At 44.2% G+C, this 57,671-nt stretch carries 44 protein-coding genes (1 of these 44 running past the window's edge); 12 read left to right on the top strand and 32 right to left on the bottom strand.

Annotated elements, in window-relative coordinates; all coding sequences use genetic code 11:
• From JMX91_RS04525 to JMX91_RS04515, 3 genes are all read right to left on the bottom strand, one after another.
• Window positions 1–1,114 carry the beginning of an AAA family ATPase gene (locus tag JMX91_RS04525; protein ID WP_201547907.1) on the bottom strand. 2,825 nt of this gene lie to the left of the window's left edge, so only the first 1,114 of its 3,939 coding nucleotides appear in the window; its start codon is at window positions 1,112–1,114; the stop codon falls past the left edge of the window.
• Window positions 1,115–1,180: 66 nt separating this feature from the next.
• Entirely contained in the window at window positions 1,181–2,122 is a 942-nt protein-coding gene (locus JMX91_RS04520) for a hypothetical protein (RefSeq protein ID WP_201547906.1), read from the bottom strand.
• Between the two features lie 50 nt (window positions 2,123–2,172).
• Window positions 2,173–2,976 carry a sulfite exporter TauE/SafE family protein gene (locus JMX91_RS04515; protein WP_201547962.1) on the bottom strand — a complete coding sequence of 268 codons (804 nt, stop codon included), beginning with the start codon at window positions 2,974–2,976 and terminating at the stop codon, window positions 2,173–2,175.
• A gap of 175 nt (window positions 2,977–3,151) precedes the next feature.
• On the opposite strand from JMX91_RS04515, the gene JMX91_RS04510 reads away from it, so the two are divergent.
• On the top strand, window positions 3,152–4,153 hold the full coding sequence (locus JMX91_RS04510; protein ID WP_201547905.1) for a biotin--[acetyl-CoA-carboxylase] ligase: 1,002 nt from the start codon (window positions 3,152–3,154) through the stop codon (window positions 4,151–4,153).
• Between the two features lie 59 nt (window positions 4,154–4,212).
• Window positions 4,213–4,941 (top strand): pantothenate kinase, encoded by a 729-nt coding sequence (locus tag JMX91_RS04505; RefSeq protein WP_165598299.1) that lies wholly within the window; start codon window positions 4,213–4,215, stop codon window positions 4,939–4,941.
• A 216-nt stretch (window positions 4,942–5,157) separates the two neighbouring features.
• Here the strand turns inward: JMX91_RS04505 and JMX91_RS04500 are convergent, their stop codons facing one another.
• The 12 genes from JMX91_RS04500 to JMX91_RS04445 form a co-directional block, all read right to left on the bottom strand.
• Window positions 5,158–6,345 (bottom strand): isovaleryl-CoA dehydrogenase, encoded by a 1,188-nt coding sequence (locus JMX91_RS04500; protein WP_201547904.1) that lies wholly within the window; start codon window positions 6,343–6,345, stop codon window positions 5,158–5,160.
• A 184-nt stretch (window positions 6,346–6,529) separates the two neighbouring features.
• On the bottom strand, window positions 6,530–7,450 hold the full coding sequence (locus tag JMX91_RS04495) for a hydroxymethylglutaryl-CoA lyase (protein ID WP_201547902.1): 921 nt from the start codon (window positions 7,448–7,450) through the stop codon (window positions 6,530–6,532).
• A 58-nt stretch (window positions 7,451–7,508) separates the two neighbouring features.
• Complete coding sequence (locus JMX91_RS04490; RefSeq protein WP_201547900.1) at window positions 7,509–9,608, bottom strand: acetyl/propionyl/methylcrotonyl-CoA carboxylase subunit alpha; 2,100 nt, start codon at window positions 9,606–9,608, stop codon at window positions 7,509–7,511.
• Between the two features lie 77 nt (window positions 9,609–9,685).
• Window positions 9,686–10,492: an enoyl-CoA hydratase/isomerase family protein gene (locus tag JMX91_RS04485; RefSeq protein ID WP_201547898.1), complete on the bottom strand. Its 807-nt coding sequence runs from the start codon at window positions 10,490–10,492 to the stop codon at window positions 9,686–9,688.
• A 71-nt stretch (window positions 10,493–10,563) separates the two neighbouring features.
• Window positions 10,564–12,174, bottom strand: a complete 1,611-nt coding sequence (locus tag JMX91_RS04480) for a carboxyl transferase domain-containing protein (RefSeq protein WP_201547896.1) — start codon at window positions 12,172–12,174, stop codon at window positions 10,564–10,566.
• 241 nt (window positions 12,175–12,415) lie between these two features.
• Window positions 12,416–14,191, bottom strand: a complete 1,776-nt coding sequence (locus JMX91_RS04475) for an AMP-binding protein (protein WP_201547894.1) — start codon at window positions 14,189–14,191, stop codon at window positions 12,416–12,418.
• Between the two features lie 370 nt (window positions 14,192–14,561).
• The gene (locus JMX91_RS04470) at window positions 14,562–15,818 is read right to left on the bottom strand and encodes an FAD-dependent oxidoreductase (RefSeq protein WP_201547892.1); all 1,257 of its coding nucleotides are present in this window, start codon (window positions 15,816–15,818) and stop codon (window positions 14,562–14,564) included.
• A 99-nt stretch (window positions 15,819–15,917) separates the two neighbouring features.
• Window positions 15,918–16,625, bottom strand: a complete 708-nt coding sequence (locus JMX91_RS04465) for a DJ-1/PfpI family protein (RefSeq protein ID WP_265089159.1) — start codon at window positions 16,623–16,625, stop codon at window positions 15,918–15,920.
• 298 nt (window positions 16,626–16,923) lie between these two features.
• On the bottom strand, window positions 16,924–17,655 hold the full coding sequence (locus tag JMX91_RS04460; RefSeq protein ID WP_057762314.1) for an amino acid ABC transporter ATP-binding protein: 732 nt from the start codon (window positions 17,653–17,655) through the stop codon (window positions 16,924–16,926).
• 184 nt (window positions 17,656–17,839) lie between these two features.
• Complete coding sequence (locus tag JMX91_RS04455; RefSeq protein WP_101205580.1) at window positions 17,840–18,508, bottom strand: ABC transporter permease subunit; 669 nt, start codon at window positions 18,506–18,508, stop codon at window positions 17,840–17,842.
• A complete protein-coding gene (locus JMX91_RS04450) occupies window positions 18,505–19,251 on the bottom strand; it encodes an amino acid ABC transporter permease (protein ID WP_057758328.1) in 747 nt (248 codons plus the stop codon). Before JMX91_RS04450 ends, JMX91_RS04455 begins: the two co-directional genes overlap by 4 nt.
• Window positions 19,252–19,347: 96 nt before the next feature.
• Window positions 19,348–20,322 (bottom strand): glutamate/aspartate ABC transporter substrate-binding protein, encoded by a 975-nt coding sequence (locus JMX91_RS04445; RefSeq protein ID WP_201547890.1) that lies wholly within the window; start codon window positions 20,320–20,322, stop codon window positions 19,348–19,350.
• Between the two features lie 376 nt (window positions 20,323–20,698).
• Between JMX91_RS04445 and JMX91_RS04440 the strand changes: the two genes are divergently transcribed.
• Window positions 20,699–21,679, top strand: coding sequence for an Hsp33 family molecular chaperone HslO (locus JMX91_RS04440; RefSeq protein WP_201547888.1), 981 nt, complete (start codon window positions 20,699–20,701; stop codon window positions 21,677–21,679).
• Between the two features lie 94 nt (window positions 21,680–21,773).
• On the opposite strand, the gene JMX91_RS04435 is transcribed toward JMX91_RS04440, so the two are convergent.
• From JMX91_RS04435 to JMX91_RS04390, 10 genes are all read right to left on the bottom strand, one after another.
• Window positions 21,774–23,267 carry an alpha/beta fold hydrolase gene (locus JMX91_RS04435; RefSeq protein WP_201547886.1) on the bottom strand — a complete coding sequence of 498 codons (1,494 nt, stop codon included), beginning with the start codon at window positions 23,265–23,267 and terminating at the stop codon, window positions 21,774–21,776.
• A 236-nt stretch (window positions 23,268–23,503) separates the two neighbouring features.
• The gene (locus JMX91_RS04430; protein ID WP_201547884.1) at window positions 23,504–25,720 is read right to left on the bottom strand and encodes a PhoX family protein; all 2,217 of its coding nucleotides are present in this window, start codon (window positions 25,718–25,720) and stop codon (window positions 23,504–23,506) included.
• 293 nt (window positions 25,721–26,013) lie between these two features.
• Window positions 26,014–26,643 carry a fumarylacetoacetate hydrolase family protein gene (locus JMX91_RS04425; RefSeq protein ID WP_413786772.1) on the bottom strand — a complete coding sequence of 210 codons (630 nt, stop codon included), beginning with the start codon at window positions 26,641–26,643 and terminating at the stop codon, window positions 26,014–26,016.
• Window positions 26,644–26,838: 195 nt separating this feature from the next.
• Entirely contained in the window at window positions 26,839–27,564 is a 726-nt protein-coding gene (locus JMX91_RS04420) for an ABC transporter permease (RefSeq protein ID WP_101205569.1), read from the bottom strand.
• Window positions 27,565–27,576: 12 nt separating this feature from the next.
• The gene (locus tag JMX91_RS04415; RefSeq protein WP_057758316.1) at window positions 27,577–28,311 is read right to left on the bottom strand and encodes an ABC transporter permease; all 735 of its coding nucleotides are present in this window, start codon (window positions 28,309–28,311) and stop codon (window positions 27,577–27,579) included.
• 608 nt (window positions 28,312–28,919) lie between these two features.
• A complete protein-coding gene (locus JMX91_RS04410) occupies window positions 28,920–29,861 on the bottom strand; it encodes an ABC transporter substrate-binding protein (RefSeq protein ID WP_201547880.1) in 942 nt (313 codons plus the stop codon).
• Between the two features lie 71 nt (window positions 29,862–29,932).
• Window positions 29,933–30,829: a transporter substrate-binding domain-containing protein gene (locus JMX91_RS04405; RefSeq protein ID WP_102091643.1), complete on the bottom strand. Its 897-nt coding sequence runs from the start codon at window positions 30,827–30,829 to the stop codon at window positions 29,933–29,935.
• A gap of 152 nt (window positions 30,830–30,981) precedes the next feature.
• Window positions 30,982–31,782: a transporter substrate-binding domain-containing protein gene (locus JMX91_RS04400; RefSeq protein ID WP_201547878.1), complete on the bottom strand. Its 801-nt coding sequence runs from the start codon at window positions 31,780–31,782 to the stop codon at window positions 30,982–30,984.
• Between the two features lie 330 nt (window positions 31,783–32,112).
• Complete coding sequence (locus JMX91_RS04395) at window positions 32,113–32,910, bottom strand: ABC transporter ATP-binding protein (protein WP_057758311.1); 798 nt, start codon at window positions 32,908–32,910, stop codon at window positions 32,113–32,115.
• A gap of 348 nt (window positions 32,911–33,258) precedes the next feature.
• The gene (locus JMX91_RS04390; protein ID WP_201547876.1) at window positions 33,259–33,564 is read right to left on the bottom strand and encodes a hypothetical protein; all 306 of its coding nucleotides are present in this window, start codon (window positions 33,562–33,564) and stop codon (window positions 33,259–33,261) included.
• A 431-nt stretch (window positions 33,565–33,995) separates the two neighbouring features.
• On the opposite strand from JMX91_RS04390, the gene JMX91_RS04385 reads away from it, so the two are divergent.
• The 4 genes from JMX91_RS04385 to gltS all read left to right on the top strand — a co-directional run bounded on the left by JMX91_RS04385 (window position 33,996) and on the right by gltS (window position 37,993).
• Complete coding sequence (locus tag JMX91_RS04385; RefSeq protein WP_201547874.1) at window positions 33,996–35,297, top strand: glutamate-5-semialdehyde dehydrogenase; 1,302 nt, start codon at window positions 33,996–33,998, stop codon at window positions 35,295–35,297.
• Between the two features lie 121 nt (window positions 35,298–35,418).
• Complete coding sequence (locus JMX91_RS13375) at window positions 35,419–36,159, top strand: ribonuclease domain-containing protein (RefSeq protein ID WP_201547872.1); 741 nt, start codon at window positions 35,419–35,421, stop codon at window positions 36,157–36,159.
• 1 nt (window position 36,160) lies between these two features.
• Entirely contained in the window at window positions 36,161–36,559 is a 399-nt protein-coding gene (locus JMX91_RS04375; RefSeq protein WP_227679268.1) for a barstar family protein, read from the top strand.
• A 159-nt stretch (window positions 36,560–36,718) separates the two neighbouring features.
• Entirely contained in the window at window positions 36,719–37,993 is a 1,275-nt protein-coding gene (gene gltS, locus JMX91_RS04370; protein ID WP_057758303.1) for a sodium/glutamate symporter, read from the top strand.
• A gap of 135 nt (window positions 37,994–38,128) precedes the next feature.
• Here the strand turns inward: gltS and JMX91_RS04365 are convergent, their stop codons facing one another.
• The 4 genes from JMX91_RS04365 to JMX91_RS04350 all read right to left on the bottom strand — a co-directional run bounded on the left by JMX91_RS04365 (window position 38,129) and on the right by JMX91_RS04350 (window position 43,855).
• Window positions 38,129–39,664 carry an alanine/glycine:cation symporter family protein gene (locus tag JMX91_RS04365; protein ID WP_201547870.1) on the bottom strand — a complete coding sequence of 512 codons (1,536 nt, stop codon included), beginning with the start codon at window positions 39,662–39,664 and terminating at the stop codon, window positions 38,129–38,131.
• A 409-nt stretch (window positions 39,665–40,073) separates the two neighbouring features.
• Complete coding sequence (gene glyA / locus JMX91_RS04360; RefSeq protein ID WP_201547868.1) at window positions 40,074–41,330, bottom strand: serine hydroxymethyltransferase; 1,257 nt, start codon at window positions 41,328–41,330, stop codon at window positions 40,074–40,076.
• A 551-nt stretch (window positions 41,331–41,881) separates the two neighbouring features.
• Window positions 41,882–42,382, bottom strand: a complete 501-nt coding sequence (locus tag JMX91_RS04355; protein ID WP_201547867.1) for a chorismate--pyruvate lyase family protein — start codon at window positions 42,380–42,382, stop codon at window positions 41,882–41,884.
• 99 nt (window positions 42,383–42,481) lie between these two features.
• Complete coding sequence (locus tag JMX91_RS04350) at window positions 42,482–43,855, bottom strand: GNAT family N-acetyltransferase (protein ID WP_201547865.1); 1,374 nt, start codon at window positions 43,853–43,855, stop codon at window positions 42,482–42,484.
• Between the two features lie 607 nt (window positions 43,856–44,462).
• On the opposite strand from JMX91_RS04350, the gene JMX91_RS04345 reads away from it, so the two are divergent.
• Window positions 44,463–46,682: an NADP-dependent isocitrate dehydrogenase gene (locus tag JMX91_RS04345; protein ID WP_201547864.1), complete on the top strand. Its 2,220-nt coding sequence runs from the start codon at window positions 44,463–44,465 to the stop codon at window positions 46,680–46,682.
• A gap of 233 nt (window positions 46,683–46,915) precedes the next feature.
• Here JMX91_RS04345 and icd read toward each other — a convergent pair whose 3' ends face one another.
• Window positions 46,916–48,175: an NADP-dependent isocitrate dehydrogenase gene (gene icd, locus JMX91_RS04340; RefSeq protein ID WP_201547862.1), complete on the bottom strand. Its 1,260-nt coding sequence runs from the start codon at window positions 48,173–48,175 to the stop codon at window positions 46,916–46,918.
• 437 nt (window positions 48,176–48,612) lie between these two features.
• On the opposite strand from icd, the gene JMX91_RS04335 reads away from it, so the two are divergent.
• Window positions 48,613–49,221, top strand: a complete 609-nt coding sequence (locus JMX91_RS04335; RefSeq protein WP_201547860.1) for a pseudouridine synthase — start codon at window positions 48,613–48,615, stop codon at window positions 49,219–49,221.
• A gap of 208 nt (window positions 49,222–49,429) precedes the next feature.
• Window positions 49,430–50,284: a DUF305 domain-containing protein gene (locus tag JMX91_RS04330; RefSeq protein WP_201547858.1), complete on the top strand. Its 855-nt coding sequence runs from the start codon at window positions 49,430–49,432 to the stop codon at window positions 50,282–50,284.
• Between the two features lie 152 nt (window positions 50,285–50,436).
• Here JMX91_RS04330 and JMX91_RS04325 read toward each other — a convergent pair whose 3' ends face one another.
• Window positions 50,437–52,467 carry a M61 family metallopeptidase gene (locus JMX91_RS04325; protein WP_201547856.1) on the bottom strand — a complete coding sequence of 677 codons (2,031 nt, stop codon included), beginning with the start codon at window positions 52,465–52,467 and terminating at the stop codon, window positions 50,437–50,439.
• A 324-nt stretch (window positions 52,468–52,791) separates the two neighbouring features.
• Here JMX91_RS04325 and JMX91_RS04320 point away from each other — a divergent pair, with 324 nt between their 5' ends.
• A complete protein-coding gene (locus tag JMX91_RS04320) occupies window positions 52,792–53,277 on the top strand; it encodes an FKBP-type peptidyl-prolyl cis-trans isomerase (RefSeq protein ID WP_057758283.1) in 486 nt (161 codons plus the stop codon).
• 505 nt (window positions 53,278–53,782) lie between these two features.
• Here the strand turns inward: JMX91_RS04320 and JMX91_RS04315 are convergent.
• A complete protein-coding gene (locus JMX91_RS04315; protein ID WP_201547855.1) occupies window positions 53,783–55,993 on the bottom strand; it encodes a carboxy terminal-processing peptidase in 2,211 nt (736 codons plus the stop codon).
• A 461-nt stretch (window positions 55,994–56,454) separates the two neighbouring features.
• Between JMX91_RS04315 and nagZ the strand changes: the two genes are divergently transcribed.
• A complete protein-coding gene (gene nagZ / locus JMX91_RS04310; protein WP_201547853.1) occupies window positions 56,455–57,531 on the top strand; it encodes a beta-N-acetylhexosaminidase in 1,077 nt (358 codons plus the stop codon).
• Window positions 57,532–57,671: the final 140 nt, after the last annotated feature.

The raw sequence follows: 57,671 nt of genomic DNA, 5'->3' as shown, positions 1-57,671 counted from the left end.
TGCGCTTATAGTTATTGCGTTTATCTGTCAGCTCAATAAGCTGCGGACGTAACGCTTCTAATGCTTGATTCTGCTCAGCTTGTTCAGCGTTGAGCCGTTCGATATCAGCGAATGATTGCTCGCGCTGCTGTGCTAAATGAGACAGTTGCTGCTCAATGGCTGCCAGCTGTGCAGTGGCATCACTCAATTGATGCTCAGCGTTTTGGTAGCCCAGCTGCTGCTGATAATGCGCGCTTTGGGCGTCATCTTTGAGCCATTGCTCTTGGTTGATACGAGCGGTAAGCTTATCTTGCTTAGCTTTTAGCGTGTCATAGTCGGCTTGCAGTGTTGACACTTCAGCCGTACTGCGCTCATGCGCTATTTTTTGCTGCTGCTGATTGTGCTTGGCTTGGTAGAGCTGCTGAATAGCGAGCTGCTGCTCAATATCAGCCAAGCTGAGAGAGATTTCCTCGTAACGCTGCGCACTAGCAGCCTGCTTAGACAGTGTTTTCTGCTGGCGTAATAGCTCGCTTTGCATATCGTGCAGGCGCGCTAGATTGTCTTTTGTCTTCTCTAACTTTTTTTGCGTTTCTTCACGGCGAGCCTGATAGCGCGAGACACCTGCCGCCTCTTCGATAAACTCACGCAGCTGCACAGGACTAGACTCAACGATGCGCCCAATCATGCCTTGCTCAATCACCGCATAGCTACGTGCACCCAACCCTGTACCTAAAAACACATCGACCACATCACGGCGACGGCAACGCGTACCATTGATAAAATAATCTGAGCGGCCATCTTTATTTACCTGACGGCGAACCGATAGCTCTTGGTACAAGTTAAACTCGTGGCGAATACCAGTCTGCTCATCTTGGGTATGCTCAAAGGTCAGCTCGACACTGGCGACACTTTTTGCTGTTTTATCTTGCGTACCGGCAAAGATAACATCACTCATCGCCCCACCGCGCAACTGCTTGGCAGAGGTTTCGCCCAGCACCCAACGGATGGCATCAATCACATTGGATTTGCCACAGCCGTTCGGCCCGACGATGGCAGTGATACCATGACGAAAAGTAAAAGTGGTTGGATTGGCAAAAGATTTGAAGCCTGCCAGCTTTAGGGATTTTAAACGCATGAATAGTCAGTTGATATGGCGAAAACAGGCGGCTATTCTACCTGAAATTCCTGTAAGTTTTTAGAGTTAAACGCCTAAGTGCATAAACGATTTTGCCTTCAGGCTCTGGTGAAACCCATGCAGCAGTTTTTGTTCGACTTGGCAGACGTTATTTTCTGCTAAGTAGCGCTGATTGAACGCAATCAATGCTGACCACGTGATACTGGCCACTTGTAGATGATCGACGATTTCTAATAATTCTGGTCTTAATAGATGCTGATACTTCTTGGGTCGTTTGTGACACAGTGCCAGCTCTCGATCGGCTAAGCGCTGCTTGTTGTGCTCTAGCGCATTACCACCGATGAACAACAACAAAAACTTAGCCCCTTTATCGATAAAGCCTTTTTCGAGCAAATGCTCATACATCACACAGTACTTGAGCAGCTGATCTGGATTTTTCCGGCCAGCGAGTTTTAACTCATTCGCTATCAACACATTCGACTGATGGTTGTAGGCCAAGTTGTCCATATACATGGCTTTGAGTTCTGTGCTGGCCTCAAACAATCCGCTATTGCCATGTGTCGACCATGATCCACTCGGCTCAAAGGTGATGAATTGCTGATAAAATGAGTCTAAGTAGACATCACTACATAAACTCAAAAAGATATCGAACTCTTTATTTAGATAATCCTCAGAAAAGAATTTTACGCGGCGCACAGCTTCTCTCGCATTACAGATGCCCGTCGTTTGCGTTGAATACGTCTCTAACTGCTCAGACTCATGCATTTTTGCATTGAGCTTTTTGATGACTGACTGCTCAATCTCTTCTATATTTTTGTCCTTCATATCTGGGTGAGCGACCCATTCAATGATTTGGCGTACGTATTGCTTTTTAGTAATACCTAAAATACGTTGCGGCTCCCACGCCAAAAACTCTACCATATTCGTAAGACCAGTCGTCCATGATAGCTGATCTTTTAAATGATTTATTGAGCCAAAAACACGGCGATATTTTTCTGCTGCTTTCATACTAAGAATGTCTCATGGTTTACATTTTTTACGACAAATATTTGAGATTGCTATAACACACCCAGTCCACTTAACAACAACTGCCCTCCTGCAAATATCAGTAGCACGCCAAACGCGCGCTTGAGCATTAAGGCAGGCAATACATGGGCGAGCTTGGCACCGACTTTTGCCATCGCAAAGCTCGCCACCGAAATAAATAAGAATCCTATGACGTGGACAAACCCGATGGTGCCCTCAGGGAGGTTGACCACATCTTGACCAAACCAGGCAAACCCAGCCGCGCCAGCTAGGGCAATGGGCAGACCGCATGCCGCTGACGTACCGACCGATTGCTTCATCGGCAGTCCCGCCCAGTTCAAAAATGGTACGGTCAAACTACCACCGCCAATACCAAAAATAGACGACGCCATACCAATGCCCGTACCTGCGCCAAACTGCACCCCAGCAGGCGGCAATGGCTTACCCACCTGCTCTTTATTCGAAAAGAACAGCATTTTTAAGGCGACCAATAGCGCACCGAAACCAATGATAGCCTGTAGCGCTTGCCCATCAATCATATCCGCGATACCCGCACCGACCAAACTACCGATGACCAATCCAAGCGCCATCTTACGCCATACTTCCCAGCGCACGCCGCCGCGCTTGTTATGTGCAGTCAGTGAGCTGATTGAAGTTACAACGATGGTCGCCAATGACGTACCAATGGCCAGATGGGTGATTACTTCTGGCGAAAAATCATATGCGGTAAAAATCCAAACCAATGCAGGCACGATAATCATGCCACCGCCGACGCCAAACAAGCCCGCGCTGACACCCGCAAACGCGCCTGCAATCACAAACCACACATATAACATCATAGAACGAACCTTTTATAATACTAACTGGCGCTATAGTACTCACTAGCGCTTAGGCGTGCTTAATTGTATTTGCCAAATCTCAGCGTGACCTTTATGCTGTTTACTCGGTACTGTCTGACCGCAACAATCGCTCAGTATATCAAAGTTTCCTTTAACCACATCGACTAAACTTATGCCGCCACTCACCAGTTTTCCTCCCTATTTATCCGAGCTCAATCACCATCATGTGGCTAGTAGCGCCTCGACCAATAGCGAGCTGATAGAAGCCTTGCAAAACGGATCGTTAGATGTCGCCACCGTACATGTTTTGACAGCGGAAACCCAAAGCGCAGGTCGTGGTCAGCACGGGCGCTCGTGGCAATCACCGCGCGGCAATGTCTATCTATCGCTATACCATCCTGTGCATATGCCAATCAGTGGCTTATTATCGCTCATCATTGGCCTTGAACTGGCAAAAATGCCCGTCATTCAAACACTGAACGAGCAACTGCAAGCACAGGGACTGACGCCAATCGGTGTGAAATGGGCAAATGACTTGGGTTTTTATCAGCAAGCTCAGAGCCAATCTGAAGAGCTATCTAAAGTGCAATCTGTAACGGACAGCTCGGTATTAGACTCAGTATTAAACTCAGCATTGGATAGTGATGTAGCAAATCAGCGTACCCTACCCTTTAATAAACTGGCTGGGATTTTGATAGAGCCAGTGACGAAAGCTGGTAGATTGGTCGGTGTGGTGCTAGGTATTGGCTTAAACGTACAAGCAGCACCAAAGCTCACCACGCAAACGTCAGAGGGTATGAGCTACCAAGCGATTAGCTTACAAGGCATTAATGAGATGCTGCCTTTAGAGACACGATCTGCGAGCCTACCAGACCTACCAATGCTCTATCAGCAGATGTGCAAAGCATTGATGGCGGCGATGACACGCTTTGAGCATTTGGGCATAGAACAGCCAACGGGTCATACTTACTATTTGGATAGTTTTTTGGAGCAGTTTGCGACGATGGATGCGCTATCAGGTCTGCACTTACGCGTTACCCAAGACTATAATAATGAAGAAAAAGTCGTGACGGGAATCGCTTGTGGTGTCGACACACATGGCTGTTTGCAATTACGCCAAGATAGCGGTAAGATTTCTACGCTTTTTACTGGACGCATCGACGTTATTTATTAGGCTTAGACAACTATATTGATGAACACCATCATTAACGAGCACTATATAAAGGGACTTTTATGCTCTGGCTTGATCTTGGAAATACCCGCCTAAAATACTGGCTAACCGATGATATCGGACAAATAGTCGCACATGATGCCAAGCAGCATTTGCAAGCGCCTGCCGAACTACTTATGGGTCTGACGGATCGCTTCGAGCGTTATGCGCCTGACTTTATTGGTATCTCATCGGTATTGGGTGACAATCTCAATGCCAAAGTATCAGAGACGCTCAGTCGTTTGAATATTCCGTTTGAGTTTGTCCATGTCGATGCTGCGCATGCGCTGATGAAAAGTGCTTACAATGATCAGCAGCTCGGCTGTGATCGCTGGCTACAGATGCTCGGTGCGGTCGATAAGAAAAAACGCCAGTGTGTGATTGGCTGTGGTACAGCGGTAACCATTGATCTGATTGATCATGCTGAGCATTTAGGCGGTTATATTTTCCCTAGCATATATCTACAGCGTGAGTCCCTGTTCTCTGGTACTAAGCAAATCACTATCTCGAACGGTACTTTTGATAGCGTCAACCAAGGCTTGACCACTCAAGACGCAGTGCATCGCGGTATTTTGCTCTCTATCGTCGGCGCGATCAATGAGATTAGCCATCGTCACCCTAATTTTGAATTGATTATGACAGGTGGAGATGCCGCTATTATTTCGCAGCATGTTAATCGCCCAGTGCGCTTACGTGATGATTTATTATTAAATGGTTTGGCAAGGTATTTTGATTATCGGAATAAGTCTTAACCGCTTATACAGTCAAAGAACTACTAAACGGCTACGGCGTTACCTTCCCTAGACATACTATTTGTACAATCTGCAGTCGGCTGCCTTGTATCCGTTTTAGACTTCTTTGACTATAGATAATTCGGTTTGACGTTGACACAAAAAAAGCAGCACGTTTTAAGCGTGCTGCTTTTTTATTTTATATTAGAAAATAGCTAAGGCTTCATTAGCTGCCTCTTATTTGGTCTCGTTAAACAGCTCGCGACCGACTAGCATACGACGAATTTCACTGGTACCTGCGCCAATCTCATACAGCTTAGCATCGCGCCAGTAGCGACCAAGTGGATACTCATTAGTATAGCCGTTTCCGCCAAATATTTGAATACCTTCGCCTGCCATCCATGTGGCCTTTTCGGCACACCATAAGATCACACTGGCGCAATCTTTGCGCACTTCTCGACTATGACCGGCACCGCGCGCGTCCAACATATCGAGGTTTTTACCCACGGTGTATAAAAAACTACGACCGGCTTGCAGTATCGTATACATGTCCGCAACTTTACCTTGGATAAGCTGGAACTCACCGATCGCTTGACCAAACTGTTTACGGTCATGGATATAAGGCACAACATTGTCCATCACCGCTTGCATGATGCCAATAGGACCTGCAGCCAATACAGCGCGCTCGTAATCTAGGCCACTCATCAATACCTTAACGCCCTCATTAAGACCGCCCAAGATATTTTCGCTTGGTACTTTTACATTATTAAAAGTCATCTCACCAGTATGACTACCACGCATGCCGAGCTTATCTAGCTTTTGCGCTGTACCAAAGCCTTCCATACCTTTTTCAACGATAAAGGCCGTCATGCCTTTTGCACCCATCTCAGGATTGGTCTTAGCATAAACCACCATCACGTCCGCGTCAGGGCCATTGGTGATCCACATTTTGCTACCGTTTAAAATATAGCTGCCGTCTTTTTCTTCTGCTTTTAGCTTCATGCTAACAACATCTGAGCCAGCGCCTGTCTCACTCATTGCCAATGCACCGATGAACTCGCCACTGATTAGTTTCGGCAGATATTTCTGCTTTTGTTCTTCAGAGCCGTTACGTTTGATTTGGTTAATACATAGATTCGAGTGTGCGCCATAACTCAGTGCTACCGATGCCGAAGCTCGGCTAATCTCTTCCATCGCGACCATGTGGGCGACGTAGCCCATATTAGAGCCGCCGTACTCTTCAGGAACGGTAATGCCATGCAAACCGAGGTCACCCATTTTTTGCCACAGATCCATTGGGAACTCATCGCTGCTATCAATCTCAGCAGCACGTGGAGCGATCTCGTTTGCCGCAAACTGCTGCACGACATCACGTAGCGCGTCAATATCTTCGCCAAGTTGAAAATTTAATCCAGGTAAACTCATAACCATTCCTTGTATATAAATATTTAATTTTCGAATTTTAATCTGTTTTTTAAAGCCATATTATTTTTGATGTAATAGTCCATTCAATGTGAAAGTATGGCAAGGCAACCGAGTGTAGATGTATATCAAATACTTCAAACGAGGTTAATGCTGTCATACCTTCGTAGTGGATTGACTATACTATTTAAGACTGACGTTTATTGATGATGGCACGTGCTACATTTGAGCCATTTGGTCGCTTTAAAAATTCACTGATACGCTCGCCTGCCACGACCAATTTATCCAAATCGATACCCGTGCTGATACCCATACCATGCAACATATACGCCACATCTTCGGTAGCGACATTGCCCGTTGCGCCTTTAGCATAAGGACAACCACCGAGGCCCGCGACAGAGGTATCAAACTCACTAACACCCATTTGTAATGCAGCCAAAGTATTGCTTAGCGCTTGGCCATAAGTATCATGGAAATGACCTGATAGCATAGAGATATCAGCATACTCAAGTGCAGCTTGCAACGCTCGTTGTACTTTGAGCGGTGTACCCACACCGATCGTATCGGCAATGCCAATCTGCTCTGAACCGATCTCAATCAATCGCTTGGTGACATACGCTACTTGACTGGGGTCAATCTCGCCTTCATAGGGACAACCAACCGTACAAGAAATCACGCCACGTACCTTTATGCCTTGTGCTTTTGCTGCCGCAGCCACTGGTGCAAAACGTTCGATACTCTCATCGATACTACAATTGATATTTTTTTGACTAAAGGTTTCGCTGGCTGAGCCAAAGATGACGATTTCATCTGGGCGATGCAAGATAGCATTTTCAAAGCCACGCATATTGGGCACCAGTACCGAGTAGCAGACGTCCGTCTGCCGCGTTGGCGCAAGCGCATCCAGTAACGCGCTGTTATCACCCATTTGTGGCACCCACTTTGGCGAAACAAAGCTTGTTGCCTCTAGCTTTTTGACACCTGCCGCAATCAAATCATTGATAAGCGTTTGCTTAACCTCAGTCGGCACCGTCATGGATTCGTTTTGTAGTCCATCACGTGGACTGACATCAACGATGCTGACATGGCTTGGATACGAATGGCTCATACTTGTCGTCCTTTTTGTTATTTGCGCTTTATGAGGCTTTTTTATTAGGCCTCGTCAGCTATGCGCTTTCGCTATCGATGCGCAGTAGCTCATCACCATCAGCGACCAAGTCACCTGCTGCAAATAATAGCTCTGCTACCACACCATCCGTCGGTGCCGTAATCGTATGTTCGATTTTCATGGCTTCGATAACGGCAAGTGGCTCGCCTTTTTTCACAGTATCGCCAACAGCTACTTTGAATGCAACCACTTGTCCTGGCATTGGTGACTTCAAACTGCCAACTGCTGCTGTGTCTTCGCCCACATGTGCCATGATATCAATAAGCGTAATTTCATCGCGTCCACTATCCGTGAATACATAAACTCTCTCGTTATTTACCCAGCTTTGGGCACTGATACGTGCACCATCTAACCATAAGGTATGATTGTGCGCGTCATTGCTATCATAGCTAATTTGACCTTCATAAATCGTTTCGGTCTGAGCCGCTACATTGATATTGCTATCATCCTGCGTATTCGCGATTTCTTTACCAATGACGAGCGTAAAATTACTGAGACTATCACCGCCTTTTTTGCTATCAGCACAACTTGCATTATGCCAATTACTGATGCGAGCGCTATAAGCCTGCTCATCATAAACCAAGCTAAATGAACGAGTATAATCGCTATAAGCACGGAAACCCGTCGACTTGCTAAATGGATCTGAGCCCTGCGTGGTCGCCTCACTCGCAAGCTGCTGGGCAATAGCTGTCACCACAAGGGTTGATAATCCGAGAGGGTGCTGGTCAAAAAGCTTATCCTGCTCGCGCTCTATCAATGCCGTATCGAGATTGGCTTTGCTAAATGAATCTGTATTTAAAATATAACGCAAAAATGCCACGTTATTTGGCAGACCAACGATACGCGTCTGTGCCAATGCACGATCAAGTCTCGCCAACGCTTGCTCGCGCGTAGGAGCATGGACGATAAGCTTAGCAATCATAGAGTCGTAAAAAGGACTAATCACATCGCCCTCACGTACGCCATCATCGATACGCACATCAGTAATGTTGAAGGTACTATGCTCAGGCTTTTGATAAGTGAATAAAGTTCCTGTCGCTGGCAAAAAATTGTTGTCAGGGTTTTCGGCACAGATACGCGCCTCAATTGCATGACCGTTGATAGCCAGATCATCTTGCGTTTTTGGTAATGGCTGACCCGCAGCAACCAACAGCTGCCACTCGACCAAATCGACGCCAGTAATAGCTTCACTGACTGGATGCTCAACTTGCAAGCGCGTATTCATTTCCATGAAATAAAAATTCATAGAGTCTTCGCGCTGCTCAACGATGAATTCAACCGTACCTGCACCCACGTAATCAACTGCACGTGCTGCTTCGATTGCCGCTGTGCCCATCGCTTCACGCATGGCAGTATCGACACCGGGCGCTGGCGCTTCTTCTAGTACTTTTTGATGGCGACGCTGTACTGAGCAATCACGCTCAAACAGGTGCACATAATTACCATGCGTGTCACCGAATACTTGGATTTCGATATGACGTGGTTTTAGCGCGTATTTTTCGACCAATACTTGATCATTGCCAAAACTGGTAATCGCTTCACGGCGGCATGAATCTAACAAATCAATAAAATCGCTACTTTTTTCAACGATACGCATACCTTTACCGCCACCACCTGCACTGGCTTTAATCAAGACAGGATAGCCAATACTATCGGCCTGCTGCTGCAAAAACTGTGCATCTTGGTTATCACCATGATATCCCGGTATCAGCGGCACACCAGCCGATTCCATCAAGCGCTTAGACTCAGATTTGCCGCCCATAGCGCGAATAGCATCTGCCGATGGGCCAATAAATACCAAGCCAGCATCTTGGCAAGCCTGTGCAAAATCAGCATTTTCACTCAAAAACCCATATCCTGGATGAATCGCTTGGGCGCCCGTCTGCTTAGCGATAGCAATAATAGCATCGCCTTTTAGATAACTGTCTTTCGGTGCCGAACCGCCTAAATAGATAGCTTCATCACAGACAGCCACATGCTTGGCCTCACGATCCGCATCGGAGTAAACAGCAACGGTACTGACGCCAAGACGCTTAGCAGTCGCAGCCACTCGGCAAGCAATTTCACCACGGTTGGCGATTAGAATTTTAGAAAACATAACTATCCCTGTGTCTTGTCGTTATTATTTGACGTCTTGTCTATTTGCCCATTTATCTATCGTTGTTCTGCTACTAGTTAGTCTGCCATTAGCCAATCAGGTTTACGTTTTTGCAAAAAGGCTTGCACGCCCTCTTTACCCTGCTCTGATGAGCGGATATCAGCGATACCTTTGACCGTGTCAGCAATCAGCTCATCTGTAATAGGTGCACCAGCGACATCGTGTAATAGCTGTTTGCAGGTTTTTACCGCGTCAGGGCTGTTTTTGACGACCTTGTTACAGAACGCAGCCACTTCATCACTTAGCCACTCTTCGCTAACACGCTCATGGATAAAGCCAAGCTGACGCGCCTTTTTGGCATCAAACACTTCAGCACTTAAGAAATAACGCTGCGAGGCTCTAGCACCTAGCGCTCGGATAACATAAGGACTGATAGTGGCAGGTGCCAACCCCAAACGCACTTCACTGAGGCAGAAATTGGCAATTTTAACGGCGATGGCTACGTCACAAGCAGCGACCAGACCCATGCCACCTGCATAAACATCGCCTTGAATAGCCGCAACTGTTGGCTTAGGACATTCATAAATAGTCTTAAGCATTTGCGCCAACTTATCAGCATCCGCTAAATTTTCTTCATAGCTATAATCTGCCATGGCACGCATCCAATTAAGGTCGGCGCCTGCACAAAACGCTTTGCCCGCAGCCGCTAATACAATAACACGCACCTCGTCATCAGTACCAAGGGTAGTGAAAGCATCGGTTAGCTCAGCAATCATTTCATCGTTAAAGGCATTACGTATCTCAGGACGATTTAATGTCACCGTAGCCACATGCTGCTTGATGTTAACCAGTAAGCTTTTATAATTATTTATATTTTGTTGCATTGTCTTCTCTTTTTTTAGTCACTATCTTTACTGATGATATTTATTGAGTATCGTTAAATATTAAAAACTGGTTACATTCTAAAGACACCAAATGTCGTCTCTTCAATTGGTGCGTTATAAGCTGCGCTTAATCCTAACGCCAATACATTGCGCGTATCAGCAGGGTCAATTACGCCATCATCCCACATGCGCGCGGTAGCATAGTAAGGATGACCTTGCTCTTCATACATTTCGCGAATCGGTGCTTTAAATGCGGCTTCGTCTTCGTCGCTCCATGCCTCACCTTTGCGATCAAAGTTATCACGTTTGACCGTTGCCAGTACTGACGCTGCTTGCTCACCGCCCATGACAGAGATACGCGCATTTGGCCACATCCATAAGAAACGAGGGCTGTAAGCGCGGCCACACATACCGTAGTTACCAGCGCCGAACGAGCCACCGACGATAACCGTGAATTTTGGTACTTTGGCATTGGCCACCGCCATTACCATTTTGGCGCCATGACGAGCGATCCCTTCGTTCTCGTATTTACGACCCACCATAAAGCCAGTAATGTTCTGCAGGAATACTAATGGGATTTTGCGCTTACAGCACAGTTCGATAAAGTGCGTCCCTTTTTGCGCTGACTCACTGAACAAGATACCGTTATTGGCGATAATACCAACAGGCATCCCTTCGATATGAGCAAATCCACAGACTAGCGTCGTACCAAAACGCGATTTAAACTCATCAAAGGCACTGTCATCAACGATACGCGCGATGATTTCTCTGATATCAAATGGCTTGCGCTTGTCTGTTGGAATGACACCGTATAGCTCTTTGGCATCATAACGTGGCGGACGCGGTGTGATTTGATTGGGGATATTTTTCGCAGGGCGATTTAGGTGACTGACGATATTACGGGCAATCGATAACGCGTGCGTATCATTCTGCGCTAGATGATCAACCACACCTGATAGTCTAGTATGTACATCACCACCGCCCAAATCTTCTGCGGTAACCTCTTCACCTGTTGCTGCTTTGACTAGTGGTGGACCACCCAAAAAGATAGTGCCTTGCTCTTTGACAATAATAGATTCATCACTCATCGCAGGCACATACGCACCGCCAGCCGTACAGCTGCCCATAACCACAGCAATTTGCGGAATGCCTGCTGCACTCAGATTGGCTTGATTAAAAAAGATACGACCGAAATGCTCTTTATCAGGGAACACATCATCTTGGTTCGGTAAGTTTGCGCCACCTGAATCAACCAGATAAACGCACGGTAGATGGTTTTCTTGCGCAATCTCTTGGGCACGTAGGTGCTTTTTGACCGTCATTGGGTAATAGGTGCCGCCTTTTACCGTGGCATCATTACAGACAATCATACACTCGATGCCATTGATACGGCCAATACCAGCAATCACACCAGCTGCCGGAATCTCTTCGCCATACATATCATGTGCAGCCATCGGTGCCACTTCTAGGAACGGCGTACCTACATCCAATAAACGCTCGACGCGCTCACGTGGTAACAGCTTACCACGCGCTAGATGCTTGGCTCGTGCGCGCTCTGAGCCACCTTGGGCAACTTTACGCAAGTGTATATACAGGTCATCGACTATCTCTTGCATCGCGGCACTGTTTTGCTGAAAATCGCTTGAGTTTGGACTCAGTTTACTGGTTATGATAGCGCTCATGATATCCCTTTTTTTTCTTATACATAGATAGATACGTAGATGTGAGTAGCTTTTTATATGAATGATACTAACTGCTATTTTTAAGCGTTACTCACATATAGTCGATTCAATTTAAAAGTAGTACAAGGCAACCGAGTGTAGATGTATGTGTGATACTTCAAGCGAGGTTAACGCTGTAATACTTTTATAGTGAAATGAATATGGTTAGTCTTTTGTTTTTTAGAGCAGACAAGTAAGCTTACTACAAACCCAACTCTTCTTTCATTTGCTCAATGATTTTATATTTCTGAATTTTGCCAGTGATGGTCATTGGATATTCAGTCACAAAGCGATAGTAAGTCGGCACTTTATAGTGAGCGATATGCTCGCTACAGAACTCGCGTACTTCTTGTTCAGTTAAGCAGCCAGGCTCTTTCGGAATAATCCACGCTGCCAGCACTTCACCATAACGCTCATCTGGTATACCCACGATTTGTACATCACGAATCTTTGGGTGACGATAGAGGTAATTTTCAATTTCTACTGGATAGATATTTTCGCCGCCGCGAATCACCATATCTTTACTACGGCCGACGATTTTTACGTAGCCATCTTCATCCATCGTAGCCAAATCACCCGTATGCATCCAACCATCTTGGATCGCCTCACGCGTTTTAAAGCGACTACCCCAATAGCCTTTCATCACTGAATAGCCTCGTGTGAGCAACTCACCTGTCTCACCTAGCGGGACAATTTCACCTGTTTCTGTATCGACGACTTTCACCTCAAGCGCAGGCTGTACCAGTCCTACCGTCGAGACCTGTTTATCAAGTGGCGTGTGCTCATTGGTCTGGCAAGATACGGGACTGGTCTCTGTCATGCCATAGGCAATGGTGACTTCGCTCATATGCATCTTATCGATGACACGGCGCATAACCTCAATCGGACAACTAGAGCCAGCCATTATGCCAGTACGTAAGGTAGACAAATCAAAGTTTTCAAATTCAGGATGGTCAAGCTCGGCGATAAACATCGTTGGCACGCCGTGCAGACCTGTACACTTTTCTTCTTCGACTGCTTGTAATACGGTCAATGGCTCAAAGCCGTCGTTTGGATATACGATACAACCGCCATGCGTGAGAATCGCTAGATTACCAAGCACCATACCAAAGCAATGATACAGAGGTACTGGAATACACAGCCTATCCTCTTCAGTGAGGTTCATGGCCTCACCGATAAAGTAGCCATTATTTAAGATATTACGATGGCTTAAGGTGGCACCTTTTGGTGTACCTGTCGTACCACTGGTGAACTGTACATTGATGGCATCGGTGTTCCTAAGCTGAGCTTGGCGCTCAGCAACACGCGGATCGTTGGCATCGCCCTCGCTCATCCATGCAGAGAATTTTTGCATAAAACCGAATGTCTCATCCGACTCTTGCTCATCAATCCAAATGATACGTTCAATCGTCGGAATCTCGACCAAATCAAGCTGAGTGTAATCTTTATGGTAAATTTCAGGACACAGCTCACGGATTAAACTGGCGTAATCACTGGTTTTGAAATGACGCATCAGTACGAGCGCTGAGCAGCCCAGTTTGTTTAAGGCATATTGCAACTCAAAAGTACGGTAGGCAGGATTGATATTAACGAGGATAACGCCAACTTTTGCTGTAGCCAATTGCATGAGCAACCATTCAGCATTGTTGTGCGACCAAATACCGATACGATCGCCAATTTCTAGTCCCATCTCAATCATACTACTGGCTAGCTGATTCACTTGCTGCTGTAGCTCACGATATGTCCAGCGGATATTTTGATGGCGGACGACCAGTGCTTCGCGCTCAGGATATTTAGAAACAATAGCATCAAAAAAGTCACCGATTGTCGCTTCAATCAGCGGTACATCAGGACCTTTGTCATAGCTTTGAGTAAGTGGTGCATTGGCTGAGCGTGCGCCCATATTGATACTAGGAATGTTGTTTAAAATAGTATCGAAGTCAACGCGAGTCGAATCGAGATCAGGAGTTTGAGTCATAACGAGTCCTTTCGTTTTACTTTTTATATCATTTATAAATAGCACTTATTAATAGCCTGCGTGCAAACCTTCTTCCTTGGGCAGGTCTTACATAGCATTCAGCTACTATAACGCCATCAATGAAAGCCTGTCAACAATATCAATACAGTATGTATCATTTAATTAGGCAGTTTACCTTTCTATTTAGTAAAAGGTAACATAGAATCATGGCAAATATTTGACATAAAAAAGCCAGCCACATCATAAGCAATGGGCTGGCTCAATCATCAATATTGTCTTTTAACTGAATCTTCTGACAAGGAATCTAATAAAGGATATCACTTATAAATGATGTGCTTTATTAGTTTTTCAAAAGACGGTATTGCAATCGTTATGCTTTAGAAACTGCAGGCGCTTTAATCGTTACTGTTGCGCTAACAGCTTCATTGTCATCGAGCAAATCCATGATTAGCTCATCATCACTCTCAGTCTTCACTTGCCAATTACCTGCTGCTTGCGGTACACCCGTCACCATCACAGAGATGGCTTTATTTTTTAGGCGAATCATCGGCGGCTTATGATCATAGCCACTATGCTCGTGACCTAAGATATCATCAGCGATAGTCGCAGCCTGCGCGCGTAATGGTGCAACATAACGACAAGCGACCCCATTGATAGACATACAGTCACCGATGGCATAGATATTCGCTGCATTGGTACGCAATGTCGCTGCATCTACCACGATACCCGTACGGCGATCGAATTCCACACCAGCCGCCGCAGGTAATTGCTCATCGACTGTCAGACCTGTACTGGCAATCACATGATCTACAATCAGTGGTTCGAGCGGCTGAGTATCAGCATTGTCTGTATCCGATGATAACGGTGCATAGTCCACTTGTAGCTTCTCGGCATCTTCGCTGTCATTATTATTGTCATCGTCATTAACACGAGTGACAGCTGATACTTGATAACCACCTAAGAATTGAATACCTTGCGACTCGATCGCTTTGGCGATACGTGCGGTCGCTTTGGCTGGTAGCATCTGCGAAAGCGGTGCATCATTTAAATCAATAAGCGTTACTTTATGACCAGCTTTAAGTAGGTCTTCTGCGATTTCTGTACCCACCATACCAGCACCAACGATCGCAACGTGCTGGCTACCTGTTGCTAGCTTCTCTTGTAGCTGACTAAAACGCTCGATATGATTGACATGCCAGACCAAATCTTGTGGCAGACTTTTAGGGAAGATAGGATGCGCGCCCATCGCTAGTACCATTTTCTCATAGCCAATAGTAGTCAGCGCATCATCTGACTGTGCAGTAGAGCACACCTGTACAGTTTGGCTCACTGGATCAATATCTGTCACTTGCGTATTGGCTAGCAGCGTCACTTCTGCTGTGTTCGCCGCTTCGCTACCAGATGCCCGTACTAAGTCTGATGCTCGTTTGTTTTGGCTGATTGCCATTGTCAACATCGGCTTGTGATAACGGTCGCCACTATCAGCCGTGATTAATGTGATTGGAATCTCTGTGTCTTTGGCACGAATGGCATCAATGACATGCCAGCCTGCCAGCCCTGCACCAATAATAACGACACCTTTTTTTGCTGCTGTGCTCGATGCTACAGATAGGTTTTCTACGCTCATACAAACTCCAGTATGGTTTATGAATTATTTTAATTATCAAAAATATTGACCGCTATTGTATCAGTAAACAGCCATTCACTCACCTATCTAGCAATTCACTTAGTCAATTTCGAACTCCATGCGATGCGCTGTTGCACGCATGGTTTCACTATCTATTAATTTTTCTATACAGTATAAACTTGCATGGATGCCTGCACTTATCCCCGCTGATGTGATGATATTACCAGTATCATCACTGGCATCTACAAAACGCGTATGCGAGATCACATTGATATCAGGATAGGATGCTAAATTATCCAAGTCCATCCAGTGCGTGGTTGCTGACTTACCAGCTAGCAAACCTGCCTTAGCCAACAGCAACGCTCCTGTACACACTGAAAGCGTCAGCTCTGCCAAACTTGCTTGAGTGATAATCCAGTCAATTACCACCTTATTATATATTTCTGTTTTTTCGGCACCGTAACCACCAGGGATGATTAAGACATCAATGTCTGGATGATTGGCAAAACTATAGTCAGGAATGACTTGCAGACCATTCCTAGCGGATATCGTTGCTTGGTTCTCGGCAATAGTGATCACCTTAAAGTGCTTATCATCACTAGAACTGGCAGCATTTTCAGCTAACGAAAACACCTCAAAAGGTCCTGCAAAATCCAATACTTCTACTTCATTGAACAGTAGTATGCCGACGGTTCGTTTTAGCGTCATATTCAATCCTAATTCAGTTGATAGCGTTAAATTAAACTCATCTATATTATGACTACTACCTTTCCAAACTTGTTTGATTAATAAGATGAACCATTTCATCTGCCTTTGCCGTTTGCGATTTCTCTAATCCTGCGACTATTCCTACTCTATTTCAGCGGCTTTATAGTCTCAAAGCTATCTTATTTAAACTCCTTGTGTGTAAACATCATAGGCTCTAAATCGTTTTTCAAATAGCTATACAAAAAAGGCTAAATACAAAGCGCCCTATTAAAGATAGCGTTTAACTGCCTTTAATAGGGCGCTTTATATAATCATTAGCAGTAGAAAGAAAAATAAGCTTTAGAACATGTCTTTGTCTTAGAAACACGGCTATAAACAATCGTAAATCAAAGTGTCTTTAATGATTTAAAATCTTCGACAAGAACATCTGTGCACGGTCACTTTTCGCGCCTTCAAAAAACTCATCTTTACTACAGTTTTCTACGATATGTCCTTCATCCATAAAGATAATACGATTGGCTACCTGACTGGCAAAGCCCATCTCATGTGTCACGCACATCATAGTCATACCATCACGAGTCAGCTCGACCATCACATCTAGCACCTCTTGAATCATCTCAGGATCAAGCGCGGAGGTTGGTTCATCGAATAGCATTGCGACGGGATCCATGGCCAACGCTCGTGCAATCGCAACACGCTGCTGCTGACCACCAGAGAGCTCCGCTGGGTATTTCGCCGCTTGTACTGTCAGACCAACACGATCTAGATAGGCCATCGCTTTTTGTTTGGCCTCAGACTCTTTACGACCCAAGACTTTGATTTGTGCCACAGTCAAATTATCAATAATAGTCAAATGTGGAAACAACTCAAAATGCTGAAATACCATACCAACACGGCTACGTAACTTAGGTAGATTAGTCTTTGGGTCACCGACAGAGATACCATTAACCATGATGTCACCTTTTTGAAAAGGCTCAAGTCCATTCACTGTCTTAATCAATGTCGACTTACCACTGCCCGATGGACCACAAACGACGACGACGTCACCTTTATGTACATGCGCGGTGCAGTCAGTCAATACTTGAAAATCTCCATACCATTTGCTGACATTAGATATCTCGATGACCATCTCATCACTAGCATGACCACTATTGGTAACCAGCCCGCCAAAGGCATTTAAGTACGTATCAGCATTGCTCATCACTGGCTCCTAACCACATTATTTTCGATAATCATTATTTAAAAAAGGTAAATCAAACATTTAAATCAAACTCTCAACGCTCACAAGCGAAAGCCGTATCAAAATAACTATATTAAAACCGCAAACGCTTTTGTAATTGTTGCACACCAATAGAAGCACTTAAGCTAATCACAAAATAGACAGCACCAGCACCTAGGATATAAGGCGTGAGTAATCCCATTAGCTCACCGCGTACATAGGCTGCGCGGAAAAAGTCGGTCAAGCCAATGGCAAATACCAGTGTCGTATCTTGGAATAAAATAATACATTGCTGCAAAATCAATGGCAGCATCTTACGAAAGGCTTGTGGCAAGATGACTAGACGCATGGTCTGCCCATAAGTCATACCGAGCGCTTTTGCCGCATTGACCTGCCCGCTACCAATCGATTGAATACCAGCACGTACCACTTCTGAGAAGTAAGCCGCCTCAAACATCATAAATGCGACCACACAAGAGGCAAACGCAGCATCGAGTTGCAGGTACTTACCCGCTACCCAAAGATAAATCATCGGTACAGCAAAGTAGAACCACAGTAATACCAATAGCAGTGGCACAGAGCGGAAGTAATTGACGTATAGCTTTGCTGGAATTTCAAGCGCTTTGATACCTGACAAGCGCATCAATGCCAATACAGTTCCTAAGCTGATACCGCCTAAAATAGCCAAAAACAGCACTTTTAAGGTGGTAAGCATGCCACCCATCAAACCAGGATAGGCTGTTGCCAATTCGGTCATATTCATTTCTGACCTCCCGCAATAAGCCCAGGCACACGCAATTTACGTTCAATCAATCCCATAATAGCGATTAAGGATAAGTTGAAAACCAAGTAAATAATCGTCGCGTAAGTATATATCTCGATACTATTTTGAGTATATTCGCTGATGGTTTTGGTTTGGCTAATCAGCTCCATTACCCCCACAAGCGAGGCCACAGAAGCGTTTTTGAAACAGTTCGTTAGCTCAGAGCTGAGCGGTGGCAAGATAATACGAAATGCCTGCGGTAGCAGTACTTCTTTATAGACTTGTGGAATACTAAACCCTAACGCGTAGGCTGCGTTAATCTGTCCATCTGGTAATGACTCAATACCCGTCCGTACCTGTTCAACGATACGAGCAGCGGTAAATAAGCCCAAACCGATACTGGCTGATAACATGGCTGAGGTATTCGGAGACAAGTCCTTATACCACCATTCTTGTATCGTCGGCGTGAGCCAGCCAGGGGCGATATAAAACCAAAAGAACAGTTGAACAAGCAGTGGAATATTACGAAAAAATGTCACATAAGCCGTACCGATTGCACGAGCGGTCTTGTTGGGCAAGGTACGCATGATACCGAAGATAGTACCGACGACCATCGCGATGGCCCATGCGATACTGCCAATCAATAGCAGCCAGCCAAGACCTGTGATCATCCAATGGATATAGAGCTCGTTGCCAATACCAGTCTGCTCAAAGAGCACACCCCAGTTCCAGCTATAATTCATGGTTGTCTCTCCGAGCAACGATTGATAAGCCTATACGTCAAATAAAATACTGGCTATCTGAACGTATAGGCAAGCTATGTTGAGGGACAATGAGCGTTACTGCGCTGCTGCTTCTTTAGGCTGAGCGCTGTCATGCGGATTGGCAATCAAGGCCTTTAAGTTGTCTGACATCTCAAAGTTTAGATTGACGTTCTTTGGTGGGATTGGATTCAAGAACCACTTGTCATAAATGCTATTGATTTCGCCTGAGCTAAAGACATTGGCAAGTGCTTCATCGACCACAGCTTTGAATTCAGGATCATCCTTACGCATCATACAGCCATAGATTTCAAACGATTGCGGCGTACCGACGATGACCCACTCATCAGGATTTTTTGCTTTGGCTTTTTCGCCAGCGAGCAGTACATCATCCATCATAAAGGCATCAGCGCGACCATTTTCTAGCATTAGAAAGCCTTCGCCATGATCTTTTGCTGAGATGATATTGGTATCCATTTTATTATCATCGTTGTACTGACGGATATAACGCTCTGAAGTCGTGCCTGCTGTCGTTACCAGAGTTTTACCTTTTAGGTCTTCAAAATCTTGAATACCAGAATCTTTTTTGGTCAATAGACGTGTGCCAATTTCAAAGAAACCGTTTGAGAAAGCAACTTGCTTTTGACGTTCTTCATTATTGGTGGTTGAGCCACACTCAAAATCTACCGTGCCGTTTTGTACTAATGGGATACGAGTCTGCGAAGTGATTAGGTTATAGCGAACGTTAAGGTCTGGCATGTTTAGCTTTTGCTTAACGGCTTCAACCACTTTCATTTCCAAGTCGTGAGCATAGCCAATCGGTTGGTTAGGATCATCAGCGATATAAGAGAAAGGAATAGAGGAATCACGGTGACCGACGACAATAGTGCCAGAGTCTTTGATTTTCTGTAGCGTACCGTTGGTGGTGGTTTCTGTCGTCGCTGCATCATCTGCTGGCGCATCAGTGCTGGTCTGGCTGCTGTTATTACATCCCGCTAAGCCTAATGCTATAACAGCAGCTAAAGTCAACGGTTTGGAAAATGAGTATGTCATGAAATACATCCTTTTATCGCAAGATTGAGTGAGTGCTTGGACGACATAGGTCTGATTGACCAGACTGCCCCGCATCCGTACGGTTGTTGCTGTTATTTATCACAATGCAACTTAATGTTACTGTACAACAAATTTGCAGTAGAGGGTGAATTTTTTTTGAGAGAGTACATATTTATGAATATATTGATATTCTGGCTATAAAATGCTGGCTCATAGCAGCTATCTACTCAGAACTTTGTACAAACAGCTGCTTGGTTTTTTAAGCTCGTTCTTAACCTTTGCTGCTTATAATCGTCAAAACAGTCTACTAAGTGAGATTGATAAATCGGCAGTAATCCCCATAAAGCAAACAACTTCTCTATACTACAAATGACTTATGACTCAAGATATCCAAGTCCCAAATACGGACAGCCAAACTACTGGCAACCATAGTAGCAACGACATTCGCCAACGTTTCTTTGTTGAAGACTCGCCCGTGCGCGGTGATGTGGTACGTCTATCACGCAGCTACGCGAGCACCATTGCGCAAAAGCCCTACCCTGAAGCCATCAAACGCTTATTGGGTGAGATGCTGACCGCAGCAAGTTTGCTCATCAGTACGGTCAAAATCAACGGCCGCCTATCTATTCAGTTGCAATCATCGGACAGTGACAGCTTACTAAACTGGGCGATGGCAGAATGCGATCAAGACGGCGTAATCCGTGCACTTGCTAGTTGGAAAGGCGAGACGGATGAGCAAGTACAAGCGTGGGACAATATGACCCATGCCAAAGAAGCGTTTGCTGAACTTGGTGCGATGGGACAAGGCGTATTGTTTATCAATATTCAGCCTGATGGCGGTGAGCCATACCAAGGTATCGTTGAGCGTAGCCATGACAATCTAGCGGATTGCTTAGCGCATTATCAAAAGCAATCAGCCCAGATTCCAACGTTGATTAACTTAGCATCTGATGGCCTGCAAGCCGGTGGTATCTTGGTACAAATGCTACCGCGTACTGCCGAAGAAACGTCTGAAGTTGAGCAAAACCAAGATGCAGGTATCGACGATGATTTATGGACGCGCTTGTCTGTATTGACACGCACGGTAAAAGCAGAAGAGCTAACGACACTGGATGCTAACGAAATACTCTATCGCTTGTATCACGAAGAAAACATCGTTGCTCCTGAGCCTGCCCCTCTATCATTTGGCTGCACTTGCTCACGGGAGAAGTGCGAGATGGCAATTGAGCAAATCGGCGAAGCGGAAGCGTTAGATATCGTCGAAGAGCAAGGTGGTACATTTGAGATGGATTGTGGATTCTGCGGTGAAGTTTATAAATTCAATAAAGATGATGTAGCAGCAATATTTGCTGAGTAAGTTTTCTTACTTACTATAAGTCAATGTTTATAAAAAAAACCCTCAAGCGTCATACTTGAGGGTTTTTGTTTTTTATCATTAAATCGCTACACAGCTACACCGCTACATCTAAACTTCTAGGATAAGAATGTATGCGCGGACGTCCAGCATAGTCACTTCGACCATTATCAAGTAGCCACTCAACCACTTGTTCGCGTACTCGTCTACTATGAATTAAGTTCATATGATTGACGCCATAAAACACTGCTTTATGACCATCTGGCACAAACAAAGCATGCTCAGCGTCATCTTCACCTAAGGCTGAAGCCACCGATACCAAGCTGTCTCCTAGCAGATCCGTTACCTTAGAATCATAATGCGTCTCAAGCAAAGCACTGGCGACAAAGTAAGTTTTAATACCACTTGGCAACCGTGCAGGATGGCGAAAGTCTTGTGGCAACACGCTACGTCCTTCTAATGCTTTCCAATCTGCATCCCGAATACTGCCATGACGCAGATCGATAATACCGGCACTGCGCATATCCCCGAGCTTAGCCAGTGAGCCTGCAAACGGCAGCTTGGCAATGATGTCTTGCACATAATTACCGATACGCTCAAGCACTGCCCCATGATGCGGCGAACCTAGCGTGATGAGATTGCCCACGCGTTTTATCCAATCTAGGCGGTCTTGCTCGCCATAAAACAGTGCACTGCGAGAGACCAAACCGCCCATACTATGTCCGACCAGATCTATCTGATTGATATTTGGGTTGTCATCGACCAGCGCTTGTAGCAATTGAGAGAACTTGCGACCGCTACGTGAGATACGGCGACCTGTATTGTAATCCAAATACAGCACCGTGGTATCAGGCTGGCTGACATGAATGGCCTCGCCTAAATCATTACCTGCTTGTGCTTGCCAGCTTAAATGACTCATACATAGACCATGGCATAAAATAACGATACGGCCTGATAGCACTTCATTCTGTGGTTTGCCGTCTTGAGTGTATAGCATCATCGGAATGGCGAGCGCATTTTGGTTGTTGACCAGATGATCACCCATGACACCATTGAGTACATTGACCAGTTTTTTTAGTGAATCCGGTAGTGGCTGCACTGACTTTTGGAGAATCAGGTTTTTGTATATGCGTAGTACAGACGCTAGATTATTACCGACCATTTGCATCACATGACGTATCGTGCCATAGATACGTCCAGTAAATCCGCGCGACCATTTATTTAAATGTTTGTCATTGAAGCGGCCTAGCGGACGCAGAATAACTTCACGGTGAATGGCTTCTACGATTTCTGTAATTTCAACCACACCCATGGTAGCAAGTTGCGCCAACCCTTCAAAAAAATCAGCCAAAGATACAGGGGTTTTGTTGATTTCATCACTGTCATCTGAATCTGCTAGTAGCTTAACCAGTTCATCCATATCGATGGCTTCGAGTTGGTCGATTTGCTCATATAGATGACTGTGTAGCGGTACACTCGCATCTGGGACAAAATGCGCATCGAGCTCATGATGAGCACGAGTATAGCTACTATCGTTTTGAGCGTCGCTGTCACTAACACTGTCGTTATAAAACACCTTTGAACTGCTCATAATATTTGCACATTCAGCGAAAAAAGTAATGGCCTATATTATCCTGTAACTGCAGCAAATAGAAGTAAATGGTTTGACTTTAGAGCGGGATGACGACTAGCAGAGCCAGATAGGTGATAGACGGTCTCTTTAACTATTAAATCAATATGATAATAAAAAATCCCAAGCCTTAACTTGGGATTCTTATGGTTATGAGTACTCTGGTTGTGTCTAATATACGCTTACAGCTTATCCATCTACGTCGTACTGTCAGCCGTATCAAATGATTCTGACAGAATGACATCGCCATCCTCGCGAGTAATCATCACAGTCGCTGAGCGAGGAATACTGCCGCCAGCGACAGCGCCCCACGTGTTGCCCGGATGCTGGATGTTGATAAACAGCGTTTTAAAATCTGGTGCCATGGTGATACCTGTTACTTCGCATCCTTCAGGACCAACAAAGAATCGTTTGATATTGTCATTGCTAGCAGATGTGCCGACTCGGGTTGACTGCCCTGCCGATGTGGTCGTCATCGACCCATCACTGACCTTACCCGGCAGAGCCGCAAGCAACATACAGCTACTGGTATCGGTGTAAGCGCCGTCGTCTGTCTGAATCCACAAGACACCGCGCGGGTCAAAATATAGCCCATCAGGTGAAGAAAAGTCATTATTGGCATTTAGCTGAGATAAGTTTTCTGCAGACAAATCATTTGGCGCTCCAAACAGATAAATATCCCATTCAAAGCTAGCTGCCGCATGGTCACCGCCTGCTTCTGCCCAGCGAATGATATGACCATTGTCATTCCCAAGGGCTTTGCCATCCGACTGATAGCTACGCGGATTGGAAGCTGAGACAGGCTGGTCGTCACGTACGCCGCGATATTTGTTATTAGTCAATGTCACGTAGACATCGCCCGTCATAGGACTGACCGATACCCATTCAGGACGATCCATCTTGGTAGCACCAGCAGCATCGGCAGCTGCACGGGCAAAGACCAATACTTCATCTTGTCCATTGAACGGCAGTACACTATTAAAAGCATCCAGTCCGTTTTGACCGTGGACGAGTGCCTTCCATTCACCGCTACCGTCTTCGTTAAATACCGCCACATATAGCGTGCCGTCATTCAGATATTTGTCACCTGCTTTTAGTCCGCCGCCGATGTCCGAGTTTGACCACATCGCTTTGGAGACAAACTTATAAATGTACTCGCCTCGGGCGTCATCACCCATATAGAAGACTACTGGCTTACCTTGCTCGACAGGAGCATACGCGCAGTTTTCATGAGCGAATCGGCCCAGTGCAGTGCGTTTCTGCGGTATAGAGTTTTGGTCAAATGGGTCAATTTCAGTAATATAACCGAAAGTGTTAAAGCCGTAGCGATAATCTTCAGCAGCACTGGCACCGACTGCGGTCATATCCCAGCGTGAGAACTCGTCTGCTATTTTGGCATCCTTTGCCTCTGGGGTATGCCATAAATACTCCCAACCTGGGAAGTCCTCCACCGCACCGTAGCGCTCGCGCGCATAGTTATCACCAGCGCTCAATTGGCTGGCATCTTGTCCACGGGCAAACACGCCCAAGAAGTTCTCTTCGGTAGTCAGATAAGTACCCCAAGGTGACAGACCTGCGCCGCAGTTGTTATTGATACCGCGAGTCTGATAGCCTGTCGGATCAAACTTGGTTTTGACTAAGTCCGAACCTGCCACAGGACCAGTCAGTTGGGCAGTTGTGGCACTGGTGATACGGCGATTGTATTTTGAATCAGGCACCATCTCATAACCCATACCATCTGCGCGGCGTGTTAACTCAACCACAGATACCCCATGGCAGTTGACTTCACGGCGGACGTCGCTCGCGAGACGCCGGTTTTGAAAAATAGGCGCAGCATCGTTATCTTGAGTCATATAGTAACCGAATGGGCTGAGCTCACTGCTATTGACGTACTCATGGTTCATGACCAGCAGACCATTTTCTGATGCTTTGACATCGTAGGCATTGCCTTGCTTGCCAAAAAACCACATACCATCGTGATTGTCACCCATACGCCACTCAAACGACTCCGCTGACTGCTCACGGTTGTCTTTCCAATCTTCGATACCAGACATAAGCGGGGTACCTAAAGGCAGTATCATCTCTGCTTTGTAGCCTGCTGCTACGGTCATCGTATCCGCTGTTGAATGCGCGACTGCCTCAAACTTTAAAGTATCAGGACGCTTTAAATCACCTTGTGCAGGGATAGCGGCATTATCGTCATTACCAACAATACTGTTATCGTCGTCTTCACTACAACCGACCAAAGGTAATGCGCCAAAAAACGCGGCAGCCGTCAACCCTGTACCGCCCTTTAGGATACTACGGCGGTTCATTCGGCGATTGATAATGGTCTGAAAATCGATATTATCAGTAGGATTTGAGTCTTCAACCACTTCGTGGGCAAGCGTTCGTTCGTTATTCAATGATGTCATTATCAGTCACCTTGCTATTAGGCTAGATTGGCAAAAATTTCCGCGCAGCTTTACAACTGCAACCCCAAAAGTACGAATTCCGCTTAAGTGTACTGAAGACTTATGACAGCACGCTGAACAATAGATGACAAACTGATGACAATTGACCGTGCTAATGATTTAGAAATAGAATGATTAAATAGTTAGAATTGTTTTGCAGTTAGCAAATTAAAAAATAAATATAAAGTCTTAAAAGCAAAAACCCCAAGCAATTGCTCGGGGCTTTTAATACGTATCTGTTATTGCAATCAAGCTTACTGTACTTGTGATACCCACTCATGAGCACCCAGTTTTAGTTTAAGCTGATCGCCTGCGTGCAACACACCAACGCCGCTTGGCGTACCAGTCATAATTACATCCCCTGCTTGCAAGCTAAAGGCGTGGCTAATATTGACCAGCAATTCATAGACAGGGAATAGCATTAAGGCACTATCGCCATCTTGCGTTAATTTATCATTGATAGACAGCTGATACTGTACACTCTGCAGATTGCCAAACGCTTGTGGGTCGAGCCAATCAGCAAGTACGCAAGCTCCGTCAAAACACTTAGCACGCTCCCACGGATGACCTTTTTCTTTTAGCTTGCTTTGCAAATCACGCAAGGTCAAATCCAGTCCTAGTGTCATGCCACCAATGGCTTGTTGAGCTTGCTCAATCGTCGCCATAGATAAATCAGCTGATAACTGAATACATAGCTCGGCCTCGTAGTGAGTCTCGCCAAATAACTCTGGACTTGGGCGAACCACATCACCACGGATAGAGACCACTGAAGACGCAGGCTTCATAAACAGTATCGGCGTGGTTGGTACTTCATTGCCCAACTCTGCAGCATGTGCCGCATAGTTGCGACCGACACAGACAACTTTACCAATAGAAGTACGCAATCTTTCATTATGATTGATAGCGCCCTGCTCGGCATTGACACCAGCTGCAATGGCGTTCGCTAATGACTCGTGTGGCGATTGGCTCATACTAAACTCTCCCTGTAAATGATGGCTATTTTATCAGCTGTCCATACTATATTGTCTACAGTGACTTTGACGATTTTTAGTTGCTAACTGCTAACTGCTAACTGCTAACTATGGAATCGTGTTGGTCACGACATCTGGTGGTACATAACTGGCGTGGCGGTTCATACGCTTTTCAAACATTCTAAAGCTAAACAAGATAACCCACGACAGCAGTAGATAGACGATACCAGCGGCAAAGAATAGTTCCATCAAGGTATAGGTACGCGCACTAATCGTACGAGCAACACCTGTGATATCCATCAATGCAATAGTCGAAGCGAGCGCACTACCCTTTAGCATAAAGATAACTTCGTTACTGTATGCTGGAATCACAATACCAAATGCGCGCGGCAGCGTAACCCGTGTTAGCTTTTGCCACTTTGACATGCCAAGCGCATCAGCAGCTTCAAGCTCTCCAATCGGAATCGTCTGAATCGCACCGCGTATAATCTCTGCCAAGTACGCACTGGTATTCAACGTAAAGGCAATAATGGCACACCAATATGCTTGGCTAAGCACTGGCTCCCATAAGAACGACTCGCGTACGGCCTCAAATTGACCCAAACCGTAATAAATCAGGAATATCTGTACCAGCAGCGGCGTACCACGGAAAAAGAAGATATACAGAAACGGCAGTATCTGTACCACCCAGTTCTTAGACAGTCGTAATAATGCCAAAACCAACCCAAACAGCAATCCAATCACACCTGAAAACAAGACCAGCTGTACGGTCAATACCGCACCGCCTAGTAAATCAGGGATATGGTCAAAAATGACCTGCCAATTCCAATCCATAGTATCTCTCCTCTACCCTATGGTCGATTGACTGTGAGTGGATTGACGGCTTATCTTTTTGGCATAGCGTGCCGCAGGATTGGCGCGCCACTCAAGCCACATCATAAAGCCAGTAATCAACATGGTCAGACCCAAATAAATAATCGCTGCTGCCATATAAAAGGTAAACGGCTGCTGTGTAGACTGTGCCGCACGCGATGACTGATACATGATGTCCTTGAGACCCACGACCGATACCAATGCGGTATCTTTGAGCAGTACCAGAAACAAATTACCCAAACCTGGTAAAGCAATCTGCCACACTTGCGGCAACGTGATGCGATAAAAAGTCTGAAAAGGACGCATACCAATCGCTTGCGCAGCCTCTCGCTGCCCTACTGGAATCTCCTGAATGGACATGCGAAAAATCTCAGTCGCATATGCACCAAAAGCAATAGACAGTGCCATGACACCACCCCAAAAAGCGCTAATCTCGACATAGTCGTTATAGCCGAACTTTTTGAGGATGCTCATCAATAAGATAGAGCCGCCATAATAAATAAAGAGCACCAATAGCAGCTCAGGAATACCGCGCATCGTCGCAGTATAGACAGTCGCAAGTTTACGCAGCAACCAGATATTGGACATCTTTGCGGTTGCGCCGAGCAAGCCTAAAGCCAGACCAATGATCAAACTGGTCACAGCTAGCTGTATGGTGACGGTAGCGCCGCTTAATAAAAGCGCGCCAAATCCTTGTAAGTCAAACACGATTATCCACTCAGTCTCTTTGTATTAGCAATTAGGGCATGTCTTCAATTCAATCGATAGACATCTAAATGGTTTAAAAACGGCTAAATCTTGCCAAACGGCGTCAAATAGCTGACTAATATCTCGATATTATTTGCGCTATTTTCCTTGTCTGACTGCAATTTATCTCATTTTTATTACCATTTTTAAAATGAAGACACGCCCTAGCAAAATATGAGTTAAAAGAATCAGCATCAATAGCTGAACGCGGCAAAACACCGTATTTTATACCAAATCAATAGGGATGGTCGGCATCAAAAAATGACGTCAGAAGAATACGATTAACGCTGCGATAATTGACACAGTAGAAATGAGCGCTGATTTTATCATATTCACTCACCGTGATGTTAATACTGACGCGTAAAAGCTGCGCCTAAACCTTACTTAAACAGACACTTGCCTCTATAAATATACAATCAGCCGACTAAATTTGAGCAAAATTGATAGGCGGCTATTATCTATATTCGTTGCTATAACGACAAATAAAAAAGGACATCACCATCATGGCGATATCCTTTTATTAATCAAAACACTATTTTTTGACTGCTACCTTTGACTACTGTTAGCTATTAACTAGCGCTTTCTGTCGTTGGTTGCTCGCTAATGTCTGCATCTGTATTTGCGTCTTCATCAACTGTGCTCGTTGCAGATGCTGGTACCGCAAAGTACTTTTGATTGATCTTGTCGTAAGTACCGTTTGCTTTTATATTAGCAAGAGACTGATTGATCTTTGCTTGTAGCGGATCGCCTGGGCGTACTGCTATCGCAAAATTATCATTGATATCAATCTCATCACCTTTTAGCGCATATTTGCTACCAGCATTTGAGCTCAGCCATTCTATCGCAGGCAGCTTATCAGAAATCATTGCATCGACACGGTTTGAACCGAGATCCAAAAACGCATTGCTCAACGTATCATAAAGCTTCATATCGGCTTTTGGATACGTGTCTTCTAGCCACTGCGATGAAATAGTTGAACGCTGTGCAGCAATAGAATGCGAGTCAATATCGCTGTTGTTGCTAGGATCAAAGCTGCTGTCTTTTTTGGCCAAAAAAACCAAGGCATTGCTAAAGTACGGATCGGTGAAGCTCACCTGCTGCGAACGCTCTGGAGTAACGGACATCGCGGCCACGATTGCATCGTACTTACCTGCTTTTAAACCAGGGATAATACCGTCCCAGTCCTGCGCCACAATCTCACAGGTCACCTGCATATCAGCACAGAGTGCATTTGCTATCTCAACATCAAAACCACCCAGTGTCCCATCGGCATTGGTATAGTTAAAAGGCGCATAGGCCCCTTCTGTACCGATGCGTAATACATCACCTGTAGAGGCTGCCGTTGTTTCGGTAGCCTCTGGATTGGTATCAGCTTCACTCTCTTGGCTATTGCTACAGCCAGCAACGGTAAAGGCCGTCGCTAGTGCAAGCAATGACATAGACAGACGACTGGCTACATTAATGTTAGATTTGCCAGTCGTGGCACAGATTGGGGCACAATGGTTGCTCATGATCATCCTTGGTTTTTCTTGAGTAAACAACACGTCTTTAAACAACAGCAGTCAAACTGCTAGATGTCGTATTAGTTAGCTGGTGCTTCTTCTTCAGCGACCATTACTTCTTCGACACTATCAGTTGTTGCGACCGCTTTTTGAGCTGCAGCCGTTGAGCTAGTACCAAAATAGCTACCCGTGATTTGATCATAGGTACCGTTGTCTTTTAGCTCAGCCAATGCTGCATTGAACTTAGCAATTAAAGGATCGCCTTTACGGAAAGCAATACCCATTGCGTCATCATTGGTGCTGATTTCTTCACCTTTAACTTCGTAGCCTTTGCCTGCGTCTGTTTTTAACCAGTCGATACCCGTTACTTTGTCAGACATCATACCGCGCACACGGCCTGAGGTTAGATCTAGATAAGCATTGTCTTGCGTATCATATAATTTGATATCAGCATCTGCATGCTCGTCTTGTAGGTATTGCGAGGCAACAGTTGAGCGCTGTGACGCAATTGGTAGACCTGTTAGTGACTCGACGCTTAAGTCATCACCTTTTTTACCGATCAAGATGATACCGCTATGGAAGTAAGGGTCACTGAAATCAACCACTTCTTTACGCTCAGGCGTGATAGACATACCTGCGATAGCTGCATCAAATTTCTGTGCGTTAAGCCCTGGAATCAAACCATCCCAATCTTGAGAGATGACTTCACACTCAGCTTTCATTTGCGCACATAATGCGTCAACCAGCTCAATCTCATAACCAATCAGTTTGCCATCTGCATCGGTATAACTAAAAGGCTTATAGCTTGATTCTGTCGCGATTTTGATATTTAAAGGCGCTTCAGTAGCGGTGTCAGCTTCAGCATTTTCTGCTGGTGCTGAGCTATTGTTACAACCTGCCAGCATTAGCATTGCTGCGCTAAGCGGTGCTAGCCACAATGCTTTTTTGCTCATTGATGATGTCATTGAAATTGTCATAAGTTTTATCCCTTAATATATTTACCAGCTGTATCGTCAATTACTGCTTGCTGATTTATGCTTATAAACACCGTTTATTTGAAACATGCTCGGTTTTAAGCATTACTCGCATCAAACGTTACTTGTTCTAAGCATAAATCTTCAGTGAGTCATTATTGACCAAAGTTCATCTGCTCAAGACGTGCAAGCTCACCGTTACTACGGATTTCGCTCAATGCTTTGTCAAAGTCAGCTTTGAGTGAGTCACCTTTACGTACAGCAATGGCAATATTGTCATCGTTATCAATTTCATCACCAACGATACCGAAGCCCGCTGCGTTTTCTGCTAACCATGATTTGGCAGAAACTTTTTCGGCCAATACGGCATCGCTACGACCAGATTTTAGATCTAGATAGGCATTGTCATAGTTGTCATATAACTGAACTGTGTTGCCTTCTTTGCCTTCGTAGTTATCTTGTAGATAAGCACCTGGCGTAGTAGAACGTTGACCACCAAGCGTTGCATCTTTAATCGTCATAGGATCAAAACCACCATCCGTATTGGTCAACCATACCATCGTATTGGCAAAGTACGGCTCGCTGAAATCAACTTTTTCTTGACGCTCAGCGGTGATAGACATACCTGCAATCACGGCATCATATTTCTGCGCCAATAAACCAGGGATAATACCGTCCCAGTCCTGTGCAACGATTTCACACTTAGCTTGCATTTGATCACACAAGGCATTGGCAACATCGATATCAAAACCTGCCAAGCTGCCGTCGGCGTTGGTATAGTTGAATGGAGGGTAAGCGCCTTCGGTGGCGATACGAATGGTTTTACCAGTGGTTTCTGCTGCAGGGGCGTCAGCGTTGGTATCGGTAGTTTTATCGGCAGGTTGGCTACAAGCGCTCAACATCAATGCAGCAGTAACGGTCATCGATGACCACAATAGGCGAGAATTCGACATCATACGTTCCTTAAATTCTGATGGGTTTTACATAAGTTTTTGACAGGATTTTCTGACTTAGGGTTCTGATATTTTGTTCTCTGACGTCCCTGCCAGACAAGCAATATAGATAGCAGAATAACAGACAGCCACGAGACGTGACGGCCTATAAACCTTTTGATAATACCTGAGTAAAATATCAAAAACAAACGTTTTGCATACTCATAGTTATCATTGGGCAATAAACAGTCAACAATGTTTACGTTACAGTGATTTTACGTTTGGCAGGATGAAGGGTGGCAAGAGCGTTGCCACCATTTGTATTGGACATGATATTAAGCAAAAAACTAATAACTAAGTAGGACGGTGTGATGCCATAAAGTCTTTAACACGCTCAGAGGTAGGGTTATCAAAGACTTGCTCAGGTGTGCCAATCTCTTCAACCACACCTTGATGTAAAAAGACGACTTTGCTTGATACTTCACGGGCAAAGCGCATTTCGTGAGTAACGATAAGCATCGTACGTCCCTCTTCTGCTAGCTCGCGCATTACCGCAAGCACTTCGTTGACCAGTTCAGGATCTAGCGCAGAGGTTGGTTCATCAAACAATAGGACTTGTGGCTGCATAGCAAGCGCACGAGCGATTGCGACACGCTGACGCTGACCACCAGATAAGTTGGCAGGATAAGCATCTTTTTTATCGAGCAGGCCGACTTTATCAAGCAGCTTTTCTGCATCGCTAATTGCTTGGTCTTTTTTAATCTTTAAGACCTGCGTTGGCCCTTCGATGATGTTTTGTAGAATGGTCTTATGCGGCCACAGATTAAAGTTCTGAAAGACAAACCCGACGCGAGCGCGCAAGCTTTCTAGCTGCTTTACGTCTGCTGCTTGTAGCTCACCTGATTTGGCAGGTTTTAGCATCAGCTCTTCGTTACCGATCAAGATACGACCATGATTGGGGTTTTCTAGAAGATTAATACAACGCAGCAACGTCGACTTACCTGAGCCAGATGAGCCCAAAATAGAGATAACATCGCCATCATAGGCAGTCAGGGATACCCCTTTTAATACCTCTAATGAGCCGTAGCTTTTATGGATGTCTTGTAAGTCTAGGGCGATAGGCCGAGTCGGGTTTTTTGCAGTATCAAGCATGGTTCAGCAGACTTCCAATAAATATGAGTGAAAACACGAATAAAATAAGAGCTATATCTATATATAGTACAAGCATCTAGATGCATTATCGTAATATGCCTGATGAGGCAAAGAGAAAAATGCCATATTGTCTCTTATTACGCAGTAAAAAGGCAAATATTGTATTTAACCAACGGGTTAATCAGCTTCTAACAAACTGCGAGTACAAAAAAGCCCAGACTGCATTTATCGCTCTGGGCTTTATTTTATCACTTTAGAATACGAGGCGTTGTGTTATCTGATAACTGCCTATTTATAGTATGTGCTTAGTACATCTAATATGTAGCTAGTACATTCTATAATATGCGATTAGTACGTCGATACATGCTCTGAATCTTCAGTACCGTCCATCATATCCGCATCTTCTGCTGTCGCCACTGCCACATCATCGTTATTGGTAACGTCCATACCCTCATCATCGGCACTAGCAACTGCCACATCGTCATTGTCACTCGCTGTTGCACTTTCTTCTACAGAGGTTTGAGCGTCTACAGTAGTATCAGCTTCAGTTTCCATCGGTGTGTCATCTTTTTTGCTACAAGCGCCTAACGCTAAAGCGCCTGCTACCAAGCCAACCGTTAACCAATTTTTATAAATTGTATTTTTCGTAGCCATGTTCGTTCTCCATCACTCATCATAATAAGATTAAGTACTATCTACTGATAGCCTTGCTGTTTTAATGCTTACTATACTGAGGATATCTTGCGGCTACCTTAGTATTTACAGCGCAATTCTGTTAAAAACACGTAAAGATATAGTGTAGTACTGATAACGCGATTATCTTAAATAAATATCGCTTAGCACGAGCAATATTACTTTGAATAAGCCCTTACAAGAGCGTTGCAAAGCGGATTCTGTTCACAAAATCATCTTTACTATCGTCTCAATCTGCTCTATGTTAAATAGCATAATGACCTACCGCCACCTAAGTAGGCATTCAAAACTTCTTTTTTTGCGACATTTTTCGCCTTTTTAGGTACTTTCACCTATATAAAATTGGGCGCTTTTAGTTATAAAAAACCTGTATCACATAAGGAAAATAATTTATGAGTCAATCGAATACTACGGATATTACGACCTATATGCAGTCTGTTGGCAAGCAAGCACGAGCCGCTTCTCGCGCACTGGCTGCTGCCAACACTGGCGATAAAAATTCAGCACTATTAGCCATTCATGATGAGCTGGTCAATGCCAAACAAGACATCTTGGCAGCTAATAAAATCGATATGGACAACGGTCAAAAAAACAATCTTGATAGCGCACTCCTCGATCGCTTGGAATTAAACGAAGCACGATTTAATGGCATGCTACAAGGTCTTAAAGACGTCGCTGGCCTTCCTGACCCAATCGGTGAAGTCACTGACATGACCTATCAGCCATCAGGTATTCATTTGGGCAAAATGCGCGTACCACTTGGTGTGGTCGGTATGATTTATGAGTCGCGCCCTAATGTAACATTAGAAGCTGCCTCACTGGCACTCAAGTCAGGCAATGCAATTATTTTGCGCGGTGGTTCTGAAGCATTTGAATCTAACCAAGCCATTGCTAAATGTATCATTAAAGGTCTTAGCCATACTGATCTATCGGAACATAGTGTACAAGTACTACAGACGACCGATCGTGCAGCCGTTGGTGAGCTGATTACCATGACTGAATATGTCGATGTCATCGTGCCACGTGGCGGTAAGGGTCTGATTGCGCGTATCAGCAACGATGCCAAAGTACCTGTAATTAAGCATTTAGACGGTAACTGCCATACCTTTATCGATAGTGATGCGGATCCTGAGATTGCGATCAAAGTCAGTGTCAATGCCAAAACACATCGCTACGGCACTTGTAATACGATGGAAACGCTACTGGTCGATGAAACAGTCGCAGATGAGCTATTGCCTAAAATAGCAGAGGCCATCGTCGCTGCTGATGATGCAATGCAACTACGTCTTGATGACAAATCACAAGCTATCCTGAATGAAAACGCTAAACTTAAAGGTCATCTATCAGCTGCCACTTCTGAGGATTGGGATACTGAATATTTAGCTCCTATCCTAGCGGTAAAAGTGGTCTCAGGTATTGATGAAGCGATTGAGCATATCAATACGCACGGCAGTCATCATACTGATGTCATCATCACTGACAACTATACCAAGTCGCAGCGCTTCATCCGTGAAGTGGACTCGGCCAGCGTTATGATTAACGCTTCTAGCCGTTTTGCTGATGGTTTCGAATACGGTCTCGGTGCTGAAATTGGTATCTCAACGGACAAAATCCATGCACGTGGCCCTGTCGGTCTCGAAGGTCTGACTTCGCAAAAATGGATCGTTTATGGTCATGGCGAAACCCGTGCTTAATCATACTAGCATCGACTATCGAAACGAATAATCAGAAACGTCAGCAATTATGCTGGCGTTTCTTCGTTTAAATCACAAGTATTTTAGTTAAGGCATTTAAATTATAGGGAGCGGTACGACCATGCAAAGTGGCAAGATTAAGCACTGGAACGAAGATAAAGGCTATGGCTTTATCGATGTAGATAATCAAAATGAAGATGTGTTCTTTCATATAAGCAAAGCAAGACTGGCGATGCCTATAACGGTTGGTCAAAGTGTCTACTTTAACAGTGCCCGTAACGACAAAAATCAATTGAGAGCCACTGAAGTGACCTCGTCTTCATTGAGCCTTGAACAAGATATTCCAAGCTATACACCTACTAATGCCAATAGAAATAGCCATCACAGCACTCGTAACTCAAATCGTAGCAATCAAAACAGCAGACCCAATAAAAGAAGCTTAGGCTCTACGCTATTTAGCCTTATCGCTATCATCGCTGTCGCTTTCTATTTCTTTGGCGATTTAAATTCGACATTGTTTGCTGATAGCATCGAGTCGACAACGGTATCGCAAGAAGTCATTGATAATACGAGCCAAACCACTACTGCTGGTATAACGGGTGATGCACAGGTCGATAATACGATTGCGCTCATTCAGCAAGGCGGACCGTTTCCTTATCCAAATAAAGATGGCACGACGTTTTATAACCGTGAAGGCAGACTGCCCGCCCAGTCACAAGGCTACTACCGCGAATATACCGTACCCACCCCTGGTGTCTCTCATCGCGGCGCACGGCGTATCGTCACAGGTGGTAATCCGCCTACCGTCTATTACTTGACTGTCGACCATTATGATAGCTTCCAAAGACTACAGGTGCCTTAATATGAAAAAAGCTGATATGAATCGAGAAAGTATAAACCAAGCAATCCACTACGTTAATCAAAGCCACGTGAATCAAGACCACATTAACCAAAACGGTACAGCACTGGGTACTAGCATTCCTGCGCAGGCTGTTACTATAGCCGTCGGTGACACGCTCGAAAAAACTGAGCTATTGACGAGTTTGGCCAAGACCTGTGACTTTCCTAGTTATTTTTCACACAACTGGGACAGTGCATGGGATTGTCTAACAGACAGTGAGGCAATTCATTTAAGGCTTGATTTGACAGATGTTAAAAGGATAAACACTGAGGACTTCAATGTCTTTAAAAGCATCATTGAGGATGCTTTTAGAGAATTTGGCAAACCACAATTGTGGATAATTGTGCCATCTGAGGATTAAGCTTATACGTTAGAAAATTAGTCGTTAAAAGCCTATGTATTGCAAGCTTGACCGCCGATAGTCACCGATAATTATTCGTCATCATAGAAACCTGAATTCGAGATGAAGCCATATTTATCCCGAATTCAGGTTAATTTATTTTATAGAAAGGATTAACCTATGGAGATTACCTTAAACGGTTATTACACCCTGATATTGGCCACCTTAGTGCTGCTACTTGGGCGGTTTTTGGTGCGGAGAGTCAAGTTTTTAGAAGACTTTAATATTCCAGAACCTGTTGCTGGTGGTTTGGTCGCAGCGATTGTTGTCTATGCTCTCAATATGGTTTGGGGATATAGTTTTAACTTTCATCAAGGACTACAGACCGCCACCATGTTGATGTTCTTTGCCTCCATCGGTCTGAGCGCTGATTTTAGTAGGCTAAAAGCAGGCGGCACACCATTATTGATTTTTACTATCGTTGTTTCAGTGTTTATTGTATTGCAGGACGTCGTTGGTGTGGCCATGGCAAGTGCGCTAGGACTTGACCCTCTGCTCGGTCTAGTGACAGGGTCTATCGCTCTCACTGGTGGTCATGGTACAGCAGGCGCTTGGGGCATTACATTAGAACAAGACTACGGCGTGGTCGGTGCGACGACGCTTGGTATCGCGGTTGCTACTTATGGTTTGGTCGCGGGTGGTATCGTTGGCGGTCCTGTTGCCCGTCGCTTGATTAACCGACTTGGACTAAAACCAACGCCAGCCAACCCTGATCCTAGCGATATCGAAAAAGTTGCTGGTGCACAGTCGTTATATAGCACCAAACACGATGAGGAGTCTGCAGGTAGTAATAAAGATATCTTCGAAAGACCTGATAGCATGCGCTTTATCACCGCTTCTTCTACTATCGAAACCTTGGCACTATTCGCAGGTGCTTTGGCTTTTGCCGATGTGATGGCCATCGTTGCTGAAGGCACCTGGTTTGAACTGCCTACTTTCGTCTGGGCACTGGCAGGCGGCGTCATCATTCGTAATGTGCTAACGATGGTCTTCAACTTTGATATGTTTGACCGCTCGATTGATGTGCTTGGTAATGCGTCATTGAGTCTGTTTTTGGCGATGGCATTGCTGTCTTTAAAACTATGGCAATTGACCGATTTGGCAGGCCCTGTACTAGTCATATTGGTCGTACAGACCATCATTATGATTATCTACGTTTACCTCATTACCTTTAAAATTATGGGTAAAGACTACGACGCAGCTGTATTATCAGCGGGTCATTGTGGTTTTGGTATGGGTGCGACACCGACTGCAATTGCAAATATGCAGGCAGTCACTGATCGCTATTTGCCTTCACCTAAAGCATTCCTAATCGTACCGATGGTAGGTGCGTTCTTTGTTGATATCGTCAATGCCACGATATTGCAGATATTTACGAAGCTGCCGTTTATGTAGGCTGATGCTGTTACAGATCAAAACTTAATAGATATCTAGTAAATAACAAATACTAGCCATCAAAAAGCCCGCCAAGACTCATCTTGGCTGGCTTTTTTAACTATCAAATTATAATAGAGTGTTCAATCAAACTTATTATTTATACTTTTTAATTTCACCACTTTTCACACGAGCTATGAAAGAGTTAACCTCTCTTTTCACAATTGGCATCAAGAAGTATAGACCGATGATGTTAAAGATAGCCATAGCGAACAGAGCCGCATCTGAGAAGTCGATAACGAAGCTAAACTGTACGATAGTACCGATAACAACGAAGATTAAGAAGATAAGTTTGTATATCATCTCGCCGCCTTTACCTTCACCGAAGAGGTAAGTCCAAGCTTTTAGACCATAATATGACCATGAAATCATCGTTGAAAAAGCAAACAACAATACCGCAACAGCTAGGAAATACTGGAAGATAGGCGCCGTTTCCATGAAGGCTGCACGGGTTAGATCCACACCAGTAAGTGCTTGGGTTTGCAAGTTTGCGGCAGTGTTCACCCCAGAGATAGTAATAACAAGCGCCGTCATCGTACAGATAACAACTGTATCAATGAAAGGCTCTAATAGCGCTACTAGACCTTCAGTAGCAGGCTCTTTGGTTTTTACTGCTGAGTGAGCAATAGCGGCTGAACCAACACCCGCTTCGTTAGAGAAAGTGGCACGTTTTAAACCTTGAATCAACGCGCCAATAAAGCCACCAGCCACACCAGCACCAGTGAAGGCACCCGAGAAAATCTCGCCGAATGCAGCACCGATATGATTAAAGTTAGCAATCAGTACGATTACCGCCATAGTAATGTATAACAAAGCCATAAAGGGTACGACTTTTTCGGTAACGGTTGCGATGCGCGGCATACCACCAATGATAACCATACCGACTAAAAACGCTAAGCCAATACCAAAGAATACACTGTAATCTGTTGGAATGCTAAAAGTAGAGCTCATGACTGCAAAGGCTTGGTTACCTTGGAACATGTTACCGGCACCAAAGGTCGCCAATATACACATAAGTGCGAAACCAACAGCCAGAAACTTACCTAATCCACCCATACCACGTTCAGCCATACCGCGGCTTAGGTAGTACATAGGGCCACCTGATACGACGCCAGATGGTAGTACCGTACGGTATTTAACACCTAACGTACATTCTACGAACTTAGTCGCCATACCGAATAGGCCGACCATAATCATCCAAAAGGTAGCGCCAGGTCCACCAATAGCGAGTGCTGCACCGACACCAGCAATATTACCAAGACCAACCGTACCTGACAAAGCAGTGGCTAGTGCTTGAAAATGGCTAACCTCGCCTTCTTCTTTGACAGCAGGGTTTGGATCGGTATATTTGCCTCTGACAATATCTAGAGACAAGCCTATTTGGCGAAACTGAATAAATCCAAAGTAAAAAGTGAATACGAGTGCGGCAACTAATAACCAACCCACAATAAGCGGGAAGCTGACGTCTCCAAGAGGTACTGAAAAGAAAATAAGGTCGACGAACCAGCCAAATATATTGGACATAAAACCATCGAGACCTGCTCCAAATGCTGCTAAACCTGATTGTTCTGCTGCTTGCGCAAGAGTCGTGCTAAGTAATAGCATCGTTGCGACTAAAGATTGTTTTTTCATGTAAATCCCTCTATTGAAAATAACATTTATATAATTATTCAATCAATTACAGCGATACTAATACAAAGTGTAACTATTTATTATAATTTGTATTAGTATTATTACTAAATGTTCAATACTGACTATATACTAATAGTTTTGTATAAACAAAGAGATTTACATATTTTTCTTAATTAAACATCAACTTAGCTCTTTAAAACTAATAGCGGAACTCAATCAAGCTCACTACACTTATCGAAAAATGTCGGTAGTAATTTTCAGGTTAAATAACGGACTTAAATATAATTAAAAGAGCTCAATGGCAATATCAACATAGGTTTGCATTACATGACATAATATTCATAGAGAGCAATAACAAAAAAACCGCTAAGCAAAAGCTTAGCGGTTTTTTTTATTACCTTTCTAAAGTTTACTGATTTTTAGCATAGACTAGTAATTCTGCACAAATCGCTTCTACTTTAGCGCGTACTTCAGTAGCAACCGCTTCATCACCGCGACTGTCTAGTACGTCACAGATCCAACCTGCCAACTCACCCGCTTGTGCTTCGTTGAAACCGCGAGTAGTAATCGCTGGCGTACCGATACGGATACCAGAAGTCACGAATGGTGATTTTGGATCGTTTGGTACAGCATTTTTGTTGACAGTAATGTGTGCTTCACCAAGCCATTTGTCCGCTTCTTTACCCGTCATTTCTTGCTTAACGAGGCTGATCAGCATTAGATGGTTTTCAGTACCACCAGAGATGACTTCATAGCCGCGCTCTTGAACCACTTTTGCCATTGCTTGGGCATTTTTCACTACTTGCTGCTGATACGTTTTGAAGTTATCTTCTAACGCTTCTTTAAAGCAAACCGCTTTTGCAGCGATAACATGCATCAATGGGCCACCTTGGTTGCCTGGGAATACAGCTGAGTTTAGCTTTTTAGCCAATACTTCATCACGCGCCAAAATCATACCTGAGCGTGGGCCACGTAGAGTTTTGTGCGTAGTCGTCGTAACCACGTCAGCGAAAGGTACTGGATTTGGATAAACACCACCAGCAACTAGGCCTGCAACGTGTGCCATATCGACCAATAGATACGCGCCTACTTCGTCCGCGATGTCACGGAAACGCTGCCAATCAACTACTTGCGAGTAAGCTGAAAAACCAGCAATAATCATTTTTGGCTTATGCTCACGCGCCAAGCTCTCTACTTGATCATAGTCAATAAGGCCAGTACCGTCTACCAATCCGTACTGTACGGCATTGTAGTTCAAACCTGAGAAGTTGATGTGTGCGCCATGCGTCAAGTGACCACCAGCGTCTAAGCTCATGCCTAGTACAGTGTCATTTGCCTCTAACAATGCTAAAAATACGGCTGAGTTTGCTTGGCTACCAGAATGCGGCTGAACGTTCACATACTCTGCACCGAACAACTCTTTAGCGCGGTCAATGGCCAATTGCTCAACTACGTCCACATGCTCACAACCACCATAGTAACGCTTGCCAGGATAGCCTTCTGCGTATTTGTTGGTAAGGTCAGTACCTTGTGCTTCCATCACTGCTTGTGAGCAGTAGTTTTCAGAGGCGATAAGCTCGATGTGGTTTTCTTGACGAACGCTTTCTGCGGCCATCGCTTCAGCAAGTACTGGATCAAAATCTTTGATAGAAATATCTTTAAACATAGTGATGTCCTAAGTAGTGACTGTCATTAAAAAACGTCATTGAAAAGAAGCTTATAGCCTGCTCACAATAAAACAACTACTGCGTCAACGTCGCTGAAGTACTATTAATACCCCTGCACGCTGTTTTTCTGCAGTCTGTTTTATGGTATGACCATTATTGTGAATGGAGTCTATTAGCAAAGATTAAAATAAGAATAAATACAGGCGACTGACCTGTTATTAACTTGACTGATTCGTCAATAAAATCAATGTACATTTGCATCGATATCATCGCGAAAGATTAAGTGTAACATGAAAATTTGTGCTATGAGCGCAAAAAAACCTCACCTTAGGATGAGCGAATTAAATGACTATATAACACAGATAAATAGCCAATAAAATAAAGGATTTACCCGCTGAATTTTTTCTCTTGCCTGCACCTTTATGCTGTTTTAGGCATAAAATATTTTTAAGCGTGGGTAGATATAGTCGATTCAATTTAAAAGTAGTACAAGGCAGCCGAATGTAGATGTATATCAAATACCTTAAGCGAGGTTAACCTAGTAATATTTCTATAGGTCGCTAGTTAAAAACGCAGGTAAGAACGTTTCACTAATCATAAGCGTGCGACCATACCAGTCATAACGCGTTTGTCGTTGCCAACCGTTATTCGTATGACTGATAAAACGCTCATTTGGCAAGGTACGCCGACGCTTAAACAACACATAGCCAATAGGTGTGTTTTTCAGATGTTGAAGACGACGCGACTGACCTTTTAAACTGTTTAAAGGAAAGATACTCTGTGCTTGCACCCATGGCATGTCATCATTGCCATATAACTGCACTTCCCGTATCCATGCCAGCATTGGGCGATTTAGCATCATGCCTCGTACACCCAGCTGCTTTTTTTGTTCTAAAGTCAGTGGACGATATCCTTCGAAGCTGCGTTTTACACGCAGCGGCTGCCCTGCCTTCTCTTCTAATATAGCAGTGAGAGAGCCTTCAGCATTTAGCCAAGGTATGAGTTCAGTAGGAGGTAGATCATTGGTAGAACTAAAAGAATTGCTGGTCATAGTTTATGGCTAGTATTTTTTAGAGAGTATTTAACAGTTAAAAGGTGCTTGCAAATAGAAGCAAAGTTAGTCACAAATGATTACCGTGATGAATCAATGCTATGAGTCAATGCCGTCAAATGCAGGCATGTTGTCTGCATTAAAAGGCAAAGCTTCAAATGACTGCTGACGATACTGCGCCATATGTAGCCGATCTCTGGCACAAAAATCGCCAATCGCCGGTACAAAACGCGGATCATAGATACGGTGGATAGAATATGTCGTCGTTGGGATAAAACCACGTACCAGCTTATGCTCGCCTTGCGTACCCGGATCAAAGGATATTAACCCTTGCTCAATAGCAAACTCGATACCTTGGTAATAGCACAGCTCAAAATGCAAGCTGTCATATTCACCTAATGCGCCCCAATAACGACCATATAAGGTAGCATTATTATCGCCATCAGCCTTATCACCATCAACATTGTCGCTATCAGGTCTGTCATATAAGAACAAACTACTCGCAATAATCTCACCACTGGCGTCGAGTGCTTGCGCAAGCATTATATGCTCAGGCATGCTCGCTGCCAATGCCATAAAAAAATCTATCGTCAAATAAGGTTGCTGTCCGCGTACTGCATAGGTCATCACATAACAGTGATAAAAAGCTTTCCAATCAGCATCGCTAATAGCGTCACCGCACTTGCGCTGGCAACTAATGCCTTGCTCAGTAACTTTACGGCGCTCAGCCCGAATGGTTTTGCGCTTTTTGGCCTTTAAGGTCATCAAAAACGCATCAAAATCTGCAAACGGCTTACTATCATTAAGTAAGTCTTTATTTTGCCATAAGAACTGGCAACCTTGACGCTCAAGTATCGGTAGCTCAATAGTAGCTGACTCTACGCCGCTTTCTTGAGCCGCTATGGCAAGCTCTACATCAATTTCAGTTGGCATAGATATAGTGGCAATAGAGGCCAGCTCAGGTGTCACAAATAGTCCATGCCAGCTTGAGGCGCCCACTTGTTGAGCGATATCATCAATACCTGCGATGGCTGTTCTGAGGATCTCTTCATTTAATACTTCACCTTTTACCAACCAAACCCTTTGACCAGCAATCGGTGTATACGGTGCGCTAGTGACCAATCGCGGATAATAATCAACACCATAGCGTGCATAAGCTTCAGCCCATGCATGATCAAATACAAACTCACCGCGATGATGACCCTTTATAAATACTGGCATGACGGCGACAGGCTGCAATGCATTTTCTGCTGCACTGTCTACTAAGGTATCGGTGTTATCTTCACTATCAGTAGCATCAGCGACACGATGTACCAAAATAAATATTGGTAGCCACCCTGCCTGCTCACCAATTGCTCCGGTGTCAGTCAAGGCTTGCCAAAAAGCGAATGACATAAAAGGGGTATCTGGCGTCTGCCACTCTGTTTGGCTCTGCCAGCTGGTATCATTAATCAGCGCATACTCTAAACTCATATTCACCGTCACTATTATAATCGCGATATATTTATCGATAACCAATCTATTGATGACCTAGACTAGCAAATTTTTACGTCATTGCTGTCACAATTTGCAAAAACTTATCCGCACCCAATAGAAAACCACCAACGATAACGCGGGTGGTTTGTAAGAATGCGCTCATGGGCAGTAAGATCAATATAAAACGTCATGAAAAAACAGTAGTTGTATGGAAAAGATGATATCGAAGCCGATGACTGGTAGAATAAGGTTGTTATTAGCTTAGTATAATTCGAAACCATAGGATACGAGCTAAAACAGTATACTTAGTTCATGGTATACGATTGACATCCTATCGGATTTATAGTGGATTGATTATAATGTAGCGTCAGTGATTCACTTTTAGGCAGTTTTGCACCGACCGTTAACGTGTTGCCTTTAAATGCTTTTTTCATGAATATTATTAAAAGAAAATGTCTGACCTGTCTTAAAAATTTCTAAGAAGCTACATATGAAGTACTTGTTCTAACCATATCATGGATTATTGCATAGTATCATTGACGCATATTCAACACTATATTTGAGCTTTATTATTAACTACAGCCTAAAGGAAGATCTAACTAAAATGTCAAAAATTATTTATACAAAAACTGACGAAGCCCCAGCGCTGGCGACTCTGTCGTTCTTACCTATTGTCGAAGCATTCACCAAAACAGCAGGCGTTGAAGTTGAAACCAGCGATATCTCTGTTGCAGCGCGTATATTGGCTGAATTCCCTGAATACTTGACCGAAGAGCAACGTGTTCCGGACAACTTAGCTGAGCTAGGTCGTCTGACTCAAGACCCAAATACCAACATCATCAAACTGCCAAACATCAGTGCTTCTGTACAGCAGTTAAAAGCTGCTATCAAAGAGCTACAGAGCAAAGGCTATGCTATCCCTAACTTCCCAGAAGACCCACAAACTGACGAAGAAAAAGAGCTACGCAAGCGCTATGGCAAAAGCTTAGGCAGTTCAGTGAACCCAGTACTGCGTGAAGGTAACTCAGATCGCCGCGCTCCTAAAGCCGTCAAAAACTATGCACGCAAGCATCCACACTCTATGGGTGAGTGGAAGCAATGGTCAAGCACGCACGTATCACACATGCATGGCGGCGACTTCTACGATGGCGAGCAATCTATGACATTAGATAAAGCTCGTACAGTACGTATGGAGTTGTTACTTGATGACGGTACTCAAAAAGTATTAAAGCCTAAAATTGCTTTGCTTGATAAAGAAGTCATCGACCTGATGGTCATGAGCAAAAAAGCACTATTAGAGTTTTATGAGCGTGAAATGGAAGATTGCCGCGAAGCTGGTATCTTGTTCTCATTACACGTAAAAGCAACCATGATGAAGGTCTCGCATCCTATCGTCTTTGGTCATGCGGTTAGAATCTACTATAAAGAAGCCTTTGAAAAACATGGCGCATTCTTTGATGAGCTAGGTATCAACGTCAACAACGGTATGGCTGACTTGTACGACAAAATTGCCACTTTGCCAGCCTCTCAGCGTGAAGAAATTGAGCGTGATTTACATGCGTGTCAAGAGCATCGCCCACGTCTGGCCATGGTTGACTCTTCAAAAGGTATCACCAACTTCCATTCTCCAAGTGATGTAATCGTTGATGCTTCTATGCCAGCGATGATTCGTTCAGGTGGTAAAATGTGGGGTGCTGATGGCAAAATGTATGACTGTAAAGCCGTCATGCCAGAGTCTACCTTTGCGCGTATTTACCAAGAAATGATCAACTTCTGCAAATGGCATGGTAACTTTGATCCAAAAACCATGGGCACCGTGCCTAACGTTGGCCTAATGGCTCAAAAAGCGGAAGAATACGGCTCGCACGACAAGACTTTTGAGTCTAGCGACGCAGGTATTGCACGTATCGTCGATATTGATACTGATGAAGTATTGCTCGAAAAACGCGTTGAAAAGGGCGATATCTGGCGCATGTGTCAGACCAAAGATGATCCTATCCAAGACTGGGTAAAACTTGCCGTGCGCCGTGCTCGTGAATCAGATACGCCTGTTATCTTCTGGTTAGACCCATACCGTCCACATGAGAACGAGCTGATCAAAAAAGTCAGAACCTATTTAAAAGATCATGATACTAATGGTTTACACATCGAGATTATGTCTCAGGTTCGTGCGATGCGTTATACCCTAGAGCGTGTTGCTCGTGGTCTAGATACTATCTCTGCGACCGGTAACATCTTACGCGATTACCTAACTGACTTGTTCCCTATTTTAGAGCTAGGTACCAGTGCCAAGATGCTATCAGTTGTACCATTAATGAAAGGCGGCGGTTTGTTTGAAACTGGCGCTGGTGGTTCTGCACCGAAGCACGTTGAGCAGCTCACAGAAGAAAACCATCTACGTTGGGATTCACTTGGTGAGTTCTTGGCATTGACGGTATCGTTGGAGCATCTAGCAAACAACGACAACAATGCTAAAGCTCAAATCTTGGCAGATACGCTAGATACAGCAACAGAAAAACTGCTACTAAATGATAAGTCGCCATCACGCAAAACTGGCGAGCTCGACAACCGTGGTAGCCATTTCTATCTAGCGATGTACTGGGCAGAAGAGCTTGCAGCACAAGATAAAGATAGCGAGCTAAAAGCGCAATTTACACCATTCGCGCAAAAGCTAAAAGAGAACGAAGAAGCCATCGTTAAAGAACTTAACCAAGCTCAAGGCAAGCCAGTAGATATCAAAGGCTACTACTATGCTGATGAAGAATTGGCTAAGAAAGCAATGCGTCCAAGCGCTTTGTTTAACGAGACATTGGCATCGCTATAATTTTAAGCGACTGCTCTTAGACATTCAGCCTAATCGCTTTTGGTTTTTATACCCAGAAGCGATTATGCGAGTTTAAGTCTTAGTAAAAAACACCTCAACCGTCTTCGAACGTTGAGGTGTTTTTTTGTGTTTTCTAAAAGTTTTATAAAAAGTGAAATAAAAAAAGCCACCTATTTATATAGGTGGCTTTTGATACATAGTAATACAATAGAATGCTTAGCGTTTAAGTAGTTTTAGGCTTCCATATGCTTAATAATCGCCTTACCAAACTCAGAAGTACTCAGTAAGGTAGCATCCGGCATCAGACGCTCAAAATCATACGTGACTGTTTTGTTGGCAATCGCCCCTTGGATACCACTGATAACAAGATCAGCTGCTTCCGTCCAGCCCATATCACGAAGCATCATCTCAGCAGACAATATCAATGAGCCTGGATTTACTTTATTCTGACCAGCGTACTTGGGCGCAGTACCGTGCGTCGCTTCATAAACAGCGATCGCGCCGCCTTTGTTTGCACCAGGCGCGATACCAATACCGCCTACTTCAGCCGCCAATGCATCAGAGATATAGTCACCATTCAGATTAAGCGTTGCTACTACAGAATAATCTGCAGGACGCATCAAAATCTGCTGCAAAAACGCATCAGCGATGACGTCTTTAATAATAATATCATTACCTGTTTTTGGATTTTTCATAGTCATCCATGGACCACCATCTAATGGTTCTGCACCAAAACGCTCTGCCGCTAGCTCATAACCCCAATCCTTAAACGCGCCCTCAGTGAACTTCATGATATTACCTTTGTGCACTAGGGTCACATTTGGCAAATCATTATCGATGGCATGCTGAATCGCTTTGCGTACTAAGCGCTGTGAGCCTTCTTTTGAAACAGGCTTGATACCGATGCCGCAGTCTTCAGGGAATCGAATACTGGTCACACCCATCTCATCTCTTAAGAAATTGATAACTTTTTTGGCATCATCACTGCCCGCTTTCCACTCGATACCCGTGTAGATATCTTCTGTATTTTCACGGAAGATAACCATATCCGTCAGCTCTGGATGCTGTACTGGACTTGGCACGCCTTCAAACCAGCGTACTGGGCGTTGACAGACATACAGGTCGAGATTTTGGCGCACTGCGACGTTTAATGAGCTAAAGCCACCACCCACTGGCGTAGTCAATGGACCCTTGATACTAATGACGTAGTCTTTTAGAATCTCTAGCGTCTCGCTTGGCAAATAATCGCCGTCATATACTTTCGCTGCTTTTTCACCAAGATACGTCTCCATCCAAATGATAGACTTCTTGCCGTGATACGCTTTATCAACTGCAGCATTGACTACTTTTATCATGACAGGCGTGATATCTACACCGATTCCATCACCTTCTACAAACGGAATAATCGGATGATTGGGAATATTTAATGTGAGATCTGCGTTTACGGTCACTTTTTCGCCGTCTCTTGGTACGATAACCTTATCATATGACATCGATGATACTCCTTGGTTGTATGTTGGACGTCGTAAGCGAACTAGACACTTTGTTATGCTAACCGTTTTATTATAGTTATAACGCTCTGAGCGCTTATCGGCTAAGCAAAGCTTTGATGAGTACGACACTTGCGACATTGATTTGAACAATGTTGAAAATAGCTCGAAGCTAAAAAATTAAAATAAAGACCCAAACAATGATTGTCGCTTGCAGATAGTAGATATTTCTCTATTAAAAATATAAATACCACTATCAGAATGCGGATTTAGGATAACAGCAAATTTATACAAGCGCTGTCCTACTTTTGTAGCGGGTCATGTGGCATACAGCACATTAAATATATCGCCTTTAGTCTTGTCGCTTAATACTAGCTCGGTATCACGAAACATACGCTACAATGATTCATTGTCCATCAAAAACTAGGAAACACCTTTTTATGTCTACTTCTAGTCTCATTCTATTCAACAAGCCTTACGGCGTGCAAAGTCAGTTTAGAGATGACAGTAACAATGACCACACCACCCTATCGCAATACTTTACCGATAAGGCTTTGCGAGTTGCTGGTAGGCTAGATGCCACTTCGGAGGGCTTGCTGATTTTGACCGATGATGGTCGCATTAATAAAGCAATTACTCATCCGCCAAAAGCCAATGCAGGGCGCAAACAAGGTAAAACTTATTTAGTGCAAGTAGAAGGAATCCCTACTGCTGAGCAAATCAATAAGCTTAAACGTGGCGTGGTTTTAAAAGATGGTAAAACGCTACCTGCTGAGGTCAGACACGTTAGTGAAGAAGAACTACCGATGGTACTCTGGCAACGTAATCCACCAATACGTGAGCGTAAAAGCGTACCGGACTCATGGCTAATGCTAACAATATACGAAGGGAAAAATCGCCAAGTCAGACGTATGACAGCGCACGTCGGTCTGCCTTGTCTGCGTTTAATACGTTGGTCAGTGGCAGGATTTGAGCTAGGTGAATTAGCTGTTGGAGAGTTTGTACGCGTTCATCTAACTAGCGAACACTGTCGTCAGCTAGGAGTTTAAGTACTTTAGGGTCTAGATATTGTTGATTAGTTCACACTGTTTGGCTGTTTAGCCACGAATATAAAGCTCTGACACTAATATATTACGACCTGTTAAACATAGTGTCTCGAATGGGTAAGGTTTATCTGCTAACATTCAGCACGTAATTGATTATGTATAATAGGTATTATCCATTTATCGTTTGGTTTTTTCACAATAGGGATATGTCATGATTGCTTCTCGTCGTTTTCTTTCGTTGGTCACTAGCATTTTTGCGGCGCTTGTATTGAGCGCCTGTCAGCCAACGACTGAGGACAACCAATCAAATCCTGCAGAAGAAACCTCACCGCCAGTGACTGATATGCCACATGCTGAGCATGACGGTATGGCAGACGATACTCTAACAAACGACAGCGATAACAGTGTCAATGATGAGTCTCAAATGAGCGATATGCTCAGAGACTATACGAGATCGATGACTAGAATGCATGACGAGATGATGATTGGTATGGGTTATAACGATCCTGATACCGCTTTTGCTAAAGGCATGTTGGGACATCATCGCGGCGCGGTAGATATGGCAAAAATAGAGCTCAAGTATGGCACTGACGAAGCGATGCGCCAACTTGCTCAAGACGTCATCACGGCACAGCAAGCTGAAATCGACGTCTTAAACAAGTGGCTGGCTAGCCATCCTGATGCTGCCAAACCTAAGCCAAATACTATGGCGATGCAGCAAGCATATGCTAAAAGCATGGAAAATATGCATGGCGAAATGACTTTAGGTGTGGCTGATCCTGTACCTGATATGGCATTTGCACGCGGCATGCTACCGCATCATATTGCCGCTGTTGATATGGCAAAAGTTCAGCTCGAATATGGGACAGATGAAGAGATGCGTCAGTTGGCGCAAGACGTCATTGATAACCAGCAAACTGAAATTGATATGATGAGAAACTGGATTGCTGCGCTTGAGGCTGCAAATAGCGACGAAGACGATAGCTCTGTAGATGAAAATATTGAGCCTGAAACTACCGATAATAAGAACTCAGATAACCCAGATAACAGAGCTAAAGAGCAGTAAACGTATATCTTCTCGCTAACCTCTGACCTATCGAGCATTTAAGTTGCTTGGACATATCTACAATATTAAAAGTGATTTAGAAAACCCTCTTCTAAGCATGATTGCTCGGAAGAGGGTTTTTATATGGAAAGGTATTTTATATAGCATCGTGGCTACCGTTTCATAACATCAAGCCATGTCTCCCAACCTGCCTCACCTTTTAATTGCTCATTATCATTCTCTAGAGTCTTATCTCCTTTTGCTAAGCGTAAGCTTACTTTATGAGGAGGTACTGCTCCAGTCATGCCAGTTGTCTCATCTCGCGGCTTCACTTTAGTTGTCGTTTCGGGTTGAATCTGAACACACATTAGCTCATCACGGCGGAACAAATAGCACTCAACAGGAAGCGCTGTATTAACCAAGGTGGTAAGTTGTTTCGTATCCGCTTTGATGCCATCAATCGCGATAATAACGTCATGGGCTGAAATACCAGCTCTAGCGGCAATACTATCTCGCATCACACGATTGACCTTTAGCCCAGCCGGCGTTTCGTTACATCGCATACCCCAAGGCACATGCTTGTCAGCGGTTTCTTTAGTATTCGCCTGTATTTTGACACCGTTTGCCGCTAGCAACGCTTCAATTGGCAGCTCTTCTACCCCATTGACATAACGGCGTTCAAAATCTTCCCATTTTGCTAGCGGTATAAACTGTTCAATGACGGAGCCTATGTCAGCACTACTGATACCAATCCGCTTACTGTCGTTCTGCTTTGCTTGAGTATAAAAAGCTTTGACCACATCAAACAAACGATAACGACCGTCGCTATTTTTGAGTAAGGTTAGATCCAGACATAGAGCTACCAATGCGCCTTTATTATAGTAACTAATACCCGCATTGCCTGTATTTTCATCGGTACGATACAGCTTAATCCAAGCATCAAAGCTCGACTCTGCCACGCTTTGATTACCGCGCCCTGGGGTCTGATAGTAGCGATTGATTTGCTCTGCTAGCAGTCGCAGATAATTAGCTTTATCAATCACACCTGACGCTTGCAACATAAAATCATCGATATAAGACGTAAACCCTTCGAACACCCAAAGTAATGGTGTAAATGCTTCACGGCGTAAATCGACATCGATCATGACATCAGGACGTACCGTCTTAACCCACCATGAATGAAAATACTCGTGACTACATAAGCCTAAAAACCGCTGATAGTCTGTACTTGGTAGCTTAGACTCATTGGTATTTGGCAAGTCATTGCGCGGAGTAATAAGGCTAGTAGAGTTGATATGCTCAAGCCCACCATAGTCCTGACCACTTGCAAAGGTCATAAAGGTATAATCGTCAAATGGCGCATCGCCTAACCAATCTACGTAGGTCTGACAAATCTGAGTAATATCCTGCTGCAACCGACCTAGATTGGCATTCTGCTTACCTGACAGGTAAAAGCTATGATGTAGCGTCTGATGCTCATTATCATGAATAATAAAGTCAAACTTTTCTTGTTCCGCGATTTCGAATGGATAATCAATCAACTCGTGATAATTGGCTGCCTGTAACTTATAGAGGTGCTGACTGTTCGATGGCTGACTGTCTTTTTGCTGCTGACCAATCTGCAGGTGCGTAGCGTCCAACCCACAAGCCAACAGTACTTTGCTACTTTCTTTGTCTACAAAAAATGCCTCAGGAACGATTAAGCTAACGTGGACAGGTAATTGCTCTTGCCCTTCAACAGCGAGCGCAAGTGAAGTGAAATTACCGTAAAGTCGTTGCTGATCGACATAGGCTGTACGCACGGACAAATCATAGCAATAGACTTCGTACTCAACGATGACCGTCTGCCCTGCTTGCACCGCTGGCAGCTGCCATGTATTTTTGTCTATTTTTTGCGCGCGATAAGTCTTTGGATGCTCGTCACTGTCCGCTGTTTGAACCTCTCGTACTTGATAATGTACCGCAGTAATGTTTCGAGCAAACTCGCGCATCAGATAACTGCCTGGTATCCACGCTGGTAACCAAAGCTGCGGCGCGTCGGATACTACTGTAAAGCTCAGTGATACATCGACCAAGTGCTCGTAGAAACGGGCGAAATCAAATTGATAGCTTATATCAGCTATCGTTTTAGCCTTAGTAGCATCGTGATTGGTTGAAACATTGGTCGCTGGTTGTTTAGTAGTGGTATTGGCAAATGCAGTCATCGTATCTCTCATCCTTATTTTTATAATTATGCTAGAAGTCCTACTCTAAAAAAGCAACTCCTAAACCATGAATAGCCAATAGCTATGCATTAACTATAGAAAATAGCAGTTATTATTGTAAATTGTGGCATTAATTGGCATTTTTTATGTTTTTTGCCTTGAAAGTTATGTGGGCCATCTCAATTAAAGATGCTAACTGCTAAAGTTACTTTAATAAACTGATGATAATTGACTAATGACGTGGCCTTTTGGCTTGCAGATTGGCTTTTTTAGGTTTATTGCAACCGTATTTAATTTTTTACATAGATATATTTAGGATATTTTATGACTACTATCGCAAAAGACACTGCCGTCAAATTCAATTACACACTAAAAGACGACGAAGGCAATATCCTTGACCAGTCACCAGAAGGTCAGCCACTTGCTTATCTACATGGTCACAGCAACATTATCCCAGGCCTAGAAGCACAATTAGAAGGTAAGTCTGCTGGCGAAAAAGTTAATGCAGTCGTTGAACCTGCTGATGGCTATGGCGAATACCAAGAGCAAGCAGTACAGCATGTACCACGTGATAACTTCCAAGGTGTTGATGACATTCAGCCTGGTATGCAGTTCCAGTCAGAAGCTGGCGGCCAAGTAATGTTGGTTACTGTGACTGCTGTGAACGATCAAGAAGTTACTGTTGATGCAAACCATCCATTGGCTGGCAAGCGTTTGACGTTTGATGTTGAAATCCAAGAAGTACGTGCAGCAACTGAAGACGAACTAAACCATGGCCATGTACATGGTGCAGGTGGCGTTGAGCACTAATCTCTTCTAGAGTATAGTGAAAATAGTTAGATAATAAGTTATTAAATTTATTATCTAACCTAAAAGGTCAGTAGCCGATAAGGTTGCTGGCCTTTTTTATGTTTATTTTATGATAAGTTTCGAATTAATATGAATATGCTCAACTTGAAAACTATCTACTTAGAGAATCTGACATAAAAATTACTAGTCTCCAGACGTAACAAAGCCGCATAACGACAAGCGTCATGCGGCTTTTATTACCAACCATCCATGTTAGCGTTACGTGATGCCTAATCCCGGGGCATCTCATAACTGACAGGCATCCAGCCTTATCATCCTTAATCAGCAAACTACTTATCCCTAGTGCGACCTTTAAGATACCAATCCCTAGTATCAATGAACCGTTTCGTTCAATCGTGCCGTACAGTTATAGTCGCAGATTGACCCTTCGTTGGTAAGAGGTCTAAACGTCAATCTATGTAAGCATATGCTTACATAGATTACGTAACGTTATAATAACTTCACATTATAATTTCTCTTCAGGGCTAAGCATTGTCTTGGGTTCAGCGCTGAGCATAAGGTAAGCTGCCTCATTGATAAACGCTTCATCCTCTGGTAACTCTGGACGTTCAGCTGCTTTCATACGGCTACGTTCTTCAAATTTTGCGTCCATCGCTGCTTGATAAGTATTCCAGTTAGAGTATGGGCGCTCACCAGTTGCGATAAGGCGTTTGTTTTCTGCTTCTAATGAGCGTTTCTCAATTAGCTGCATTTTGGCTCGGCGGCTATTGATATCTAAACGAACAGGTTTCTTTTCATCATCCATGTTACGAATATCATTTAGCGTCGACAGATAAGTAAATTGTGGGTTTTTTTGTTGGCGAATCTTAGACTGCTGATTGAGCGTCGCTAACGTATCACTGGTAAACTTCCCTTCAGGCTTGTACGGTGCTGTTCTAATAGTGTCCCAAGGCAATGCTTTTTTCTGAGCGCGCTCGCCAAAGGTTGCATCATCATAGATATTGACTAGCTCAACGTCTGGTACGACACCTTTATTTTGTGTACTACCGCCAGTGACACGATAAAATTTACGCTGAGTTAAGGTAGCAGAGCCCAAGGCTAAGCTATCGAGCTGAATCTGCGCCGAACCTTTACCAGTTGTCGTACTACCAACTACTAATCCGCGACCATAGTCTTGAATAGCAGCGGCAAAGATTTCACTGGCTGAGGCCGATGCTAAGTTGGTAATGACCGCCATCTTGCCATCATACAACTGCTCGCCGCCATCGTTGTCGCGGTACACTTGAATATTGCCGCGATTATCACGGATCTGTACCAATGGTCCACTCTTGATAAAGAAACCTAACATCTTGGCAACTTCATCTAATGAGCCACCAGGATTGTTACGCAAATCAACCACTAGACCATCGATATTTTGTTTATTCAATTCTTTTAGCGCTTTTTCAGTATCGATACTGACGCTACGGTAATCTTCACCATTGCGACGCGCACGATAGTTTAGATAAAAGCTCGGTATCTCAAGTACGCCAATACGTTTTGGTGTCTTATCAATATTAGGTCGCTGCACTTCTACCACTCGCTGAGTGACGCCTGACTCCTCTTGCTGAATAATGTCTCGTACCACTGTGACCGTACGGGCGCTAGCATCCGGCGTGTTAGGTTGACGTAATTTCAACGTAACCGATGTACCGCGTTTACCGCGAATCAAGCTGACAATTTCACGCGTTGACCAACCAACCACGTCCGTCATGGTTTCGCCGTCTTTTGCGATACCAACGATCAAATCATTAGGCTTAATTTGACCCGACTTGGCGGCTGGACCACCATCGACCAAAGTCACAATACGAGTATAATCTGGATTTTTGCGATCTGGACGAATAGAGACACCAATGCCTTCTAACTGAAGACTAGACTGGATTTGCAGTTCCGTCGCTTGAATCGGTGCATAGTAATTACTGTGCGGATCATAAGTGAGCATCGCCGTATTTAAGATGGTCTCCATGATTTCATCATCTTTGAGACGCTTAAACTGCTCTTGTTGACGTGACAAACGATTTTGCAAAATCTCATTTGGCGTACGCTCATCGTTACGTACCAAGTCTTGCCCACGTGTGATATCTGGATTGCTTAAAAATACTTTCTCTTTGGCTTTTTCGTCTTCTTGACCGAGGGTAATACTCATCAACTGGAACTTTAACTGACGTTCCCAGTAATCACGCTGCTCTTTTTTGGTTTTAAAATGACCGAGTTTTTCACGATCAAGAATGATTGTGTCGTTACCTGTCAAATCAATATCTGTTTTGAGCATTTTGGTAGCCATCGCAAAGTACTCGTTTGAGCGTTTGCGGTAACGATCAAACACCTCTACCCCTGCAGATAGATCACCTTGTTTTAGGCGAGCACCAAAGTCTTCAGCGTGTTTTTTCTTCAGCTCATCAACATCGGATTGCAAAAACAACGTATGGTTTGGGTCAAGGCTATCAATATACATTGATAGGATTTCGCTACCAGTCTTACTATCTAAAGGCTGATTAAGATAATGACTGCGATCCAGCAAAGCGGCTACTTGACGGGTGGTGACCTTTTGCTCAGGGGTCTGAACGAAACTTCCCGTATTGGTCTCGGCGACTGCAGTACCGTAGCTTTGGGTTAAGATAATACCGGCGATGCCCACTGACGCTGCACTGAGTAACCACTGTGCTGGTTGTTTTTTCATCATATGTACCTAGTTATTTGAAGTTAATAGTATTGGGTAATTCATCAGAATTAGATTAGAAATGCTCGAATCTGTTATAACCTATAAATGCTGCGCTTTTTATTCTTATACTTTATGCATCATTAAATACTGATATATAGTCAAAAATCAATCAATATTATCACGCGCATAAATACTGAACTGTCTCAAACTGTATAAGCAATCTTACACGCTACACCTGTACATACCAAACTTTCTATCACTTTTATCACACATAGTAATTGAAGGCTATCAACATCGATTTGATGACTGAATCTAATGGCTATTAGCAAATTGATTTGACCCTAATAATCTGCCACATTATGCTCAATTAATAATAACTGTCATAATAAGATATTTGAACAATGACTGATAAGTGATAAGACAGGCATAGTCAGTCACATTCATAATATAACCATATATAAAATAATAAGGAACACACGATGTACGGCGTTTTAATGATAGATATCGATAGTACCGCTTTGACCGCTGAAGATGTCAGTTTGATTAAACAAGCACAGGTCGGCGGAGTAATATTGTTTGGTCGTAACGTCACAGATGCGGCCCAAGTCAGAGCACTGTGCGACGATATACGTTATCACAATCAAGACATACTTATCGGTGTGGACCAAGAAGGTGGACGAGTCGCAAGGCTACGTGAAGGATTCACGCCCCTACCTGCTATGGGTCGATTGGGTGAGCTATTCAATCAAGACCCAAGTCAAGCACTTAGCTGCGCCTACGATTGCGGTTATCTAATGGCAGCTGAAGTACTGGCTGCAGGAATTGATTTGAGCTTTGCACCCGTACTAGATAGAGATGGTATTAGCCAAGTCATCGGTGATCGTAGCTTTCATCATGAGCCGCAAGCCATCACTGCGCTTGCAACACAGTTCATGCGTGGTATGAAAGTGGCTGGTATGGCCACTACTGGCAAGCATTTCCCTGGTCATGGCGCTATCGCTCCTGACTCGCACGTATCAGAAGCCATCGATACGCGTAGCTTAGATGAAATTATCAATAGCGATATGCAACCTTTTGCTCAAACGCTACATAGTCTGGACGCTCTTATGCCAGCACATGTGATATTTTCGCAAGTAGACGATAAGCCGGCAGGTTTCTCCAAAATTTGGCTACAAGATATCATTCGAGATGAACTTAAATTTGATGGGGTACTATTCTCTGATGATTTATCGATGGCAGGTGCAAAGGCGGCTGGTGATGTCAGTGCTCGCGTAAAAGCGGCCATTGATGCTGGTTGTGATATTGCTCTCGTATGCAACGACCGTGTGGCTGCTCATGAGGCAGCTAAAGCTGCGCAAGATCTGCCTTACCCTAACCAGCAACGTATCAAAACCATGCGTGGCAACATCCCAACATGGCAAGGCGACCTTGAATCTACCTGCCAGCAGTTTGAATACTGGCAGCAAGCCAAGCAAAATGTTACTCAGACTTTTTTTGATGCGCAAGCTGATGGTCAGACTGCTAAAGAATCAACAGATCCTACTCTGTATAAATAATAGCTTACTTAACTATAGTCAGTTCAAAATAAAATTGTTATGGTTAGGACAAATATCATAAAACAATTTGGATAAGTCGTTTTCCATCCAGCCTTGGCGTAGAAACTTAGCCTGTGCCCATTTCTTTTCGATGGGGTTCA

It is taken from the genome of Psychrobacter sp. Pi2-1, from assembly GCF_904846645.1.
In the GTDB taxonomy this organism is placed as follows: domain Bacteria; phylum Pseudomonadota; class Gammaproteobacteria; order Pseudomonadales; family Moraxellaceae; genus Psychrobacter.
This window is presented reverse-complemented; position numbering and strand designations above follow the sequence as displayed.

What these genes read in the sequence shown, in the direction of transcription:
- JMX91_RS04520 (WP_201547906.1), bottom strand. Translation starts at nt 2,122, where the DNA reads ATGAAAGCAGCAGAAAAATATCGCCGTGTTTTTGGCTCAATAAATCAT.
- JMX91_RS04515 (WP_201547962.1), bottom strand. Translation starts at nt 2,976, where the DNA reads ATGTTATATGTGTGGTTTGTGATTGCAGGCGCGTTTGCGGGTGTCAGC.
- JMX91_RS04510 (WP_201547905.1), top strand. Translation starts at nt 3,152, where the DNA reads ATGCCGCCACTCACCAGTTTTCCTCCCTATTTATCCGAGCTCAATCAC.
- JMX91_RS04505 (WP_165598299.1), top strand. Translation starts at nt 4,213, where the DNA reads ATGCTCTGGCTTGATCTTGGAAATACCCGCCTAAAATACTGGCTAACC.
- JMX91_RS04500 (WP_201547904.1), bottom strand. Translation starts at nt 6,345, where the DNA reads ATGAGTTTACCTGGATTAAATTTTCAACTTGGCGAAGATATTGACGCG.
- JMX91_RS04495 (WP_201547902.1), bottom strand. Translation starts at nt 7,450, where the DNA reads ATGAGCCATTCGTATCCAAGCCATGTCAGCATCGTTGATGTCAGTCCA.
- JMX91_RS04490 (WP_201547900.1), bottom strand. Translation starts at nt 9,608, where the DNA reads ATGTTTTCTAAAATTCTAATCGCCAACCGTGGTGAAATTGCTTGCCGA.
- JMX91_RS04485 (WP_201547898.1), bottom strand. Translation starts at nt 10,492, where the DNA reads ATGCAACAAAATATAAATAATTATAAAAGCTTACTGGTTAACATCAAG.
- JMX91_RS04480 (WP_201547896.1), bottom strand. Translation starts at nt 12,174, where the DNA reads ATGAGCGCTATCATAACCAGTAAACTGAGTCCAAACTCAAGCGATTTT.
- JMX91_RS04475 (WP_201547894.1), bottom strand. Translation starts at nt 14,191, where the DNA reads ATGACTCAAACTCCTGATCTCGATTCGACTCGCGTTGACTTCGATACT.
- JMX91_RS04470 (WP_201547892.1), bottom strand. Translation starts at nt 15,818, where the DNA reads ATGAGCGTAGAAAACCTATCTGTAGCATCGAGCACAGCAGCAAAAAAA.
- JMX91_RS04465 (WP_265089159.1), bottom strand. Translation starts at nt 16,625, where the DNA reads ATGAAATGGTTCATCTTATTAATCAAACAAGTTTGGAAAGGTAGTAGT.
- JMX91_RS04460 (WP_057762314.1), bottom strand. Translation starts at nt 17,655, where the DNA reads ATGGTCATCGAGATATCTAATGTCAGCAAATGGTATGGAGATTTTCAA.
- JMX91_RS04455 (WP_101205580.1), bottom strand. Translation starts at nt 18,508, where the DNA reads ATGAATATGACCGAATTGGCAACAGCCTATCCTGGTTTGATGGGTGGC.
- JMX91_RS04450 (WP_057758328.1), bottom strand. Translation starts at nt 19,251, where the DNA reads ATGAATTATAGCTGGAACTGGGGTGTGCTCTTTGAGCAGACTGGTATT.
- JMX91_RS04445 (WP_201547890.1), bottom strand. Translation starts at nt 20,322, where the DNA reads ATGACATACTCATTTTCCAAACCGTTGACTTTAGCTGCTGTTATAGCA.
- JMX91_RS04440 (WP_201547888.1), top strand. Translation starts at nt 20,699, where the DNA reads ATGACTCAAGATATCCAAGTCCCAAATACGGACAGCCAAACTACTGGC.
- JMX91_RS04435 (WP_201547886.1), bottom strand. Translation starts at nt 23,267, where the DNA reads ATGAGCAGTTCAAAGGTGTTTTATAACGACAGTGTTAGTGACAGCGAC.
- JMX91_RS04430 (WP_201547884.1), bottom strand. Translation starts at nt 25,720, where the DNA reads ATGACATCATTGAATAACGAACGAACGCTTGCCCACGAAGTGGTTGAA.
- JMX91_RS04420 (WP_101205569.1), bottom strand. Translation starts at nt 27,564, where the DNA reads ATGGATTGGAATTGGCAGGTCATTTTTGACCATATCCCTGATTTACTA.
- JMX91_RS04410 (WP_201547880.1), bottom strand. Translation starts at nt 29,861, where the DNA reads ATGAGCAACCATTGTGCCCCAATCTGTGCCACGACTGGCAAATCTAAC.
- JMX91_RS04405 (WP_102091643.1), bottom strand. Translation starts at nt 30,829, where the DNA reads ATGACAATTTCAATGACATCATCAATGAGCAAAAAAGCATTGTGGCTA.
- JMX91_RS04400 (WP_201547878.1), bottom strand. Translation starts at nt 31,782, where the DNA reads ATGATGTCGAATTCTCGCCTATTGTGGTCATCGATGACCGTTACTGCT.
- JMX91_RS04395 (WP_057758311.1), bottom strand. Translation starts at nt 32,910, where the DNA reads ATGCTTGATACTGCAAAAAACCCGACTCGGCCTATCGCCCTAGACTTA.
- JMX91_RS04390 (WP_201547876.1), bottom strand. Translation starts at nt 33,564, where the DNA reads ATGGCTACGAAAAATACAATTTATAAAAATTGGTTAACGGTTGGCTTG.
- JMX91_RS04385 (WP_201547874.1), top strand. Translation starts at nt 33,996, where the DNA reads ATGAGTCAATCGAATACTACGGATATTACGACCTATATGCAGTCTGTT.
- JMX91_RS13375 (WP_201547872.1), top strand. Translation starts at nt 35,419, where the DNA reads ATGCAAAGTGGCAAGATTAAGCACTGGAACGAAGATAAAGGCTATGGC.
- JMX91_RS04375 (WP_227679268.1), top strand. Translation starts at nt 36,161, where the DNA reads ATGAAAAAAGCTGATATGAATCGAGAAAGTATAAACCAAGCAATCCAC.
- gltS (WP_057758303.1), top strand. Translation starts at nt 36,719, where the DNA reads ATGGAGATTACCTTAAACGGTTATTACACCCTGATATTGGCCACCTTA.
- JMX91_RS04365 (WP_201547870.1), bottom strand. Translation starts at nt 39,664, where the DNA reads ATGAAAAAACAATCTTTAGTCGCAACGATGCTATTACTTAGCACGACT.
- glyA (WP_201547868.1), bottom strand. Translation starts at nt 41,330, where the DNA reads ATGTTTAAAGATATTTCTATCAAAGATTTTGATCCAGTACTTGCTGAA.
- JMX91_RS04355 (WP_201547867.1), bottom strand. Translation starts at nt 42,382, where the DNA reads ATGACCAGCAATTCTTTTAGTTCTACCAATGATCTACCTCCTACTGAA.
- JMX91_RS04350 (WP_201547865.1), bottom strand. Translation starts at nt 43,855, where the DNA reads ATGAGTTTAGAGTATGCGCTGATTAATGATACCAGCTGGCAGAGCCAA.
- JMX91_RS04345 (WP_201547864.1), top strand. Translation starts at nt 44,463, where the DNA reads ATGTCAAAAATTATTTATACAAAAACTGACGAAGCCCCAGCGCTGGCG.
- icd (WP_201547862.1), bottom strand. Translation starts at nt 48,175, where the DNA reads ATGTCATATGATAAGGTTATCGTACCAAGAGACGGCGAAAAAGTGACC.
- JMX91_RS04335 (WP_201547860.1), top strand. Translation starts at nt 48,613, where the DNA reads ATGTCTACTTCTAGTCTCATTCTATTCAACAAGCCTTACGGCGTGCAA.
- JMX91_RS04330 (WP_201547858.1), top strand. Translation starts at nt 49,430, where the DNA reads ATGATTGCTTCTCGTCGTTTTCTTTCGTTGGTCACTAGCATTTTTGCG.
- JMX91_RS04325 (WP_201547856.1), bottom strand. Translation starts at nt 52,467, where the DNA reads ATGACTGCATTTGCCAATACCACTACTAAACAACCAGCGACCAATGTT.
- JMX91_RS04320 (WP_057758283.1), top strand. Translation starts at nt 52,792, where the DNA reads ATGACTACTATCGCAAAAGACACTGCCGTCAAATTCAATTACACACTA.
- JMX91_RS04315 (WP_201547855.1), bottom strand. Translation starts at nt 55,993, where the DNA reads ATGAAAAAACAACCAGCACAGTGGTTACTCAGTGCAGCGTCAGTGGGC.
- nagZ (WP_201547853.1), top strand. Translation starts at nt 56,455, where the DNA reads ATGTACGGCGTTTTAATGATAGATATCGATAGTACCGCTTTGACCGCT.